Source organism: Rhizobium sp. rho-13.1, from assembly GCF_007000305.1.
GTDB classification, from domain to species: domain Bacteria; phylum Pseudomonadota; class Alphaproteobacteria; order Rhizobiales; family Rhizobiaceae; genus Rhizobium; species Rhizobium rhododendri.
Genome location: NZ_SCFL01000007.1, coordinates 115,343 through 171,741 on the forward strand (window position 1 = coordinate 115,343; position 56,399 = coordinate 171,741).

The window sequence follows — 56,399 nt, forward strand, 5'->3', positions numbered from 1 at the left end:
ATGGCATCGTACATATGCACATTGGGCGTCACCAACTGCATCAGGTCCTTGTCGGACGAGATGATGGTGACATCGGCGCCGGTGGCCTCTGCCAGCCGCGCATAGGTGGCGATGATGTCGTCGGCCTCGAAACCTTCAGTTTCGATGCACGGAAGATTAAAGGCGCGGGTCGCCTCGCGGATCAGACCGAACTGCGGCACCAGGTCCTCGGGCGGTGCCGAGCGGTTGGCTTTGTAGAGATGGTATAGATCGTTGCGGAACGTCTTTGAGGAATAGTCGAAGATGACGGCAAAATGGGTGGGCGTCACCCCGACATCGGTGTTGCGCGCGTCACGCAGCAACTTCCACAGCATGTTGCAAAATCCCGACACGGCATTCACCGGCAAACCATCGGATTTGCGGTTGAGCGGCGGAATGGCGTGGAAGGCGCGGAAAATGAAGCCCGAGCCATCGACGAGGAAGAGATGATCACCATTTTTCATGCCGGAATGGATAGCCTGCGGCATGCCCGAGGTCCAGACCGCGTTGCCTGCTTTTCGCTGAGGGATGCAGTGCCCGGCGTCACCGAAACGTTACCGATTTGTAACGGCGCCGACGAAACGGTTCCCTTGAAAAGCCGTATTTGAATTAGCATTTCTCCCTCGCCGGCGCTTAACAAACGTCGCGGGTCTGGTCGCTGGCATGTCCCCTGCCGCATCAGACTTGGACAAAGGCCTTCCCCCCTCTCCGGGCCTTTGTCCCTATTTTTAGCCGCCATGGTTTCCCTCCAGGCCATGGCGGCTTTTTCCATCGAAGCAGACAGTGCAACAACCCGCTCGGCTAAGACCCTCGCCGGCGATTTACGCGTTGTTTCGGCTTGAAATTGCGCATAAGCACACGTCATGGGATATAGTCGGACAGACTCCGCAGCCTACCTTGCGAGCCAGCTTGCGAAGGGTTTCAGTCGCTCCTTGCAACAGCGGGCGGCAGGAATCGGCTTTTCTCCCGGACAGTTTCCAATCCTGGTCGAATTGTGGGCCGAGGATGGCCTGACGCAGAAGCAACTGCTGGAGCGCGTCGACATCGAACAGGCCACCATGGCAAACACGCTTTCGCGCATGGAGCGCGATCAACTGATCGAGCGCAAGCCTCATCCTTCCGACAAGCGGGCTCAGCTCGTCTACCTGACGGAAAAGGGATCTGCCATGCAGCAAGACGCGGTCGATGCAGCCATGGCTGCAGACCAGGATCTCTTCAAAGGTTTCAGGGTCTTCGAGCGTGAGTTGCTGCTGGAATATATTCGGCGCGTCCTCGACAATGCCAAGCGCCTCTAGCGGCGATCGCAGCTCTTTGACATTTCGCTGACCGCTACGATCGAACACACAGCCGATTTCGGCTCGAAACACCCCCCGCTTTGGTCTATCGTCTCTCCAAATCGGAAGAAGGACCATCCATGACTGCCATATCCCCCATTCTCGACCGCGCCGACCAGAACCTGCCCACCAGCCTCGACAAGCTGTTCGAACTGCTCAGGATCAAGTCGATTTCGACCGATCCTGCATTCAAGCCGGAATGCCGCAAGGCGGCAGAGTGGCTTACGGCCTATCTGGTCTCTATCGGCTTCGAAGCCTCGGTTCGCGATACTCCCGGCCATCCGATGGTCGTCGCGCACCACGCAGGCGCCAGTGCCGGTGCGCCGCACCTGCTGTTCTACGGTCACTACGACGTGCAGCCAGTCGACCCGATCGAGCTCTGGGAGAACGACCCTTTCTCGCCAGCCATCAAGGAGATCGGCAATGGTCGCAAGGTCATCACCGGCCGTGGCACGTCGGACGACAAAGGCCAGCTAATGACCTTCGTTGAAGCCTGCCGGGCGTACAAGGACATCAACGGCGCGCTTCCATGCCGCATCACCATCCTATTCGAAGGCGAAGAGGAATCAGGCTCGCCATCGCTGAAACCTTTCCTCGAGGCCAATGCCGCGGAACTGACGGCAGACTACGCGCTCGTCTGTGATACCGGCATGTGGGATGCCGAAACGCCGGCAATTGCCGCCGGCCTGCGCGGATTGGTCGGCGATGAGATCGTCGTCACGGCCGCAGACCGCGATCTGCATTCCGGTATGTTCGGCGGACTTGCCGCAAATCCGATCCATATCCTCGCCGACATCGTCGCCGGCCTGCATGACGCAACCGGCAGGGTCACGCTTCCGGGCTTCTACAACGGCGTCAACGAGACGCCTGCCGATATCAAGGCAAGCTGGGAAAAGCTCGACGCCTCGGCGGAAAAGCTGCTGGGCGAAATCGGACTGTCGATCCCATCAGGCGAAAAGGGGCGTTCCGCTCTGGAACTGACCTGGGCGCGTCCGACAGCAGAGGTCAACGGCATCACCGGTGGCTATACGGGCGACGGCTTCAAGACCGTCATCGCCTCGAAGGCATCCGCCAAGATATCCTTCCGGCTGGTCGGCGACCAGAACCCGGCAGCCATCCGCGACAGTTTCCGCGCTTATGTAAAGTCGAAGATCCCGGCCGATTGCTCCGTTGAATTTCACGGTCACGGCGGGTCTCCGGGCATTCAACTATCTTATGAATCGGCGCTGCTCAACAAGGCGAAGGCAGCCCTCTCTGACGAGTGGCCAAAGCCTGCTGTCGTCATCGGCATGGGCGGCTCCATTCCCATCGTCGGCGATTTCCAGAAGATGCTCGGCATGGAGTCGTTGCTGGTCGGGTTCGGCCTGAACGACGACCGTATTCATTCGCCGAACGAGAAATATGAGCTCGCCTCCTATCACAAGGGCATACGCTCCTGGATCCGGATCCTCGACGCCCTGGCGGCATAACAATAAAGCCGGCAAGCAGGATGCGACCACTTCGCGGCTTGCTTGCCGGCGTCACGACCATCATAAATGACTGCAGGGCCAAGATTCGATTCGACAAATCAAATCAGGTGGTATATCGATTGATTAAACGATTAACCATTTATTGTGATGTCATTGGCTATCAACCGTTCCGGACCTAATCTCAGCCGCATCGCGGCATCGCTCGGTGTTTCCGTCGCCAGCGTCTCCAATGCTCTTTCCGGCAAAGGCCGGGTGTCTGCCGAACTCGGCGACCGTATACGGGCGACCGCAGCGGCCCTCGGTTATGTGCCGAGCCAGGCAGGGCGGGCGTTGCGGACCGGCAGAAGCGCGGTGCTCGGCCTTGTCCTGCCCGATATCGCCAATCCGCTCTTCCCGCAAATCGCCCAGGCTATGGAATACGCTGCCTCGGTTGCCGGCTACGGCATGCTGATCGCCGATTCACGTGGCGATATCGGCCACCAGACCGACGCTATCAATCGTCTGCTGGAGCGCGGCGTGGATGGCATGATCATTGTCCCCCGGCGCGGCACCCGGATTGCGGACATCGGCTGTCCGGTAGCCGTCATCGATACGCCATCGACGCCGGGCAACACCGTCTCTGCTGATCACTGGCAGGGCGGAGTACAGGTGGCGCAACATCTGTATGAACTCGGGCATCGCAAGATCATATTGCTGGGTAACAACCCCGCCTCCAACGTCCAGAACGACCGCATCGGCGGCCTGAAATCGGCATTCGACGCGAGCGTCACCACGGGCGTCATGTGGATCGAAAAGATCGAAGCCGAGCATGGCGCAGGCTGCATGCTGGGGCTTGCGGAAAAAGTCAGACAAGGGTTCACCGCCTTTGCCGCCATCTCGGATCTCGCTGCGCTGCGGGCCCTGACGGAATTGCAGCAGGCAGGCATATCCGTGCCGGATAGCGTCAGCGTCACCGGCTTCGACGACCTGATCTGGTCCTCGGTTGTCACGCCCGGCATAACGACGATGCGTATGGACATGCCGGCTATCGCAAAAATTGCCGTCGGCGCGCTCGTCGACGTCATCGAAATGGGCGCCCGCGACCAATCTTTGGCAGAAGAGACCCCGCACGCCAGCCGCATCGTCACCGCGGCGGTTTCACGGGTACCGATGCGGCTTATAGCACGTCAGTCCTCCGGTCCTCCCGGACCGGCGATGCAGGAACCCGGTGGAGATCCCGTCCCATGAATTGGCTGCTGAGCACGTCCATCGCGGTTTGTTGCCTTTTTCCACTGACAGCAGGCGCTGCGGACAAGACGCTGACGATCTCCGTCTATGCGTTTGCCCAGGACGACTACAGGAAGCTGGTCTACGATCCATTCGAAGCGAAATGCGGCTGCAAGCTGGTCGTGGAGACCGGCAACAGCGTCGAGCGGCTGGCAAAAATGGAGGCGAACAAGGCCCATCCGGTGATCGACATGGCAGTCGTCTCGATGGCCGATGCGCTACAGGCGTCTCGCGCAGGTCTCACAGACAAGATCGATACGTCAAGGCTTTCCAATTTCGACAAGCTCTACGACATCGCCAAGGACCCGAACGGCGACAGTATGAGCGTCGGCTACACCTTCTACGCCACGTCCATCGCCTATCGCCCCGATAAAATGAAGATCACGTCCTGGGCCGATCTCCTGAAGCCCGAATATGTGGGCCATATTGCCTTCCCGAATGTGACGACCAACCAGGGACCGCCAGCGCTCTACATGCTGGGCGAGGCAATGGGCAAGAACACGCCGGATCTCAAAGCGCCGATTGCTGCGATCGGTGAAAATAAAGACGACATCGTTACCTTCTACGAAAAGTCCTCGCAACTGGTGCAACTTATGCAGCAGGAGGAAATCTGGGCAGCGCCGATCGGTCGCTTTTCCTGGGCCGGCTTTACCAAGCTCGATGTCCCCGTTGCCTGGGCCGACCCCAAGGAGGGCCAAACAGGTGGCATGAATGTCATGATCCTGACCAAAGGTTCGAAGAACCGGGATCTAGCGTTGCAGTTCATGGATTTCTGGCTTTCGACGGATGTGCAGACCGCGCTTGGCCAGAAGCTGGTCGACAGCCCTGCCAACAAGGAGGTCAAGCTGCCGGCTGACATCACCAGCAACCTGACCTTTGGCGAAGACACCGCCAGGAGCCTCAAGCTCATCCCCTCCGCTCTGGCGCTCGACGAGCGAGAGGCCTGGGTGAAGGAATGGAACGAGACGGTTGGCCAGTAAGCTGCCGGTGCGGAATATCCGAATCCAGCACCGCGGATATCGTTCAGACGACACTGCCTGCGGGAAAGATCTGCATGTTCCAGAATAGAACCGAGGCCCTCGCGCTGGCGCTTCCGGCAGCACTGTTTGCGGCAGTGGTTTTCCTGGTGCCGGTCATCCTGCTTTTGTCTGAGGGGTTTCACGCGCCCGATGGGGCGTGGTCGATCGGCGCCTACACGGCATTTTTCTCCGAGGCGCTCAATCGTACCGTCTTCCTGCGCACGCTACGCCTCGGGCTCGAGGTCACGGCCGTTTCTGCGGTCATCGGCTATGCCGGCGCATTTGCCATCGTCAACCTACCGCCGAAGAGCAAGGGTCGCATGGTCGGCCTTGTCGTGCTGCCATTGATGATTTCACCGGTTGCCCGCACCTATGCCTGGATCGTCATCCTCGGGCGCACCGGCATCGTCAACGAGGCGCTGATCGGGCTGCATGTGATAGACACCCCGTTCCGCATTCTCTTCAGCGAGACCGCAGTTTTTCTCGGCCTGCTGCAATTGTTCCTGCCCCTGATGATCCTGTCGCTGATCAGTGCGCTTGAAAACATGCCGAAAGATGCGATCGCCGCGGCGCGAGTGCTCGGTGCAAACTGGCTGCAGGTGTTCTGGAAAGTTATCCTGCCGCTCACCCGCGAGGGACTGGTGATCGGCGGCACGCTGGTTTTCACCGGTTCGCTGACGGCCTATATCACGCCTGCGATCCTTGGTGGCTCCAAGGTGCTGATGCTGGAAACGCTGCTCTACCAGCGGGTCACGGTTTCCAGCGATTTCGTCTCGGCGAGCGTCATCGCCTTCATCCTCATCGTCATGAGCTTCGGCGCCAATCTGCTGCTGAAGCGCGTGGCAACCGCGAGGAGCCGCATATGAGCGGCCGGCTGTTTTCACCGATTGCCCTGTCTTTGCTGCTGGTCTTCCTGATCGGGCCGTTCGTCATCATTGTTGCCGCCTCGCTTTCAGCCGGCGAGACGCTGGCTTTTCCGCCGCAGGGCCTCTCGCTGCGTTGGGTGGAAAAAGTCTTCACCGTTGACAGCTTTCGCGCCAGCTTTGCCATGTCCATGCTGCTTGCGGTCGGCGGCACCCTGTGTGCGCTGGTCCTGGGCGTGCCGGCCGCCTATGCGCTCTCCCGCTACAGGCTGCCGTTTGCCGAGACCATCCGCACGGTCGTGTCAGCGCCCATCATCGTACCAGGCATCATCGTCGGGCTCTCCATCCTACGGTATCTCGTCGTGCCCTTCGGCTTCAGCATTACCGCCGCGCTGTTCTGCGCCCATACTGCGCTGGTGTTGCCCTATGCCGTGCGCGTCGTCTCGGCCAGCCTCGACAACCTGCGCTCCGACATCGAGGAAGCCGCAGTGTTGCTCGGTTCTTCGCGGCCGGGCGCCTTCTTCCGCGTCGTGCTGCCGAATATACGCGGCGGCGTGCTGGCGGCGTTTATCCTCGGGTTTGTCACCAGCTTCAATCAGGTGCCGGTGTCGCTGTTTCTGTCGGGCCCCGGAATCCAGACCCTGCCGATCAACATGCTCGGCTACATGGAGACGACCTACGATCCCTCCGTGGCCGCCCTTTCGGCACTGCTCGCCTTCCTGTCGATCGGCATCGTCTTTCTGGCCGAACGCTTTCTAGGATTTTCCCGCTATGTCTGACGCCTCCTATCTCACCCTCAAGAAGCTGACGCTTGCCTACGGCAGCACCGTTGCCGTCAGGGATCTCGACCTGACGATCGGTCGGGGGGAACTGGTGGCGCTGCTCGGCCCGTCCGGCTGCGGCAAGACGACGACAATGCGCGCTATCGCCGGACTGCTGACGCCCTCCTCAGGCAAGATCAGCCTAGACGGTGTCGACATCACCCGTGTTTCCGCCAATAAACGGGCAGTCGGCCTGGTCTTCCAGTCCTATGCCCTCTTCCCGCATCTTTCGGTCTACGAGAACATCGCCTTCGGATTGCGCCTGAAGGGCCTGCGCGGCGGCGACCTCGATGCGCGCGTCGGCGCTGGCCTGACGTCTGTGGGCCTTGGCGATTTCTCGCGCCGGAAACCAGGAGAGCTCTCAGGCGGCCAGCAACAACGCGTAGCGCTAGCACGCTCTATGGTGATGGAGCCTAAAGTGCTGCTGCTCGACGAGCCGCTGTCCAATCTCGACGCACGTCTCAGGCTGGAAATGCGCACCGAACTGCAGCGGGTCCAGAAGAAGACCGGCGTGACGATGATTTTCGTCACCCATGACCAAGTGGAGGCACTGGCGCTGGCCGACAGGATCGTGGTCATGCGGAATGGCGCAATCGAGCAGATCGGTACGCCGGAGGAGATCTATAACCGACCAGTCTCCGCCTTCGTTGCCGACTTCGTCGGATTCGAGAACATCTTTCCCACCGAGAGCACCGGGATGAAAGCGGCCGGTGGCGCCGTGCCGCTGTCTCAACCCGTGCCACGAGGTGCTGCGGGGCTCGCCTGGCGTCCGCGTGCGGTCACGCTCGGCGTCGGTCCGTTTCGAGGCATCGTCCGGGGCACGTCCTTTGCCGGAAACACACGCGAGTACCTGCTCGACACGCCGCTCGGTCCCATCAAGGCCGAAGTCGGAGCCGCCCTGGCTGCGCAGCCGATGGGCAGCGAGCTCGCATTCGATCTGCCGGTCGATGCGGCAGCGGTGCTGGAAAGGTTCGGGTGAAACATGGGGGTCTGGATCGATACCGACATGGGCTTCGACGACATCGCCGCCATTCTGGTGGTGGCGCATTCGGGGCTTGAGATCGACGGCGTCTCGCTGGTCATGGGGAACACTCCGCTCAACCAGGTGAGAGCCAACGCAGCCAGTGCGGCGGCATTTTTCGGTTGGCGCTTTCAAATCCACAGCGGGCGGGCAATGCCGGTCCTATGCCAGCTGGAAACAGCCGAGGCGATCCTTGGCTCAAGCGGAATTCCCACGCTGGGAAGGACGCTGCCGGCAGCAGAGCGGCTGCCTCCGGGCAATGCCTTTGCCGCGCTTTGCCAATGGCTTGAGACCAACCAAGGTCCCTGCCGGATCCTGGCGCTCGGGCCTCTCACCAATATCGCGGCGCTGGCGCTGGCGCGGCCCGATCTTGCCACCCGCGTGACGGAACTGGTCTGGATGGGCGGTGGCGTCACAGCGGGCAATCATACGGCATCGGCCGAATTCAATGCCTTTGCCGATCCGGAGGCGCTCGCAATCGTCCTTGCCCACGGCCTGCCGCTGCGCATGGTCGATCTCGATATCTGCCGCAAGGTGATCGCAACCCCGGAGGACGTCGATGCCCTTCGTCTGGTAGCCAGCGAAAAAGCCACGTTGCTGGCCGATCTTCTGGGCGGCTACGTGACGATTGGAACCAGCCGCGGCCGTGCCGGCATGGCGCTCTACGATCCGACCGCTGCTGCCATCTTCGTTGAGCCAGATATCGCCGACTTTCGACCTGCCCGCATCGATGTGGAGTTGCAAGGATCCCATACGCGAGGACGGACGGTCGTGGAATCTCGCGCCTCGCGTGGCATTTTCAACGCACATTATGTGGCCGGGATCGATGCAGCCAGGGCTCGCGTCATGGTCATGCGTGCCCTCGCCGACGAGGCCAGCCGATGACCGAAACGCGCGCGCGCGATCCCGCAGACCTCAACCATCCGGCTCTCAGGGCCCGTGCCTCCTCGGCAGCGCGGGGCGATACGCCGTTTGATGTGCTGATTACCGGCGGTCGACTCGTCAACATGGTCACAGGGCAAATCGACAACTGCGATATCGGATTGACGGGGGCCCTGATTGCCAGCGTGCATCCTGCTGGCAGCAGAACCGACGCGAGCGAAATCATCGATGCGGCCGGCGCATTCCTGTCGCCGGGGCTCATCGACACGCATATGCACATCGAAAGCTCGATGATCACGCCTGCGGCCTATGCGGAATGCGTCATGCCGCGCGGCGTTACGACAATTGTCTGGGATCCGCACGAATTCGGCAATGTCCACGGGCTGGCCGCCGTGCGCTGGGCTGTGGAGGCCACGCGGCCCCTGCCTTTGCGAGTGATCACCCTTGCGCCTTCCAGCGTTCCCTCGGCACCGGGACTGGAATGCGCCGGCGCGGACTTCGACGCAGCTGTGATTGCCGAGATCCTGTCCTGGCCCGAGATCGGTGGCGTCGCCGAGGTGATGAACATGCGCGGCGTCATCGACGGCGATCCGCGCATGACCGGCATCGTCAACGCCGGTCTCGCTTCAGGCAAGATCGTTGCAGGCCACGCGCGGGGACTTGAGGGAGCCGATCTCAACGCCTTTATGGCAGCAGGCGTGACATCCGACCATGAGCTCACCTCCGGCGCCGACTTCCTCGCCAAACTCTCGGCCGGAATGACGATCGAACTGCGCGGCTCACATGATCACCTGCTGACGCAGTTCGTGAATGAAATCAATAAGCTCGGCCATATGCCCCAGACCATCACGCTATGCACCGACGATGTATTTCCCGACGAACTCCACCGGGATGGCGGTCTTGACGATGTCGTGCGGCGGCTGGTGCGCGATGGCCTACGTCCAGAGTGGGCTTTGCGCGCAGCAACCCTGAACGCCGCAATGCGCTTGAACCGGCCTGACCTCGGCCTGATTGCCGCCGGTCGACGGGCTGACATCGTGTTATTCGACGATCTCGAGGATTTCCGGGCAAGGCTTGTCCTCGCCGATGGCAAGCCCGTTGCCCGTAACGGCAAAGCGCTGTTTACAGCGGCGAGGCTCGATCCGGAGCCATTGCGCCATTCCGTCAAGCTGGAACCGCTTTCCGAAGACGATTTTCGCGTATTGGCGGACGGAGACAGAGTACGCATCGCCACCATAGACCAGCCACGATTTACGGCCTGGGGCGAGATGACTGCCGATGTTGCAGGTGGCTTCGTCGTTCCGCCGCCGGGGACGACCCTGCTCGCGATCGCGCACCGACATGGCCGCGTCGATGAACGGCCGCGAATCGGCTTTCTCACCGGTTGGGGTGAATGGCGAGGTGCTTTCTGTACGACTGTATCGCATGACAGCCACAACCTGACTGTGTTCGGTGGCAATGTGCGCGACATGACGCTGGCTGCAAATGCCGTGATCGCTGCGGGCGGCGGTATGGCGGTGGCCTCGAACGGCAGGCTCGATGCCATCTTGCCGCTACCGCTCTCCGGCCTTGTCAGCGAGGCTGGACTGGAGGATATCGCGGCGGGGTTTGGCGCCATACGCAAGGCCATGACGCGGGTTGTCGACTGGAAGCCGCCCTATCTGGTGTTCAAGGCGTGTTTCGGCGCGGCGCTCGCTTGCAACATCGGGCCGCACCAGACCGACCGTGGCATTGCCGACGTGACAACCGGCCAGCTGCTGGAAAGTCCGGTTCTCTGAGAGAGTTGTCGGCCTAACCTTTGCCATGCCTAAAGCGTGGCAAAGACATGGGCGCTACCGCGCACGGTCACCTCGACCGCGCTGCCAATGGCGGGAAGGCCTATCCCGGAGCATTTGACCATCAGTGTGGAGCCGCCGTTCTGTTCGGCGAGACGCAGGGTGACGGTGCAAAGCGCGCCGCCGAACTCGATGTCGTCCACGGTTCCCCGGCATCCCGTTCCGTCCGGCGCGCCTTCGGCAAGGGAGAGATGAAGCTGCTCGGGGCGCAGCATGATTTCAGATGGGCCACTTTGCGCTGGCGCGTCCGTTACGATCCGGCCCAGTACGCAATCCGCAAAACCCTCTCCGAGATCGGCAGGCAAAAGCAGCGCATCGCCAAGAAACGTTGCCGTCTCCCGATCGACAGGACGGAGGTAAAGCGACTGGGGCGGGCCGGCCTGGACCAGTTGTCCACCGCGTAGCACGGCGACCTGATCTGCGAAGGACAAGGCCTCGGCCTGATCGTGGGTAACGAGAATTGCGGTGATACCGGCCGTCTGCAAAACTCTCGCCACGGCCTTGCGCATGTTTTCACGCAGCCCGGTGTCGAGTGCCGAAAAGGGCTCGTCGAGCAGCATCAGCTTCGGCTTGCGGGCAAGCGCGCGGGCCAGTGCAACACGCTGCTGCTGGCCGCCGGACAGCTGATGCGGACGTCGATCGAGCATGGCATGATCGAGCTCGACCATATCCACGAGGTCGCGGATGATCTCGCTGCGGTCAGCAACACCGCGCTCGATGCCGAAGCCGATGTTTTCGGCCACGCTCAGATGGGGAAAGAGGGCGCCGTCCTGGGAGACTATGCCGATGCCCCGGCGATGCGCGGGCACGATAGAAGGTCCATCGGCCAGTGTCTCGCCCTGCAGAACGACGCGGCCATGATCCGGCTGTTCGAAGCCCGCGATGATACGCAGCAAAGTCGTCTTGCCGGAGCCGGAAGGGCCGACGATAGCGGTGCGGCTGCCGATTTCAACCTGCAGGTCGATGCTGTCGAGCGCCAGGACAGGGCCGTAGCGCTTGCTGATATCTTGGATCGTCAGGAAGGTCATTGCCCGGCCGTTCGCTTGGATTGCATGTGAAGAAGAAGGGTGAGCGGCAACGACAGGACGACCATCATCAGGGCATAAGGGGCAGCCGAGACATAGTCGATCTCGCTGGTCAGCGACCAGAATTTCGTCGCCAGCGTCACGGTGCCGTTTGGCGAGAGCATCAGCGTTGCCGTCAGCTCGTTGGTGATGCCGAGCGCGACAAGTGCAACGCTTGCCGCAGCGCCTGGCGCCGCAAGCCGCATGGTGATCTGGCGGACCGCCTGACCTGGCGTGCGGCCAAGGGCCATGGCTGCCCGCTCCAGTTCTACCGGCGCCTGGGCAATGCTGGCCCTGAGGCCGACCATGGCACGCGGCAGAAACAGCAACACGTAGGCAACCAGCAGCGTCGCAAAGGTCTGATAGAGCGGCAGGATCATTCGCACGGTGATCGAGACGAGCGCCAGCGCCACGACAACGCCCGGCAGCGAGCCCACATAATAGTGGCAGGCTTCGAGCAGCCGTTGCAGCCTGCCCGGCGCACGCACGGAGAGCCAGGCCATCGGCGCTGCAGCGACCGTTGCCAGGATGCCGCCGGCGATTGCCAGCACCATTGTCTGCGCGAAGGCCAATCCGAGCATATCCATCCGCCAGATATCGGCGCCGCCGATCACCAGCCAGCGCGCCAGCGTCACGAAGGGCACGCCCAGAGCCAGCGCTGCCGTGATGACCGGCAACAGGATGCAGGGGAGTGCGAGGCGGCCGAGACGGCGGCAATCTGCCGGACGGGCGGCACCGGAGCCGACACGGGCGTAGCGTTCATTGCCGCGGATCAGCGCATCGAGGCCAAGCATCAGCAGGCAGCACAGCACCAGAACGCCGCCGAGCATATTGGCGGCCGGGCTGTTGTAGGCAGACTGAAACTGGTCGACGATGGCGGTCGCGAACGTATCGAAACGGATCATGATGAACAGGCCGTATTCGGCCAGGAGATGGAGGCCGATCAATAGCGAACCCCCGCAAATCGCCAGTCGCAGCTGCGGCAGTACGGCGCGGAAAAAGACACGCCAGGGGCCCAGCCCGAGAGAGGCGGCCGCATCTTCGATGGCCGGATCGAGACGGCGCAAGGCAGCTGCGACCGGGAGGTAGAGAAATGGATAGTAGGCGAGAACCGAAACGAGCACGCCGCTCGACAGGCCACGCATGCCCGGAACCAGGCTGACCCAGGCGTAGCTGTGAACGAAGGCAGGAACTGCGAGGGGTGCCGCCGAGAGCCACGACCATATCCGCGCGCCGAAAATGTCGGTGCGTTCGGTAAGCCAGGCGAGCGTAACCGCAAGGATGATGCAGAGCGGCAGCGTGCAGACTTCGAGCAGCACAGTGTTGATCAGCAGCTCGCCGACGCGATTTCGAAAGACCAGCGCGATCACCTGCTGCCAGCCGGTCTGGATAGTAATCCAGACTATGAAGCCAAGCGGCAGTAGGCTGAGCAACGACACGAGGGCAGCAACAACGAAAACCGGCACGTTCGGCACGCGGCCACGAGATGCCGCCGGCCTTGTCAGGCGCAGGGCATCGGCCGGATAGCCGGGTGCGGCTTGGCTGTTTTTTTGCAGCATGACGGCTGCCCTCATTTCTGAATACAGCACGGCAACCGCCAGTGGGCGATTGCCGATGATAATGCGTGACGCTGTTGCCAAGGCCCTAGCAGGGCAGGCGAGCCTTGCGCAAGAGGTATCAGATGAGGCCGGCGGCCGTCATCAGATCGGTCACCTTCTTGCTGTTCAGCTTGGACGGCTCGATCTTGGGGGCCTGCAACTCGGCAAGCGGCACCAGCTTGGGATTGGACTGCGCACCGTTGCCAACCGCATACTCGAATGAATTGCCATCGCGCAGCACCGTCTGGCCACCCTTGCCGGTGATCCACTTGATGAAGGCCTGGGCTTCTTTCTGATGCTGGCTGGAGGCAAGCACAGCGCCGCCGGAAATGCTGACGAACGCGCCCGGATCCTGGTTCTTGAAGTAATGCAGGGCGACATTCTTGCTGTTTTCGCCGGTCTTCGCCTGATCGCCGAACCAGTAATAGTGATAGATCAGCGCGCCTTCGATCTCGCCGGCATTGACGGCTTTCATCGCAACGCTGTTACCCTTGTAGCTCGTTGCATTCTCTTTCAGCGCCTTTAGCCATTTGGCGGTCTCCGCCTCGCCCTTCAATTCCAGAAAGGCGCTGACGATTGCCTGGAAATCCGCGCCGCCCGGCGAGGCGCCCCAGCGTCCCTTCCACTTCGGATCGGCAAGATCCATCATGGATTTCGGCAGATCGGCCTCCTTCAGCTTCGTCTTGTCATAGGCAAAGACGGTGGTCCGGGCGGCAACGCCCGTCCATTTGCCGTCTGCCGCCTTGAAGGTCTCAGGAAGCTGGGCCAGCGTATCCGCGTCGATCGGGGCGAAAAGGCCGGCGGCATCGACCAGGACCATCGCCGGGGAATTTTCGGTCAGGAACACGTCGGCTGGCGATGCTGCGCCTTCCTCGATGATCTGATTGGCGAACTGCATGTCGCTGCCATTGCGGACCGTGACCTTGATGCCGGTGTCTTTGGTGAACCCTTCGGCCCATGCCTGGGTCAGTGTCTCATGCTGGGCATTGTAGACGACGATGCCATCATCCTGCGCGTGCGCCAGGGAAACAGCCAACGGGCCTGCTGCGGTAGCGCAGGCAAGTGTCAGGCCGGCAAAAAATGAACGGGAAAACTTCATGGCATCCTCGATTTGGGTGGGCGGACAGATTTCTCCTCAGCCCTATATTTAACATGAGTAGTCATTTCAAGTTTAGACGATGCGGGCAGGGTCACAAAATATTGAAAATGGCATCCGAATGCTGCTTTGGGCCCCGATCTTGAGATCTTCCGGACTTGCAGCCTTCTTCCCTGCCCAAAATCCGATTGCACTCAAATCAGTTGAATGCTATCGATAAGCATGAAAACTAATTTGAAGAGTTTATGGGCCGAGTTCGCCCCGCTTCTGCTCGTCTCCGGGCGCGGCTGGCGGCGGGCTCTCAACATCATGCTCGTGGAACACAATCTGTCGGACGCGACTGCCGCACCGCTGATCACCCTTCTTCGATTGGGCGACCGCATTCCCCAGGGCGTACTGGCCGACAGGGTTGGAATAGAAGGCCCGACGCTGGTGCGCGTGCTCGACGGACTGGAAAGCGACGGCCTGATCTGCCGCGTGCCCGACGATACGGACCGTCGCATCAAGCTGGTTGAACTGACACCAGCCGGAAAAATCGTCGCCGAACGCTGTGAGAAATGCGCCGCAAAGCTGCGTGAGACGATGCTCGGCGACATTCCACCAGAGCAGATGCTGGCGGCGCTCGACGTCCTCAGGATCATTTCCACAAAGGCTTCTTCCTTTACCGGGGCATCCGACGATGACCAGTAAAGCAAGCCGTTTTCCGGAGCTGGGCGACGTCGTCTTTTCGCTGAAGACCTTTATCGCGGCGATGCTGGCGCTCGCGATTGCCCTCTGTTTCGACCTTCAGAATCCCTACTGGGCTGTGGGCACTGTCTATATCGTTTCGCATCCCCTGTCGGGTGCAAGCACGTCGAAGGCCGTCTATCGCTTGCTCGGAACGGCGATCGGCGGCACCATGACCGTCATCCTGCTTCCCAATCTGGTCAATTCACCCGAAGTCCTGACGCTCGCCATCTCCTTGTGGATGGGGCTCTGTCTCGCCGTAGCGCTGCTCGACCGGACACCGCGCAGCTATGTCTTCATGCTTGCCGGCTATACGACGGCGCTGACGGCATTTCCGATCGTTGCAACGCCGGAGATTGCCTTCACCTATGCGGCGGCCCGGGTCATCGAGATTGCAGTGGCTATCGTCTGCGCGGCGGTTGTCAGCCGCGTGTTTTTGCCCCGCCACGCCGGCCCGGTCCTTGCCACGCGCATCGACGCCTGGCTGAAGGACGGTGCGGCCCTTGCCCTCGGCACACTCCGTGGCCGCTACAGCGATCCCGCCAACACAGCGCTGGTCGGACGCCTTTCAGCCGATGCCGTCGATCTGCATGCGTTCACGACCCATGTTTCCTACGACACCTCCAGCCATCGAGACATGGTGGACTGCGCTCGCGCGCTGCAACGCCGCATGATCGTGCTGCTCCCAGTGACCTCCGGTCTTGCAGACGTGCTCGCTACCCTGTCGCGTGTGACCACATATACGCCGGCCATGACCCGGCTGATCGATGCTGTGTCCGACTGGCTCGAGAGCGGCCAGCCACTCTCGCCCGACCAGCGGCAGACTTTTCTAACGCTGATGGAGGAGGCGGAAAACGACACTGACGGCCGGCCGCCCTGGGCGCAACTGCTGGTCCAGAATGTCGTCGCGCGCATGCGGGATCTCATCCAGATCTGGAGCGACTGCATCGACCTCAAGTCGGACATCGCCTCGGGATCGCGGCACGCCTTGAGATGGAACCGCTTCGGCGCGTCGCTCGATACACAGCCGATGCACAAGGACTACGGCATGGCGATCTATTCGGCACTCGTGGCGATGCTTTCGACCTGCATTGCGACCGCCGCCTGGATCCTCACAGGCTGGCCGCAGGGAAGTACGGCGGCGATGATGGCCGGCGTCATCTGCTGCCTGTTTGCCGCCATGGACGATCCGACACCGGCAATCCGGGGCTTCATCACGGCGAGCCTTGCCGCCGTCGTGGCAGCCTTCGTCCTCGAGTTCGGCATATTCCCGATGGTCTACAGCTACTGGGCGCTCTCGGCCGCGCTCGGCCTCTTCCTCATTCCTGCCGGTGTCCTGATGGCGAAGCCGAAGACAATGCTTCTCGGCCTCGGCTTCGGCGTCAACCTGCCGAACATGCTGTCGCTGCAGGGACGACTGAGCCTCGACCTGCAGACATTTCTCAACTCGAACACGGCTTTGATTATAGGCCTCGTCATTGCCTGCTGCACGACAGCACTGGTGCGCAGCGTTGGGGCGGAGTGGAGCGCCCGCCGCCTTCTCCAAGCCGGCTGGGCGGACATAGCCGCTGCGACACGGCGGCAAAAGGACGGTGACGTCACTGGGCTCCTGCATCGCATGGTCGATCGCCTCGGCCTTGCAGCGCCACGTCTTGCCTCCTTGCCGGCAAGCGCCGCATTGACGCCGAACGATGTTCTGAAGGATCTGCGCAACGGCCTGAATACGGTCGACCTGCAACGGCTCAAGTCGTCGCTGTCGGCAACCGACAGCGCGGCCGTGGATGCTGTCCTCGTCTCGGTGGCGGACCACTACCGGGCGAAGCGAGATGCAGCGGACGATCCATCCGGCAACCTTCTGGCAACGCTTGATCGCTCGCTCGCCATCCTCGGAGCAGACGCGATATCGACGGAAGCCGCCGGCGCCCGGCGTGCGATGACCGGGCTGCGCTACAACCTCTTTCCCGACGCACCGATCTTTGCGGCCAACGAAAACCGGGCCGCCCCGGATATGACCGCCGCGGAGAAAGCGGCATGAGACCGGAGGTCGACATTTACGGGGTCTATATCCCGACGCTGGGCGCGATGGCCGTCATCGCCTTCTTTATCAACGCAATCCTCAGGCAGGCGCTGGCAGCAACCGGCTTCTATCGCCTCGTCTGGCATCGGCCGCTGTTCGATACCGCCCTTTATTTCTGCCTGCTCGGCGCCCTCGTGCTGACAATCAATCGGATACCCCTATGAAGTTCCTGGCATTTTCAGGTCGTTTCCTGTTCACCGCCGTTGTCGTCGTCCTGGCTGGCGTCCTTGGGTGGCACCTCTGGGATTATTACATGAACGCGCCCTGGACACGGGATGGCAAGGTACGCGCCGACGTCGTGCGGGTGGCTGCCGATGTCTCGGGCTTCGTGACCGAGGTCGACGTCAAGGACAACCAGAGCATCAAGAAGGGCGATGTTATCTTCCGCATCGACCAGGCGCGCTTCTCGCTTGCCCTGCGGCAGGCCGAAGCGCAAATCACCAGTGCTCAGGCGGCGCTCGGCATGGCCAAGAGCGACCTCGAACTCTACCAGCGCCTTGGCGACGGGTCGGTAACGCGCCAGAAGATCCAACAGACGCAGGCCACCGTCGCACAGGATCAGGCGGCACTGGAGGAAGCGGTGGTCAGCCGCGACACCGCACAGCTGAATATCGACCGCTCGACCGTCCGGGCACCGGTCAACGGGATTCTCAGCAACTTCTCGCTCCAGCCTGGCAACTATGTGACCGCCGGGAGTGCCGTCACCGCGCTGATCGACGCAGATTCCTATTACATCGATGGCTATTTCGAGGAAAACAAGCTGGATCGGATCAAGGTCGGCGATGGCGCCGTCGTGCATCTGATGGGAACGAAGGACGCCCTAAAGGGCCGCGTTGTCGGCATCGCGGGCGGCATCGAGGACCGGGAGCGCACGGAAACGAGCAGCCTGCTGGCCAACGTCACGCCGACCTTCACCTGGGTTCGCCTCGCCCAGCGCGTGCCGGTGCGCGTCGCCCTCTCGGACGTGCCTGCAGGCACTGCGCTGGTGGCGGGCCGGACTGCCAGCGTGACGATCACACCCTAAGCTGCGACCGACAAAGAAATACCGCGGCATCTCCGACGCCGCGGCCTTTGCAATTAGCCAGTACCTATCAGGTATCCAGCGTTTCCAGGCGGCGGCTGAACGCCAGGGCAGCGAGCGTGCAGAGCGCGCCGGACAGCAGGTAGTAGCCGGCAAATGCAATGCCGAACTGGCTGGACAGGCTGAGCGCCACGAAGGGCGCAAAGCCGGCGCCGATCAGCCAGGAGAGGTCCGAGGTGATTGCAGCGCCCGTGTAGCGGTAGGTTTGGCGGAAGCGCGAGGCGAGAGCACCGGCCGCCTGGCCGAAGGACAAGCCGAGCAATGAGTAGCCGATGATGACGAAGGTGTATCGGCCGGTCTGGCCACCATCGAGCAGGTGCGGGGCGATAAAGCTGAAGATCGCGATCAGCACTGCGCAGACGGCCAGTTGTCCGCGACGACCGATGCGATCGGCAATCAGCCCGGAACAGACGATGCCGACAATGGCAAAGATCGCCCCGACGAACTCGACCATCAGGAAGGAAGCCGGCGCCTGCTCACTGTAAAGCGTCACCCAGCCGAGCGGGAAGACCGTCATCAGGTGAAACAGCGCGAAACTTGCGAGCGGTGCAAAGGCACCGATGACGACATCGCGTCCATGAGCACTCAGCATGTCGACGACCTTGGTTGCTTCAAGCTCGTGCCGCTCCAGCAGCGAGCCGAACTCCGGCGTCGCCACCAGCCGCAACCGGGCAAACAAAGCAACGACATTGACGGCGAAAGCGCAGAAGAACGGATAGCGCCAGCCCCAGGAGAGGAAATCCTCGGTCGACAGGCTGAAGACGAAATAGGCAAACAGCGCGCTGGCAATCATGAAGCCGATGGGGGCTCCAAGCTGGGGGATCATCGCATACCAGCCACGGCGATTGGCTGGCGCATTCAGCGCAAGCAGCGACGCAAGACCGTCCCAGGCTCCTCCCAGCGCCAAGCCCTGGCCGATGCGAAACGCGGCCAAGAGCCAGATGGCGGCAACGCCGATCTCGTCATAACCGGAAAGGAAGCTGATGGATACAGTCGATCCTCCCAGCAGGAAAAGCGCGATCGTCAGCTTCACACCGCGCCCGTAGGTCCGATCGACCGCCATGAAGATGACCGAGCCGATTGGCCGGGCAATGAAGGCCAGCGAGAAAATGAGGAACGAATAAAGCGTGCCTTGCAGCGCATCGGCGAACGGAAAGAACAGCTTTGGAAAGACCAGTACCGAGGCGATGCCGTAGATGAAGAAATCGAAGAATTCGGACGTGCGACCAATGATCACTCCGATGGCGATATTGCCGGCCGCGACTGGTCTGTCCGAGTGTATCTTGCGGGCATCCCGCTCCAGTCCGGATGATGTCGGTTCTGCGCTCACATGCGTAAAATTAGCCATAGTGAAACCTCCCTGCCCCTAGGCTCGCTCCTCCACGAACTCGCCCCGAAAGCGATGTTCGACCTAACTCTGCCCGTTATCAAGTCAGAAACTGCTAATCTGATCATCGAGACGTTAAAATCGCACGATTTACGCCATTTCGAAGATCCAGAGGCTTTGTTTCGACCAACCGATGGAGATTTGTCACGGGTGGGATATATTCACTTCCGAGAAACGCTTTCGGCATGTAAATCTGTCTGGATTTCTCGACCTTTTGCCGGTAGGTGCAATACCGACGTTGCCGCGACGCAGTAAGCTTGCTGCGCTGCGACGAAACACCTCATATCGTTCATGACCTCCGTCAATTAAGTCACGGCAGTGTCGAAACAAAAAGAGCTTGCGACGTGCACAGAGCATCGAAAATCTTCAGCCGTTTATCCGCCCTTTCCATGCTGGTCCTGCTAGCGGGCTGTAACATGGTGGTCATGGCGCCATCCGGCGACATCGCCGTTCAGCAGCGCGACCTCATCGTGATTTCCACGGTGCTGATGCTCCTCATCATCATCCCGGTGATCTTCCTGATCTTCTTTTTCGGCTGGAAATACCGTCAGTCGAACACGGATGCCAAGTATGATCCCGATTGGCATCACTCGACGCGTCTCGAGGTCATGATCTGGTCGGCTCCGCTGGTGATCATCATCGCTCTTGGCGCCGTCACGTGGATCAGCACCCACAAGCTCGACCCTTACCGGCCGCTAGACCGCATTGACAGCGCAACGCCGCTTGCCAAGGACGTGAAGCCGATGACCGTCGAGGTCGTGGCGCTCGACTGGAAATGGCTGTTCTTCTACCCTGACCTCGGCATTGCGACGGTCAACGAGCTGGCAGCACCGGTCAATACGCCGATCAACTTCAAGATCACGTCCGGCACGGTCATGAACTCGTTCTACATCCCGGCGCTGGCTGGGCAGATCTACGCCATGGCGGGAATGGAAACGAAACTGCACGCCGTGATCAACAAGCCGGGCGAATTCGAGGGCATCTCCGCCAACTACAGCGGCGCTGGGTTTTCGAACATGCGCTTCAAATTCCATGGCCTCGACCAGGCGGCGTTCGACCAATGGGTCCAGAAGGCCAAGAGCGAAGGCAAGGCGCTGGATACGACCAGCTACGCCGAGCTCGCCAAGCCGAGCATCAAGGACCCGGTTCAGTACTTTTCCTCCGTTGGCGACGGTCTCTACAATTCCATCCTCAACATGTGCGCTACTCCAGGCAAAATGTGCATGAACGAGATGATGCATATCGATGCCAGCGGTGGTGCGGGTAAGGAAAGCCATGAAAACCGCGAAAAACTGATTCACGACAATCGCGATGCCGCCAATGACGTCGCGCCGGCCACTATGGACCACGGCGACACATCGATGCCGGGCATGGACATGGGCAACGGTTCCGCCGCCCCTGCCACGCCGAGCAAATGATCTCCGTGACTGCGTATTCAGAACAAGACATTCATAAGGACAGAGGCAATCCATGTTCTCAAACCCGGACCTCTTGAAGTTCATCTTCGGTCGACTGACCCTCGACTCGATCCCCTATCACGAACCGATCCTGATCGTGACGTTCATCGTCGTGGCAATCGGCGGCGCCACCGTTCTAGGCTTGCTCACCTATTTCAAGCTGTGGGGCTATCTGTGGAACGAATGGTTCACCAGCATCGACCACAAGAAGATCGGCATCATGTACATGGTGCTCGCGATCATCATGCTGTTGCGTGGCTTCTCAGATGCCCTTCTGATGCGCACGCAGCAGGCAATGGCATTCAACGGATCCGAAGGCTATCTGCCGCCGCATCACTACGACCAGATCTTTACCGCGCACGGCGTGATCATGATCTTCTTCGTGGCAATGCCGCTGGTAACTGGTCTGATGAACTTTGCGGTTCCGCTCCAGATCGGCGCGCGCGACGTGTCGTTCCCGTTCCTGAACAACTTCAGCTTCTGGATGACCACGGCCGGCTCAATGCTGATCATGATCTCGTTGTTCATCGGCGAGTTCGCACGTACTGGCTGGCTGGCCTACCCGCCGCTGTCGGAGAGCGCCTATAGTCCCGATGTCGGTGTCGATTACTATATCTGGGGCCTGCAAATCGCGGGTATCGGTACCCTTTTGTCGGGCGTCAACCTGATTGCCACCATCGTCAAGATGCGTGCGCCGGGCATGACCATGATGAAGATGCCAATCTTCACCTGGACGGCTCTCTGCACCAACGTCCTGATCGTCGCCGCCTTCCCGGTACTGACCGCCGTTCTCGCCCTGCTGTCGCTCGACCGCTACGCCGGAACAAACTTCTTTACCAATGACCTCGGCGGCAACCCGATGATGTATGTCAACCTCATCTGGATCTGGGGTCACCCGGAAGTTTACATCCTCATCCTGCCGGCATTCGGCGTGTTTTCGGAAGTCGTTGCGACATTCTGCAGCAAGCGCCTGTTTGGTTATGCGTCGATGGTCTACGCCACCGTCGTGATCACCATCCTTTCCTACCTCGTCTGGCTGCACCACTTCTTCACGATGGGCTCCGGCGCCAGCGTAAACTCGTTCTTCGGCATCACCACGATGATCATCTCGATCCCGACAGGGGCGAAGATCTTCAACTGGCTCTTCACCATGTACCGTGGTCGCATTCGCTTCGAGGTTCCGATGCTGTGGGCAATGGGCTTCATGGTGACCTTCGTCATCGGTGGCATGACAGGCGTCATGCTCGCAGTTCCGCCGGCCGACTTCGTGCTGCATAACTCGCTTTTCCTCATCGCCCACTTCCATAACGTCATCATCGGCGGCGTGGTGTTCGGCGCGTTCGCAGGCATCAACTACTGGTTCCCGAAGGCATTCGGCTTCAAGCTCGATCCGTTCTGGGGCAAGATGTCCTTCTGGTTCTGGCTGGTCGGCTTCTACTTCGCCTTCATGCCGCTCTACATCCTTGGCCTGATGGGCGTCACCCGCCGCCTCAGCCAGTTCGAGGATCCGTCGCTGCAGATCTACTTCGTTATTGCAGCCTTCGGTGCCGGCCTAATTGCCATCGGTATTGCTTCGTTCCTGATCCAGATCTTCGTCAGCATCAAGAATCGCGAAGCTCTTGCCGACTTCACAGGCGACCCCTGGGGCGGCCGTACCTTGGAATGGTCGACTTCGTCGCCACCCCCGAGCTATAACTTCGCCCTCACCCCGATCGTCTACGATCACGACTCGTGGTGGGACATGAAGGCTCGCGGTCATGTTCGTCCGACGGAAGGCTTCCTGCCGATCCACATGCCGAAAAGCACGAGCGCCGGCATTATCCTCGGTATCCTCAGCATCGTCTTCGGTTTCGGCATGGTGTGGCATATCTGGTGGATGGCAGCACTTGGCTTCGTCGCCATGGTGGTCGTTACTATCGCTCACACCTTTAACTACAAGCGTGACTTCTACATTCCGGTCGAAGAAGTGATCAGAACCGAAAACGCGCGGACCAAGCTGCTTGCAGAACGGGTATAAGACAATGACAGCAATGCATGCAGACGCTGCCGCAGATGGCAAAACGCCTGCCTTCTACCTGAAGGAAGAGCACCACCCGGAAGAGAGCACGATGCTCGGCTTCTGGATCTACATCATGAGCGACTGCCTGATCTTCGCAGTGCTCTTCGCAACCTACGCCGTGCTCGGCCGCTCCTATGCGGCCGGCCCTTCGCCAGCCGACCTGTTCGAGCTGTCGACCGTGGCGATCAATACCACGATGCTGCTGCTCTCCTCGATCACGTATGGCTTTGCCATGCTGAGCATGGAGAAGAACAACACCCGGTCGACCCTGCTGTGGCTGGGGATCACCGGCCTCTTCGGGGTCGCCTTCGTTGCGCTCGAGCTCAACGAATTCTACCACCTGATCCTTGAGGGCGCTGGCCCGCAGCGCAGTGCATTCCTGTCGGCATTCTTCACGCTTGTCGGCACCCACGGACTGCACGTCACCTGCGGTATCGTCTGGCTCGTCACCCTCATGGTTCAGGTCGGCAAACATGGCCTTATCCACGAGAACAAGCGCCGCCTGATGTGCCTCAGCATGTTCTGGCACTTCCTCGACGTCGTCTGGATCGGCGTTTTCTCCTTCGTCTATCTCATGGGGGTTCTCGGATGAGCTCGAACACGCACACTCCACACACTGCAGGCAGCGATCACGGACACGCGACACACGGGCACGATGGTCATGGCCATGGCGGGCACGAAGCGGCTCACGGTACGTTCAAGAGCTACATGACCGGGTTTGTCCTGTCGGTAATCCTGACCGTCATCCCGTTCTGGCTGGTGATGGCAAAGGTCATCGAAAGCCCGGTAACGACCGCCGGCATCGTCATGGCACTCGGCGCCGTACAGATCGTCGTCCACATGGTCTATTTCCTGCACATGAACACCAAGTCTGAAGGCGGCTGGAACGCACTGGCGCTGACCTTCACCGTCGTGATCGTCGTGATCGCGCTCAGCGGTTCGCTCTGGGTCATGCACAACCTCAACGTCAACATGATGCCGATGTCCCCGGACATGATGCGCAACATGCCGTAAAGCACTGCCGGGCGGTCCAGGATCGCTCGGCCTCTCCGGCTTGAGCACCTGCTCGCCGGTTTCGCGCCTCCGATGGAGCCTCGCGCCATGACACCTGTTTCCGCCCCCCCTTCGACGTCCCACCGGTCAAGATTTGCCTTGGTAATGTGGGTTATCTGCCTGCTGCTATTGACTGCTGTCTTTATCGGGCTTGGAACCTGGCAGGTTAAACGGCTGCACTGGAAGCTGGACTTGATTGCCCGCGTCGATGCTCGGGTGCACGCTCCGCCGCAGCCCGCACCCGGTCCATCGACATGGTCTTCGATAAATACCAATGACGACGAATATCGCCATGTACGCATTGCCGGAACCTTGATGAACGACAAGGAGACCCAGGTCTACGCGGTGACGAACCTCGGTCCCGGTTTCTGGGTGCTGACCCCGATGAAATCCGCGGACGGAACGATAACTTGGATCAATCGTGGCTTCGTTCCGACGGACAAGCGCAATCCGAAGACGAGGCCGGAAGGAGAAATCTCGACACCCACCACCATCACCGGCCTTCTGCGCATCAACGAACCGAAGGGCACTTTGCTGCGGTCGAACGTGCCGCAAGACGAGCGCTGGTATTCCCGTGACGTGGCAGCGATGGCCGCTGCCCGGGGCCTGACGGACGTGGCGCCCTATTTCATCGATGCGGATTCCGAGCCCAATCCGGGCGGATTACCGGTCGGCGGGCTGACCCAGATCGTTTTCCCGAACAGCCATCTGGTCTATGCCTTCACGTGGTTCGGGATGGCGATCATGTCGTTCGGCATGACAGGCTATCTCGTTTTCCTCGAACGCAAACGGACGATATCGTGAAAAAAGGGACTGCCATCTCGCAACGGCAGTCCCTCTTTAACGGTGGAGTTTACCAGCGGGGCGGTGGGGGACGACCCCAGTCTCCATCGCCGCCGCCATATTCGTCCCAATGATGGCGATGATGCGGGGGCCAGCGGTCGCGGTCCCAGAAAGGCGGCGGACCGCGACGCCATTCATTCGGCCGGCATTCGCCATTCCACGATTCGTGCCATCCCCGACCGCAGGCGTAATCGACTTGAACGATCGGCGCGTTATCCGTGTTGAACGTAGACGGGCCAACGGGCATTGCCTGGGCTGCGGAGACGGCGAGACCCGTCCAAACTACGGCGGAAGCTATCAAAGAGTATCGCATATCTGATGACCTTTCGTTCGAACCATCCCCAGTAAATTGCGCTTCCGCGCCTTAACCGGGACTGAATTGAACGAGAGCTTTCCGTTCATCGAACACGACACCTATCGATAGGTCGCCTGTTCGATCAGACGCTCTTCGGAGCTGCCTTCTTCACCTTTTCGACAGGCTCCAGCTTGGCGTCTTCGGCTTCCTTCAAAAGGCGCTGCTCCTTGAGGCGCGCAGTTTTGCGCAAGCGCGCGGCGGACTCCTCGTGGGCAATGGTGCGAAAGGGAGGTGCATCGGCGGCGTTCTTGTCGCGCTTGCCGGTCTTGTCCGTCTTGAAGAATGAGTCTTTTGCAGTTTTCGGCATGCCGCGTGTCCTTCGTTGATGTGAGTTGGAGCGGCGGGCGAATACGCGTCGTCATCACCTGATGGAACAATGACGCCGCATTCGTCTGTCATAGAAAGAAGGCTAACCGTTCGAGGCAAGCCGGAGATGGTCGGGACGAAGGCTCCGCTCGGAAGCCATTATTGAAACGTTGAAAACAATGACGGCAGTTCGCTGAACCAATGTCTTCGACCTATCTCTATGACATTATAGATAGGCCATTGGCCCTGCCGTGGCAAGGCAGGGTGCGGTACGCAAACTTGCCTGATACGACCTTCACGCAGGAGGACGACGGTATCCCGTCGGCTGCTCGTAGAGCCAGCCGATCCGCTCCACGGCGTCGGCGAAGTTCTCTCGGGCAACCGTCATCGTATGGCCGTTGGCGTGGATGATCGTCTCGGCATCCTCCATGATTGCGACGTGCCCTTTCCAGAACACGAGGTCGCCGCGGCGAAGGTGGCCCCGCTCGATCGGTTCGCCGAGGCCTGCCGCCTGCATGTCGGCATCGCGGGGCGCAGCTTTACCCACCATGGCCATCGCCAACTGGACCAGCCCAGAGCAATCGATGCCCAGCCCGGAACGGCCGCCCCAGAGGTAGGGCGTCTCGATAAAGCGGCCCGCAACGGCAACATAGTCGCTTTCTACCGCGTCGCCGATCAGCCGCACATGCTTGGCATAGAGCGCAGTACCGTCATCCAGAACGACATATCGATTTCCCCGGACTTCTGCCTCGCCCGTAACACAGACCCGGCTTCCCATGGACAATACAGCGACGTGCGGCTTTCGAAGCTCCGGCTCCGGATAAAGCGGGCTGCGTTGGGGCCAGACGACATGTGTCGGACTGGCTCCGGCGACCGACAGGGCATCTTCCGGCAGATAGCCGACATACCCGTCAGACGCTGCCCTTACCCAGCACCACCCGTCCTTGCGCTCGAACACAGTCACCGCCTCGCCGCGTAGCAATTCAGTGTCGATGCCCGCCGCCATGTCTGCTCTAGGACGCAGGCCGATGACCGGTGCGCCGATCAGCGCCGGGTTTCCGGTGACAAAGCGCTCGGCATTCACGATCCCCTCGAGCGCAATGTCGGCGATATCCGGACGATAGGCATTGAGGCGGCGGTCAAGTTCCATCCTTTTATCCTTCAGGAGGTGAGCAGGCGGCTCTGGCCGATGACCAGATCGCCGAGTTTTTCCAGATAAAGCGCGCCCGTGACTGTGCGCTTTATGATGACATTGCGGCGATCCTTGGCGTCCCGCACGCGGTCGACAAGGCCCATCGCCCCCATCGTATCGAGGGCGCGGGTGATGACCGGCTTGCTGACGCCCAAAGTCGCCGCCAGTCCACGAACCGTGTGGGGCGGCGGGACCAGATAGATCTGCAGCAGGATCGCCATCTGTCGCAAGGTGAGATCCCGCTTATCGAGATGAACCTGCTCCATGGTAACGCCATGCCAGAGGCCCAATGCCTGGGAAGCGGTCAGTTCAAGGGACAAGACGCACTCCGGGGTCCGTTACGCAGCCGTTTCATTGTCCTGCGAGTTCGTGACCATTTCAAGAGGCGTTTCCGGACCCCGCCCCTTACCGGACTTTCTGCCGGATATAATGGTAAAGGGCCCGGATAGCCTGTGCCTCGCCGCCGCCCGGCGAATGCGGCCGCTCGCTTGGTGCCCAGCCATAGATATCGAGATGCGCCCAGCTTTTGGTATTGGTGACGAAGCGCTTGAGAAACAGTGCGGCCGTGATGGCGCCTGCCATGCCGCCGGCCGGAGCATTGGTGATATCGGCAAACTTGGTCCGGATATCCTTATCGTAGCCCATGTAGAGCGGCATCCGCCACAGGGGATCGTCCGTCTCCAGGCTTGCTTCGGCGAGGTCGTCTGCAAGGCCTTCGTCATCGGTAAAGAGCGGCGGCAGGTCGGGGCCGAGTGCGACGCGCGCAGCCCCCGTCAATGTGGCCATGTCGATCATGAGATCGGGCGCCTCCTCATCGGCGTAGGCCAGTGCGTCCGCCAGGATGAGGCGGCCTTCCGCATCGGTATTGTCGATCTGGACAGTCAGGCCCTTGCGGCTCTTGTAGATGTCGCCGGGTCGGAAGGCGTTGGCGGAAATCGAATTTTCAACAACCGGTATGATGACGCGCAGGTCGACCTTGAGTTTTGCATCCATGATCATCAGCGCCAGACCGAGGATATTGGCGGCACCGCCCATGTCCTTCTTCATCAGAAGCATCGAGGCGGACGGCTTGATGTCAAGGCCGCCCGTATCGAAGCACACGCCCTTGCCGACGAGCGTGATGCGATGATGGCCTTTCTTGCCCCAGCGCAGCTCAAGTAACCGCGGCGCGTCGGCGCTGGCGCGGCCGACAGTATGGACCAGCGGGAAATTCTGCGTCAGCAGGTCGTCGCCTGTAATGACGGTGCATTGGGCATTGTAGTGGGCGGCGAGTGCCCGGAAGACTTCTTCCAGATGGCCCGGGCCCATATCGTTGGTGGGTGTGTTGATCAGATCGCGGGCAAGGAATACGCCTGCCAGTTGCCGCTTGATATCGACAGCATCGGCATCGCGCGGGATCATCAGCGTCGGTGCAACCGTCTTGTCCGCCTTGTAGCGGTCGAAACGATAGCTGCCGAGGCCGAACCCCAACGCAAGACGATGGGCGGTGAGCGGAGCGGTTTCGATATGCCAGTCGCCGGGCGGCAGCGAGCGGGCAAGACGGCCGGTGAGATAGGGCTGTTCCGAGGGGTTGGCCCCGAGGCCGAACAAGGCGCCGCCGAGGTGCCCCTCCTCCGTCGGGATAAGTAGCAAAGTGCCGCTATCCGCCTTGTAGCCGGTCTTTCGAGCCCAATCGAGAGCGATAGGATCGATGGTGCCTGTTTCGATATGCGCGGGCGTGACTGCGAAGACCGGGAGGGTCTTGCCACCCTTGGTATTAAAGGGTGTTGCTCGGTCGATATACTGGTAGGGGGCCATGATGATCCTTCGATCCGCCTGAGTCGGTAAATTAACGATCTGTTAGGGTTAACAGATTATTGCTGGAGCGAAGATTGCGCCACACTATTATCTGCTGTCTTTATGGATCTGGCGCAGGACCAATCGATTTCACGGATCGCGCCATGACCGCTTCGGCACCCTCTTTTTCGACAATCCGCAGCCTTCAGGCCAGTGTCGCCCTGCTGGCAGCACTGCTGCTCGCCGGCTGCGCGACGACGACGGACAAGACTACCACAGGCTCAATCCCGAAAATGTCGAAGTCTGCCGACGACATGAGCCCCGGCGAGCTCTCCGGCAGCACGGCAGCGCTCGGCAAGGCATACGACGCAAACCCGCGGAACCCCGTTGTCGGCGTCAATTACGCCAATGCACTGCGCGCCAGCGGTCGCAATGCCCAGTCCCTCGCTGTCATGCAGCAGGTGGCAATCGCCAATCCCAACGACCGTGGCGTTCTGGCTGCCTACGGAAAGGCACAGGCGGCTGCAGGACAATTGAATGAGGCTCTCGCCACAATCGAGCGCGCCCAGACACCTGACCGGCCAGACTGGCGGCTGGTCTCAGCGCAGGGCGCTATCCTCGATCAGCTCGGCCGCGCCACCGAAGCAAGGGGTAAATATCGCGACGCACTGGACCTGCAACCGAATGAGCCCTCGATCCTATCCAATCTCGGCATGTCCTATGTCCTGACCGGAGATCTGAAGACGGCCGAGACCTATCTGCGCTCAGCTGTCGCCCAGCCGACTGCCGACAGTCGCGTCCGACAAAACCTGGCGCTTGTCGTCGGCCTCCAGGGGCGCTTTCCCGAGGCCGAGCAGATTGCCCGGTCGGAACTGACGCAGCAGCAGGCCAATGCCAACGTCAATTACCTGCGCACCATGCTGGCCCAGCAGAATTCCTGGCAGAAGCTTGCCAGCAAGGACGGCGCGCCGAGACCTGTCAACTGACGGAAGCCCTTATCCGGCCTCCAGGTGTGACACGATAGGCCCTTGCACCGGCTGATCCTGAAACGTCAGTTGTGGAACCGGTCCATGACCTGGAGGATGGCCGGTCCGAGGATGACGGCGATCAGCACCGGCAGGAAAAATACGATCATCGGCACGGTCAGTTTCGGCGGCAGGGCGGCGGCCTTCTTTTCGGCATCGTTCATCCGGTCGTCACGCCCTTCCTGGGCAAGCACGCGCAAGGCCTGGGCAACGGGAGTGCCGTAACGCTCGGCCTGGATCAACGCCTGGGTGACCGATTTGACATTCTCCAACTGCGTGCGGACAGCCAGGTTATCGAGTGCGGTACGGCGGTCCTGAAGGAACGACAGTTCCGCGTTGGTCAGCACCATTTCTTCTGCGAGTTCCGGCGATTGCTCGGCTAGCTCTTCCGAAACGCGGCGCATGCCGGCTTCCACCGAAATTCCCGACTCGACGCAGATCAGCATCAGATCCAGAGCATCCGGCCAGGCCCGCTTGATGGATTTCTGGCGTTTTCCCATGCGGTTCGAAATATAGATGTTTGGCGCGTAAAAGCCGAGATACCCTACACCTAGCACCGCGAGAACGCGGATCATGAAGCCCTTGCTTTCGAGATTGCCGAGACCGAAGACCCAGAAGCCAGCAAGGGCGAGGAACAGGAATGGCAGCAGGAAGCGCGCCACGAGGAATGTGTTCAAGGCATTTTCGGAGCGTAGCCCTGCCGCCCGCAGTCGGTTGACGGTGTTGGCGTCGACCAGCGCCTCTTTCAGATTGAAGCGCTCGGCGATATTGCGGACCGACTGGTTGTTCTGGTTGCGCAGCGTCGCCTTACCGCCGTCGTTCATCCGCGCTCTTTCGCGGGCGCGGATCTGGTCGCGCTCGGTCGAGACCGCCTTCATGCGCTTGTTCAGATCGCCGCGGTCGAAATAGGGAATGGCCAACGTGTAGAACGTTGCGAACACAGCGATCGAAACCACGACCGCAAGGATCAGGCTGGGATCGGTCAACTGGCTGGCAATGTCGGACATGGTGGCAACCTTCGGTCAGATGTCGAAATTGATCATTTGGCGCATGACGAACATACCGAGCGCCATCCAAACTCCGGCAAACATCAGGATCAGATGGCCGCGCGGATCGGTGAAGAGGGCCATGATATATTGTGGCGACGTCAGATAGACGAGTGTGGCGACGATGAACGGCAGGGCACCAATGATGCAGGCCGACGCCTTGGCTTCCATCGACAGGGCCTGCACCTTCGCCTTCATCTTCTTGCGCTCACGAAGGACACGCGCGAGATTTCCGAGCGCTTCCGACAGGTTGCCGCCGGACTGCGACTGGATTGCAATCACAATGGCGAAAAAGTTGACCTCCTGCAGCGGAAGTCCGACAGCCATGCGGGCGCAAGCATCCGCCATGCTGAGACCGACCTGCTGGGCCTCCACCAATTGGCGAAACTCCGTCTTGACCGGCTCGCGCGCATCGGCTGACACAAGGCGGATCGCGTCGTTGAGCGGCAGGCCGGAGCGCAGCGAGCGGGTGATCACATCGAGCGCATTCGGAAACTCGTTGAGGAACTTGTTCTGCCGGCGCTTGACGAGAAAACCTATGATCCACCGGGGGAGACCGACGCCGGCGGTAAACGGCAATCCCAGGACGATCGCCAGCGGCGCGCCCAGGATGAAGGCGGCAAGCATGACGACAAGAGCAAAAAGAGCGCTGAACAGATAGAAGCGACCGATGGTGATCGGCAGGCCTGTTTGAGCCAGTCGGGCCTTCAGGGACTGTGATTTCTTGCTTTTTTCCAGATTCCGCTTTTCGAGGTCTTTCAGCGAATCCTGCACGGACCTCCGACGCTTCGACAACTCCTGGACGCGGTCCCGCGCCGCACTGACCTTGTTCAGCTCGCTTTCTGTCGCCTTGACGCGACTGACCCGACTGGCCGTCTTCTTGTCGGTTTCCATACTCGAAAACAGGAAGCTGTAGCTCAACGCAGCCGCAGATATGGCTGCTAGCAGCACGATAAGGAGGATGGTGGAATCAATGCCGAACATCGGTCAAACCCTACTTCGATTGTTTGTCCATCTCGTCCAGCACCGCTGCCAATCGCTTTTCCTCATTGTAGTAACGGGCGCGATCCCAGAAATGCGGCTTACCGATGCCGGTCGACACGTGGCGACCGACGATGCGGCCATTGGCGTCTTCGCCTTCGATTTCGTAGCGCATCAGATCCTGGGTGATGATGACATCACCTTCCATCCCGATGACCTCGGTGATCTGGGTGATGCGGCGGGATCCGTCTCTCAAGCGTGCAGCCTGGATGATGACGTCGACGGAGCCGGCGATGATTTCGCGCACAGTCTTTGCAGGCAAGGTAAAACCGCCCATCGCGATCATCGACTCGATACGGCTCAAGCATTCACGAGGCGTATTCGAGTGGATCGTTCCCATGGATCCGTCATGGCCAGTGTTCATCGCCTGCAAAAGGTCGAACACTTCGGGCCCGCGCACTTCGCCGACGATGATCCGCTCAGGGCGCATGCGCAGGCAGTTCTTGACGAGGTCGCGCATGGTGATCTCGCCCTCACCTTCGATATTCGGCGGGCGTGTTTCGAGGCGTACCACGTGCGGCTGTTGCAATTGCAGTTCTGCGGTGTCTTCGCAGGTGATGATCCGCTCGTCTTCGTCGATATATCGCGTCAGGCAATTGAGCAGTGTCGTCTTGCCCGAGCCGGTACCGCCAGAGATAACCACATTGCAGCGAACCCGACCGATGATCTGCAGGATGATGGCGCCTTCCGGCGTGATCGCGCCGAAGCGGACGAGCTGGTCGAGCGTCAGCTTGTCCTTCTTGAATTTACGGATTGTCAGAGCCGGGCCATCGATCGCCAGTGGCGGCGCGATGACGTTGACACGCGAGCCATCCGGCAGGCGCGCATCGCAGATGGGGCTGGATTCGTCGACGCGACGGCCGACCTGGCTGACGATGCGCTGGCAGATCGATAGAAGCTGGCTGTTGTCGCGAAAGCGGATTTCCGATTCGATCGTCTTACCGCCAACTTCGATAAAGGTCTGGCCGGAGCCGTTGACCATGATGTCGGAAATGTCGTCGCGGGCGAGCAGCGGCTCGAGCGGACCGTACCCCAGTACGTCGTTGCAGATGTCATCGAGCAACTCTTCCTGCTCGGAGATCGACATCGCGAAATTCTTGATCGTGATGATGTCGTTGACGATGTCGCGAATTTCCTCACGCGCGCTTTCGCCATCGAGCTTGGAGAGCTGGGACAGGTCTATGGTATCGATCAGAGCACCGAAGACCTGCGCCTTGGTGTCGTAATATTCCTCGGTACGCTGCGGGCGCCGGCGCTGCGGCGTCTGGATCGGTGGTGGGGCGACCTGCTGGCGCTGCGTGTTTTCGCGGGAGGGCTCCATCAACACCGTGGAGGCCGACGCTGCGGCGGTCGACGTACGCGGCTGCAGCGGCGCAGGTGCGCCGTCGCCTTTTCCAAACCCATCGTTTCCGCGCTTACCAAACATGGTCGTTCCAATTCTTCTCGGTCGTCGTCTTATTTCCGCTTCAGAAGACCCATCAGGCCTCCCTTGCGCGACTTCTTCATTGCGATGCGGCCGGTAACGATGTGGGAGATCTGGGAGAATGTCTCGGCGATCGGCGACTTCGCGTCGACCTCCGAAATCATCCGGCCACTGTTCGCCGCATTGCCGAACAGGGCTACGTCGAATGGAATGATAGCGATCGGATCGACTTCCAGTGGCTCGCAGAATTCCGAGATACCAATTTCCGGTCTTTTCGGCATGCCCACCTGGTTGAGGATCAAATGTGGGACCTTGTCGTTCGGCCGCATCTTGCGCAAAGCATCCAGCATGTTCTTGGCGTTGCGAAGATTTGCGAGGTCGGGCATGGCACAAATCACCACGTCGTCGACGCTCGAAAGTACAGCCCGGGTCCATTCCGACCACATATGCGGCACGTCCAGCACTGTCACTGGCGCGCTTCGCTGCAACACGTCCAGCACGGGCTGGAAGGCATGGCCTTCGAAATCATAGGCGCGGTCGAGCATCGACGGAGCGGCCAGCAGCGACAGGTGCTTCGAGCACTTCGTCAGCAGGCGATCGAGAAAGACCTCGTCCAGACGGTCGGGCGCAAAGACTGCCTCGGCTATCCCCTGGGCCGGATCCTGATCGAAATCGATATTTGCCGTGCCGAAAGGGAGATCCAAGTCTGCAAGTATAGTCTCGGTGGAGAACAGGTTGGAGATGCCGAAAGCGCAGTTGTGAGCAATCGTCGAAGCGCCGACGCCGCCCTTGGCGCCAATGAACGCGATGCTGCGGCCGATCGGCTCGGCATCAGGATCGATGAAGATCGTCGACATCGCCGCCATCAGGTCGGACATTGCCACTGGCTGGACCATGTATTCCGAGATGCCGTTGCGCATCAGTTCGCGATAGAGCGTGATGTCGTTGTGGTAGCCGACGATAACGACCTTGGTGCTGGGGTCGCAGACCGCAGCAACCGGGGCGAGATCGGTCAGGATGGATGCCGGCGGAGAGCGGGTCTCGATAATGATCAGGTTCGGCGTCGGGGCGCTGGAAAACATGTTTGCCGCCGCCGCAGCGCCGCCGCTGGTGATGCGCAGGCTGACCTTTGCCATGCGCCGGTCGTTGCCAAAACGCTCCATCAACTGCTGCAGCGATTCGCTCTCGCAAAAGGCATGCACGGAGATGCGCGGAAGAGGACGCATGCTCTCGAGATCGCCGATGCGGGGACTGGCCGCATCCGCCTTTTCCATCTGGATATCGTAATCGATCGCGCTCATGGTCGTGTCCTGTCGTGTTTCCCGGTCAGAGCCTCCAGCCTGAAGATCATCCGCCGCTGCCGCTGAACCCGCCTATCGACGATGAACTCGTCGGGGTGGAGCCGCTGCGATAGCTCTCGATCACCTTGCCGCGCTGTTCCGCATCGATCGGTGTCTGCGCCCTTGGCGCGACGAGATCGGTAGGGTTGGCTACCTGTGCCGCCAGGTTGCTTTGAGACGCACAGCCGAAGTTATAGTAATTCTGGTTGTCGAAGGGTTTGTCCGCCAGATCTTCAGGCCACTGCCCGCAAGCGTTCGTAACCGCGGTGGTGGCCATGAAATGCAGCCGGATCGGCGCCGCGTCGCCTGCTCCACCCGCAGGATAGAAGCTATCAGCGATGCGCCGGGACGGGATGCCGCTGGCCACCAGTTCCTGGCGAACCTGATGGCGCACGTCGGCAATCGCCTGGCTGTTCATTGCGCCCTGCGGCGTCATGATTTCGACAGTGCCGGTTGCATGGGCCTTGTAGTCCTGAGCGAAGCCGCGGATCATATCCCGCGTGCCCTGGGTGAGGCGCCGATCGCTGGCAGCAACCGGAATGTCGACATTATGCTCGGCCTGCGTCAGGACGATGGGGTGACGTTGGCGGTAGTCGTCGTGGACAGAGCCGGTCGTCATGTCGTCATGGTTGGCGCAGCCGGCAAGGACAGCGACCATAAGTGCAGCAGACGACATCCTCAGGCGGCTTGCGTTCAGAACATGCAGTCGGGTGCGGGGCATGGCGACATCTCTCTCGGCGTTGGTTGACTGGCGGATCGTCATCACGCGCCCCTACTTGTAGATGAAGCCGACGGAGCCATGAAATTCGGCATCCGCGACTGGGGTGTCACGGCGGCCATAGACCTTGTTGACACGGTTGAGGAAGAAGGCGCCTGCATCGTTGGCGGGCGAGAAATTATCGTCCGGCCGTGACAGCGCGTTGCGGGCGACGGGACGGACGAGATAGGGCGTGGCGATGATCACCAGTTCGCTTTCGTCTCGCTCGACGCTTTTCTGCCGGAACAGGGCGCCGAGGATCGGGATTTTGGATGCACCCGGCGTGCCATTGGTGGTCTGCTGGATGTTGTCGCTGAGCAAGCCGGCAAGCGCGATGGAGCCGCCGGATGGCAACTCTACAGACGTGTCGGCAGCGCGCTGATTGTAGGTCGCTGTACCGGCCGTTCCGACCGGTTCGGAAACCTGTGTGTTGATGTGCAAGCTGATGCGACCGGCAGAGAGCACCACGGGCGTGAACGAGAGGCTGATACCGTAGGTGTAAGGGGTGATCGTGACCTTGCCATCGCTGTCGGTCGAGGAATAGAGGGTCTGGCCACCGGAATTGAAGGTGGCCGCCTGCCCGGAAATTGCCGTCAGCGTCGGCTCCGCCAAGGTGCGAATGGCCTTGGCCTGCTCCAATGCGTTCATGTAGCTGTGGATGTCGTACTTGCCGACCGCAAATTTGAAAAGGGCAGCCAAGCCACCATTGCCGGCCGCGACAGCAGGATCACCGCCAATCAGGCCTGTGGTGGAATTTGTGTTGATGTTTCCAAGTTGGGCGACCGTCAGGCCGGACGAATTTCCGACAAGGTTATCGAAGCCAATCTGCTTCAGGACGCTCCGCTTGATCTCAGCAACGGTGACTTTCAGCGTTACCTGGTCTTCGCCATCGATCTGCAAAAAGTTCTTGATGGAGGACGTCTGCCGGTTTTCAGCGAAAATCGCCACTGCGCTGCTGGATCCGCTGCCGCTGGCGGTCGTGTTTCGGGTCGTTGCTTCGCCACCCTTGAGGAACGCCTGCGCAAGGTCGACGGCGCGCGACGAATCCATCGGCGTGCGGACGGTGCCGGTCAGGACGATGTTGTCGGAGACGATTTCGACATGGATATCAGAGTCTGGAATGAAGCGCTTGAGATTGGCCTGCAGACCTGTGATGTCGCGCTCGATGGAGATGTCGAGGGTCGCGACTTCTTCACCGTTGGCGCCGAACACGAAGATGTTTGTCTGGCCGACCGTCTTGCCGAAAAGGTAGATGCGGCGCGAGGTGCGTGTCACCGCGTCGGCCATCGTCGGGTCGGAGACGAGGATATCATGGGCATCGGCCGGCAGATCAACGACCAATGCCTTGTTGAGACCGAGATTCAGCCGCTTGTGGTTACCGATCCCGGCGATGGTCACGATGCTGTCGGACGTCTCGGCCAGAGCTTCGTCTACCGACAGGAAGTGCGGCACGATCTGCAGGGGCAGGCCGCCGAAGGCGACAGAGAATGCGAGCAGCGCCGAGAGCGAACGGCTGGTCCCTGGTTTAGTCATCCGCATGGTCGCGCCCTCTTTCATTGTACCTTGACCGCCGCGCCGCTTGGGACGATGGCGCCGGATTTGATGACCTGCACGACAGATGCACCACTGTCTCCGGACAACAGGTAGTCGGCAGCGCCCGTATCGGGCTCCTGCGCATCTGCGACCGAGCGCAGTGCCATGGACAATTTGTCAGCCATCTGCTGTGCCGTCGCCAGCACCTTCGCCTGGTCGGGGGTAAGTTCCAGCGTCGCGGTCGCACCGACGGCTGACTTCGAGCCATCAGGCTTCTGCTCGATCTGCTGGTCGATAGCGAGCACGCGCACGTTGCTCAGAATCGTCTCTGTCTGAAACTTGGCAGAATCGCCCTTGCGAACCATCAAAATATCGACGCGGTCGTTGGGAAGAATGAAGCCACCCGCGCCTGTCGCGACCGAGATTTCCGTGGCCACGGCCCGCTTGCCGGCGGGCAGCAGCGAGGAAAGGATGCGGCTGTTGGAATCGGCGACCTTTTCCTCGCGGATCGGTTCGCCTTCGAAGATCGGCAGGCGAACGACTGAGCCGAGCATATCTTTCAACGCATCGGGACGGTCCGTCTCGGTGATGACGCCCTTGACGACACCCGCCTCCGGCCAGTCCATCCAGCGGATCGAGCTATCGTTCAAGCGTGAGCCGATGGGCAAGTTGGCGGCTGCGACCAGAACCTTGACGGAGGGTTCCCTCTGCATCACCGTTGCAACTTCCGGAACGACATTGCGACCGCCCGCAAGGCGCATTGCCAGTACGCCGGCAAGACCTGCCGCGCCAACTGCAACAACGAGAATGATCAGGCGAGCGGGTTTCATTATTCATCCTTGGGAACAAGACTGTTCGCCACTAAGGATGCACCGCAATTGGTATACTTATGGTTAATGAATGACTTACAACTTAGCTTAAGAAGTCATGAATACAGACTTCCTTCCAACCCGAGATCATGACTGATTGAGAGCAGCCAGAAACAGGGGAGACGACGGGAAAGCGATAAACCCGCCAATGCCGATCGCGATGCCGTACGGTATTTTCTTAGCATGTGTCAGGGATTGGGGTATCGACATACCGATGACGGAAAGGATGTCTGCGCGGGCGCGCATGGCGAAGATCAGCACTGTCATGATGCCGCCGACGACGCTGACATATACGGCGAATTCCAGGAGAGACTGGTCGAACCCGAACCACAATGCGGCGGCGCTCAGGAGCTTGGCATCGCCACCGCCCATAATGTTGAGCGCGAAGAAGCCGAAGCAAAGGGCAAAGACAATCAGCGCACCCAGAAAATGCATTCCGATTACTGCTAGCGGCAGACCCGTGAAGGGGGCGACCAGCAGAAATGCCCCGACGAGGATGACGGAAACCCGATTGGGGATGGTCATAGTGAAAAGATCGGAGAATGCAGCAACCGCCATGCAAAGCGGAAAAATCAAGAAAATTGCGGCCCCGATCATACTCATCTCCATAAAGTCGCTGTGATGGTAACAGCCATTGCCTAAGGAAGAATGACCGGTCTATGACGCCGGAAATGGCAAAAAGCCGCTGCCCTGAGGGGATGCGGCTTTTCATTCAAATTTATCGGCGAGAATTATCAGCCTGCGTAGTTCAACTTGCCAGCAATGTTCTTGAACTGGTTGTTCAAGGCACCGCCGAGGGTGGTTGCACCGGCGATCAGGGCTACGGAGATCAGAGCAGCGATCAAGCCGTATTCAATTGCAGTCGCACCGGATTCGTCTTTCAAGAAACGCGCGAAAAGCTTGGTCATGGAAACTCCTACTCCACATGTTGACAGCAAGTCCGCCAACTGTTTGCCGTTGATCGGATGAGGGGAAATTATCGAACGGCTGTTTCAATCGACTTAAAAAAAATAGTAAACAAAATGATAATAGGCTTTCGCGATCATGGTAGTTAACGAAGAGAGTGATTAACGTATAGTATTGTTTCGAGTCATCTATTGCACGGCAGCAGCAGCGACAGACATGTCACAGAGTAAATCAAACGGCTCCTTACGATACATAGATCTCACCTTCAAATTCCCATTTCTACACATATGGTGCCATCAACCTTCATCAATCGACGCATTATTCGGCATATTAACGCTTAGTTTACTAATACTTTTCATTCTATCGCGTACGAGCACCGAGAATTCGCCCGAGAGGCCCCCCTTCATGTTCCAGCAAGGCAGATCCGTTTTATTCGGCTGCATCGTCGCAGCGACAGGACTCTTGCCAGGGATCTCCGTGGCCGGGGACAACATGCTGCGGGTGTTCATGGATCATGCACGCATACTGAGGCTAGATCGCCCGGTCAGCAAAGTGATCATCGGAAACTCGCAGGTGGCCGATGCGACAGTCGCGGATCCGAAGACGATCGTTTTGACAGGTCGCAGTTTCGGCACGACGAACATCGTTCTTCTCGACTCCGACGGCAACGCGATTGTCGACGAGCGTATTCTTGTATCGATCGACGAAGGCAATACGGTTCGCGTCTATCGCCAGACGGAGCGCTCCGTTCTTTCCTGCACACCGAACTGCGAGGTTCACGCTCAGCAAAGCAGCGCTGCCGCACCGGTTGCCGCCACGCCATAGACGATGTCTTGGCATCGGAAGTTTAAGAGAAAACGCAACGGAATATCAATGAAGTCCGCATAGGGTCCGCGCGTTGATAGAAGCGTGGAAATCATGATGACGGTGGATGGGCAGGACAAAGGTGACACCGCGCTAGTCCGGCATCCTATCCTGAAGCGCCTCAGACGCATCGTGCGCTCGAAAGATGGGGCGACGGCAATTGAGTTTGCCCTGCTGGCGGTCCCCTATTTCATCATAATCTTTGCGATCATCGAGACATTCGTCGCCTTCACTGCCGAACAACTGGTGGTCAATGCCACGGATACGCTGTCGAGAAAGCTTCGCACCGGACAGATTACCTACGCGATGGGACGCACCGCGACCGACATGGATCAAACGAAGTTTCGGACCGCATTCTGCGCCGAGATTGCCATTATGATCAGCTGCTCCCCGAGCGAGATCGCCACACCGGCGAAATTGTATCTTGATGTTGAGACCTACACGTCCTTCGCCGACATTCCAGTGAAAATTCCTCGCGTCTCCACTGCCGCGTACGCCGACATAGATCCGTCGGGCTTCAAATTTGCGCCAGGCGGCCCAAGTTCCATCAACATGGTGCGAGCTTATTATCGTTGGAAGATTACAACCGATATCGTGCGGCCCTATATCACCACAATCCGACCGGCCAACGGTTCGATGCCGACCGACTTCCTGATTATCGCCACAACGGCCTTTCAAAATGAGAAATACCCTTGAGCGCCCCGGATCTACACAGTTACGGGATGCGCCGGAGGCTGCAACGGGCGCTCGATAGCCGTATTGCGCGCCTCGGTTTGCGCCTGGTGCGCGACAAGGGCGGTGTTGGCGCCATCGAATTCGCCATACTCGTTCCGGTCCTGCTGCTTCTGTACCTCGGCGCGCTGCAGACGACGGTCGCGCTCAGCGTTGCCCAGCGAACGAGCCGCGCGGCAGGAACTGTCGCAGATATCGTTACGCAGCAGTCGACAGTATCGAAATCTATTCTCTCGACCATGCCATCCGTCGTCAATGCAATCTTTGTGCCTTACGCCACTACCGGCATGACGCTGAAGATCACCGGCATCCAGATCGATGCCAGCAGCAAGGCTACGGTGCTTTGGTCGTGGGAGCAGGACGGGACGACTGCCTATGCGGTCAATAGTGCTGTGACAGGGGTGCCGACCGCACTCAACAAACCAAATTCGTTCTTGGTCAGAACCGAGCTTGGGGTGCCTTACAAGCTCATCAGCTTTGGACCGGACTTCCTACCGGCGGGCATGAATTCGATCACTATGCAGCGGCAATATTTCTACCGTCAGCGCACCGGAACTTCGATCAAGTGCGACGATTGCTGAGGCGCTGACGCAGGACGACGAGAACCCGGCGAAATTGCCAAGTGCGTACTGCCACTATATGGGTACTCGCCTGCAAGCCGCCGGAAGATCCGTTGCGGATACTGATCGTCTTTGTCGGGTAGCTCATGGCGCGCGCTTTTCTCTTCGTTCTTGATTCCTTCGGCGTCGGCGGTGGCCCGGACGCAGCATCCTACGGCGACCAGGGCGCCGATACGCTTGGCCATATTGCCGAGTTTTGCGCCGCAGGAGCGGCAGACCGTGCAGGCCTTCGCGCGGGTCCGCTGACGCTCCCTAACATGTCGGCGCTGGGGCTGATGCAGATCGCCAAGAGTGCGGCTGGTGCCTACCCCGCCGGAATGACGATGCCGGAGCGCATTTATGGTCTCTATGGATGCGCCAATGAAGTGTCGCGCGGCAAGGACACACCCTCCGGTCATTGGGAAATCGCCGGTACGCCCGTAACCTTCGACTGGGGCTATTTTCCAGCGGAGGGCGACGCGTTTCCCCCGGAGTTCGTGGCGAGCTTCTGCCGTGCTGCCGAAATCCCCGGCATCCTCGGCAATTGCCACGCATCCGGAACCGACATCATTGCCCGCCATGGCGAAGAGCATATGCGGACCGGCAGGCCCATCTGCTATACGTCCTCGGATTCAGTATTCCAGATAGCCGCGCACGAAGTGAGTTTCGGGCTCGATCGCCTGCTGCATGTGTGTCGCATCGCCCGGGCGCTGCTCGATGAATTCAATATCGGGCGTGTCATTGCCAGACCGTTCGTCGGCAGTACGGCTGCAAATTTCGAGCGCACCGGTAACCGTCGTGATTTTTCCGTCCTGCCGCCGGAGCCGACGCTGCTGGATCGGCTGGTCGCCGGTGGCCGAAAAGTCCATGCGATCGGCAAGATCGGCGATATCTTTGCCCATCAGGGTATCTCGACGGAGGTCAAGGCAAACGGCAACGACGCTTTGATGGACGCATCGTTGAAGGCAATGGAGTATGCCGAGGACGGCGATCTTGTGTTCACCAATTTCGTCGATTTCGACATGGTCTATGGTCACCGTCGCGATGTAGCCGGGTATGCTGCCGCACTCGAGGCATTCGATGCGCGCCTTCCGGAGGTGCATCGCAAGCTCAAGGCGGGCGATCTGGTGATCCTGACCGCCGACCATGGCTGCGACCCCACCTGGCGCGGCACCGACCATACCCGCGAGCGCGTCCCGATCATCGCCTACGGACCCGGCCTCCGCTCGCGTGCCATCGGCATTCGTCAAAGCTTTGCCGATATCGGCGAGACCGTCGCTGCCCATCTCGGCATTGCCGCTGGACCCTACGGGAGGAGCTTTCTGTGACATCGCACCTGAAAAAGATCGAGCTTCATTGCCACCTCGAGGGTGCCGCTCCGCCGAGCCTCACGGCAGAACAAGCGCTGAAATACGGCGTCGATACCCGCGGCTTCCTGCGCGATGGTACTTATCTCTGGAATGATTTCGCGGAATTTATCGTCGCCTACGACCAGGTCGCGTCAGTCTACCGCACAGAGGAAGACTATGCCCTCCTGACCGAGACCTATCTCGAGGAGCTGGCGGCCATCGGAACTATTTACAGCGAGTTGATCGTGTCTCCGGACCACGGCGACCGCATCGGCCTTGGTGCCGATGCCTATATTGCCGGAGTATCGGCCGGCATTCACGCGGCAAAGGCGAGAACCGGGATCGAGGCCCGGCTGATTGTCACCGGGGAACGGCATTTCGGCCCTGAGCGCGTCATCAAGGCTGCGGAATATGCCGCACGGAGCGACAATCCGCTGATTACCGGTTTCAACATGGCAGGTGAAGAGCGCATGGGGCGTGTTGCCGATTACGCCCGGGCCTTCGATATCGCGCGCGACGCGGGCCTTGGCCTGACGATCCATGCCGGCGAAGTCTGTGGCGCCTTCAGCGTGTCAGATGCCCTCGATCTCGTTCGCCCGAGCCGCATCGGCCACGGCGTTCGCGCGGTCGAGGATAGCGAGCTTGTCAGGCGTCTGGCGGATCTCGGCACAGTCCTGGAGGTCTGCCCCGGCTCCAACATCGCACTGAATGTCTTTCCCGACTTCGAATCGCATCCGCTACGCCGTTTGAAGGAGGCGGGGGTCCGCGTCACAATCAGCTCCGACGATCCGCCGTTTTTCAAGACGTCGCTGGAGCGCGAATATGCGTTGGCGCGTTCGGCATTCGGCTTCAGCGAGGCCGAGATCAACGCGATGACCCGCACCGGTCTGGAGGCAGCCTTTGTTGACGATGAGACACGTTCAAGGCTGCTAGCCATGATTTAAACACGTCTGCAATCAGAGACTGGGGATGCTTGGAACCGAATCGCCGCGTTCTCTTGCGGTGAGGGCAACTTCCGTGGAAGAACAGGTTTTATTCTGAAATCCAAGCGGAAGGCTGAAATCATGGACGGCGTTACGGTTATCAATCACCCGCTTGTGCAGCACAAACTCACCATCATGCGGCGCAAGGACACCTCGACCGGCAGCTTTCGACGCCTGCTGCGCGAGATTTCGACACTGCTCTGCTATGAAGTCACACGCGACCTCGAACTGACGATGGAAACGATCGAGACGCCATTGCAGGAGATGGAATCGCCGATCCTCGAAGGCAAGAAGCTCGTCTTCGCGTCGATCCTGCGTGCCGGCAATGGCTTGCTCGAAGGTATGCTCGACCTCGTGCCTTCAGCACGTGTCTCGCATATCGGCGTCTATCGTGACCATGAGACGCTGCAGCCGGTGGAGTATTACTTCAAGGCGCCGGAAGATATTGCCGAACGACTGATCATTGTTGTAGATCCGATGCTGGCGACCGGTAATTCATCGATTGCAGCTATCGACAAGCTGAAGGAACGCGGCGCTCACAACATCCGCTTCCTCTGCCTGCTGGCCGCACCGGAAGGTCTCAAGAATTTCACCGACGCGCATCCCGATGTGCCTGTCTACACTGCGTCGATCGACAGTCACCTCAACGAGAAGGGCTATATCGTCCCTGGCCTTGGTGATGCCGGCGACAGGATGTATGGGACCAAATAGACTTCATACTTCCTTAACCTATGCCTGTATTTGTGCGTTTCGTTTCTCAAATCCGCTCGATTACGCCAAGCGACGTTAGTAACTTGGCAGTAATCTTAAGATAAGGGTCACAACACATCACGCCTCGCATGACGCCAGGTTTATACAGGAAGGATTCTTGTCGATGCTTGTACGGAGCCTCGTATTTGCTGGCGTTTTCGCGACGCTCGCCACCCAGGTGCCCTCGTTCTTCCAAACGAGCGGCGCCGCCCAAAATCCGGTACCATCCCTTCTCAGCATCTCCGCACCTTCACAACAGCCGCTGGCAGTCGATTCCCATGGCAATGTGCAGCTCAGGGCAGATGCGCAAGGTCACTACAGCGGAAATTTCAAGATCAACGGCAAGTCCGTGCAGGGCCTGATCGACACGGGCGCTACCTACGTGGCCCTGAACGAGACGACTGCCCGCCATCTCGGTTATGCGATGGCATCGCTCGATTTCCGCAATGCGGTCAACACCGCCAATGGCCAGACGAAAGCCGCCTATGTGCGCCTCGACCATATCGATATCGGCGGTATCCGTGTGCGTGACGTCGATGCACTGGTCCTGAAGGATGAAGCTTTGAGTTCGACCCTGATCGGAGTCAGCTTCTTGAAGAAGCTGGCTTCCTACAGCGTCGAGGACGGCGCGCTCCGCATGGAACAGTAAGCCTCTTCAGCCTGAAATACGCGCCACGATGAGCGGTGCCTGATCGGGCCGCTCCTCGGTGATTGTGTATGTCGCCGAAACAATGGAAGCCGCCCTTTCGGCGGCGGACATCTCTGCTGCGTGGACGGTGGCGATGCGGTCACCCTTCCGGACGAATGACGCTAGCGGCAGAAAATCGCTGAAACCTACCCGATGATCGATTTTATCCTCCGGCCGAAGACGACCGCCGCCGAGCGCGATGACCTCCATACCGATGGCGCGTGCGTCGCAGCCTGCAAGCCAGCCATCGGAAGTGGCAAGAACGGCTTTCTGGACAGGCGAGCCAATGAGATAGGCGTCTGGCCGGTCCATGAGATCGGTCGGTCCGCCGAGACCCTCGACCATGCGTGAAAATGCTTCTGCGGCTGCACCAGACGCCAGCGCTTGACGCGCCAGCTCCTCGCCGAGCTCGAGGCTGGCCGCCATTTTCGCACCGACCAGCATCTCGGCGGCGAAAGCCAGTACCAGTGTTTCAAGCCTGGTCCCTGGTTTATCGCCTTTCAGGCATTCGATCGCATTGCGCAGTTCCAACACGTTTCCAGCAGCGTCGGCCAAGGGTTCGTTCATGTCGGTGATCAATGCCGATGTCTGCAAGCCGGCGCCGTTGGCGACTTCTACAAGCGAATGAGCCAGCACTTCCGCCTCTTCCCGGGATGTCATGAAGGCGCCATTGCCAATCTTGACGTCGAGGACCAGCGTCTGAAGTCCGGCCGCAAGCTTCTTCGACAAGATGGAGGCCGTGATGAGCGGTACCGAATCGACTGTGGCAGTCACATCCCTGATTGCATAGAGGCGTCGGTCAGCGGGAGCGAGCGAAGCGGTCTGGCCGATGATCGCGCAGCCTGCCTCCTCGACCACCTTGCGAAAACGTGCCGCATCCGGCGTAATGTCGTATCCGGGGATCGATTCCAGCTTGTCCAGCGTGCCGCCGGTATGGCCGAGGCCACGACCGGAAATCATCGGAACGGCAAGGCCGCAGGCAGCGGCAACCGGCGCCAGCACCAGCGAGACGTTGTCACCGATGCCGCCGGTCGAATGTTTGTCGGCTACCGGCTTATCGAGGCCCTTCCAGCTCAGGCTATCGCCTGAGTGGGCCATCGCCAGCGTCAGCGCCACCGTCTCGTCTCGCGACATGCCTTTGAACCATACGGCCATCGCGAAAGCACCGATCTGGCCTTCCGACAGTTCGCCGCGGGCAAGTGCACCGATAAAGCTGTCGATATCGGCGGCGCGCAGGGCTTCGCCGTCACGTTTCCGCCGGATGAACTCCTGCGGCATCATCTGTTAATAGCCGGCGGCGAGCGTGATCGGCGGACCGCCGCTAAGGACTGACAGGATATCGTCCAGCAAACCGGATGCACCGAAGCGGAACGTCGACGGCATGGCCCAGTCTGGCGCCATGATCGTCTCGGCAAGCCGGAGGTAAAGGGCAGCCTCGGCAACCGAACCGATACCCCCGGCGGGCTTGAACCCGACCTTCCGGCCACTGTCGCGGATGGTCCGCAGCATGACATCCGCCGTTTCCAGCGTCGCATTGACGGCGACCTTGCCGGTCGATGTCTTGATGAAGTCGGCGCCGGCAGCAATCGCCAGTTCGCCGGCGCGCCGGATCAGGCCCGTGTCCTTCAGTTCGCCAGTTTCGAGGATAACCTTGAGGAGAATGGGGCTCGCACATTCGGCACGGATTGCCGCGACCATTTCGGTCACCGCCGGCTCGTCACCAGCAATCAGCTTGCGATAGGGAATGACGAGGTCGATCTCGTCTGCGCCATCGGCGATTGCCTCCCGCGTTTCGGCTGCTACGTCGGCAACCTCCATGTCGCCTGCCGGAAAATTGACGACGGTGGCAATTTTCACCGCATGGTTTGTGCCAAGAATACTGCGGGCGCGGGTAACGAAGCGGGGCCAGATGCAGATTGCCGCGCTGTGGCCAAAAGGCGTCTGGGCGCGCGCGCAAAGCGTGACGATCTGCGTGTCGGTGCAATCGTCTTTCAGGTTGGTCAGATCGAGCAGGGAAAGTGCGAAAGCGGCCGTTTCCCGATGCGTGTGGTCCGTCATATCTCATCTCCTCCGCCGGCGATCATCTGCTTCAGGATCGCCGCGAGACGGGCGCCGCCGATCGGCGCCATATCCTTCGTCTCTTCATGACTGAGTTCACCCCCGGTCATGCCGGCCCCATAATTGGTTATGACGGATGCCGCCGCAACCCGCAGACCAAAGAAACGCGCCAGAATGACTTCCGGCACTGTCGACATTCCGACTGCGTCGGCGCCCAAAACCCGTGCCATGCGGATCTCTGCAGGTGTTTCGAAGCTTGGTCCGGAGAACCACATGTAGACGCCCTGCCCCAACGGGATGCCGCATTTTTTGGCCGCGCTGTGCATGCGCAACGCCAGTTCTGCGTCATAAGCGCTGGTCATGCCGACGAATCGCTTGTCGCTGTCGACACCGATAAGCGGGTTCATGCCGGAATAATTGATGTGGTCGGTGATCTGCATAACCGCGCCCGGCGGAAGCTCCTGCCGCAACGAGCCGGCGGAATTTGTCAGGATCAACTCCTCGATGCCGAGACCGGCAAGGACCTCGATGGGCACGCGCATGGCGTTTGCGTCGCCCTTTTCATAGTAGTGGACACGACCGGAGAGCATGATCACAGGCTTGCCGCCCAGCGAGCCCACGACGACTTCGCCGGCGTGGCCGGAGACACCGCTGACCGGGAAGCCCGGCAGATCGCCATAAGCAATCCGCACGACATCATCCAGCTCCTCCACGAGGGCTCCGAGGCCGGAACCAAGGATGATACCGGTACGCGGTGTCTGGCCACCCAGCCGGTCGCGCAAGAGACTGATAAGGGCGCCGGTCATCCGAGGATATCGGTCTCGAAGCTGAAGGGTAGGAGCTCCTCCATCGTCATGGTCTTCTGGACGCCGGCCTCGTCGCAGAGGTAGATTTTCGTCCCCTTGCCGGCAAACTCGGCGATCTTCTGGCGGCAACCGCCACAGGGCGGGCAGAGCGCAAGTTTCTCGGCAATCACCGCCATCTCGACGATCTTTCTGCCTCCGCCCATGATCATCATGCTGATCGCAGTCGGCTCGGCGCACCAGCCTTGAGGAAAGGAGATGTTCTCGATGTTGGCGCCGGCATAGACCTTTCCGTCATCGGCACGGATGGCGGCGCCGACCGGGAACTTCGAATAGGGCACATGAGCGTGGGTCATGGCCGCGCGGGCGGCTTCAAACAGATCGTGCGACATTCTATCGCTCCTTGGTATAGGGCACGCCACCGGCCTTCGGCGGGCGGGCGACGCCAATGAAGCCTGCAAGCAGGATGCAGGTGAGGATGTAGGGCAAGGCCTGGAAAATCTGTACCGGCACCTGGCCGATCAGCGGCACGGACTTGCCCTGCATGAAGTTGGCGAAAGCATCGAGGAAGCCGAACAGCAGGCAGGCAAACATGACAGGCACAGGCTTCCACTTGGCGAAGATCAATGCGGCCAGAGCGATGTAACCCTTGCCGGCCGACATGTCCTTGATGAAGGCTGCGGACTGGGCAATCGACAGATAGGTGCCGGAAAAGCCGCAGAGAATGCCGGCGCAGATGACAGCACGGTAGCGCAGCCAACTCACCGAAATGCCGGCCGTATCGACGGCACCGGGATTTTCACCGACGGCGCGCAGCCGCAATCCGAACCGGGTGCGATAGAGGATCCACCACGAGACCGGCACGGCCACGAAGGCGAGGTAGGTCAGGCTGTTATTGCCGGACAGGACGTCAGCATAGAGCGGGCCTATCACCGGGACGCTGCGGATCTGATCGGCACCGGGCAGGATGATCGGCGAGAAACGGCCATCGCCGGAAACCTGCGGCGTACGCCCGCCCTGGCCGAACCACGCCTGGCCGAGAACGATGGTAATACCTGCGACAAAGAAGTTGAGGGCGACGCCCGACACGATCTGATTGCCCCGGTTGGTGATCGAGGCAAAGCCGTGCACGAGACTAAGCGCGACCGAGGCGGTGATGCCGCCGGCCAGGCCGGCCCAGGCCGAGCCGGTAAGATAGGCAATGCAAGCGGCCGCAAAGGCAGAGGCCAGCATCTTTCCCTCAAGCCCGATATCGAACACGCCGGCCCGTTCGGAGAAAAGACCTGCCAGTGCCGTGAAGATCAGGGGAACCGAGAGACGGACAGTGGACCCGATGATGCTGATGAGGACGTCGTAATAATCCATGATGCTATCCTCCCGTCCTGGCGATTTTTTGATAGATGCGCACCAGCGCCGGGCGGAACATGTATTCCAGCGCACCGGCAAACAGGATGACGAGACCCTGGATGACCAGGATCATTTCGCGTGTGATGTTCGGCATGTCGAAAGAAAGCGCATCTCCACCCTGGTAGAGGATGCCGAACAGCAGGGCTGCGAGGATAATGCCGACGGGATGATTGCGCCCCATCAGCGACACGGCAATACCGACGAAGCCGGCGCCACCGACGAACTCGACCTGCAGGCGGGCGGAAGCTCCCATCACTGGGTTTAGCGCCATCATGCCGGCGAGACCGCCCGAGATTAGCATGGCGATGATGACCGTACGGGCATAGGGAATGCCGGCGTAGATGGCAGCCGACGGGCTGATGCCGAGGGTCCGCATCTCGTAGCCAAGCTTTGTGCGCCAGATCAGCAGCCAGACGAGAAAGCACATCACCAGTGCGATCAGGAAGGAGACGTTGAAGGGTGCCGCGCCGATGGTCGAGCCGAACATCTCGATCAGCCATCCGAGCTTCGGTAACTGTCCCCCTTCGAGGAAGGTGCGCGTTTCCGGCGCCATCTTTCCGGGCACGATAAGAATATGCGCGAGCAGATAGACCATAAGCGCCGAACAGATGTAGTTGAACATGATGGTCGTGATGACGATGTGGCTGCCACGCTTGGCCTGCAGCCAGGCAGGAATGAGGGCCCAGGCTGCGCCGAAAATTGCAGCACCCACCACCGCGAACGGCATGGTTACGTACCACGGCACATAGCGGTCGAGCGCCAGTGCCACCAGCGCACAGCCAAGGCCGCCGAAATAGGCCTGACCCTCGGAGCCGATATTGAACAAGCCGGTGTGGACAGCGACGGCGACGGACAGCCCTGTGAAAATGAAGCTGGTCGCATAGAAAAGCGTGAAACCGATGCCCTCGCCGTTTCCAAGCGCGCCCTGGAGCAGCAGCACAAGGGCTTGTACAGGGTCTTCGCCGATGATCCAAACCACAATCCCGGAAATCAGGAAGGCGAGCAACAGGTTCATGACTGGAATCAACCCGTAGGTGATCCAACTGGGGAGGCGGACGGATGCAGTACTCATTCAGGCCTCACGCGGCAATACCGGCCATCATCAGGCCGAGGGTCTGTTCACCGGCATCAGCCGTCTTCTCGCCGACCACATGGCCGGCGAACATCACCAGGATACGATCCGACAGTGCGCGGACTTCATCCAGTTCTACCGAGACCAGCAAGACGCCCTTGCCCGCATCGCGCATCTCGATGATGCGGCGATGGATGAACTCGATGGCGCCGATATCGACGCCACGTGTCGGTTGGCCGATCAGGAGCATCTTCGGATCACGCTCGATCTCGCGAGCAACCACGATCTTCTGCTGGTTGCCGCCGGAGAAATTGGCGGTGCGCAGCCGGGGATTTGGCGGTCGGATGTCGTATTTCTCAATCTTCAGCGCCGCGTCCTTGCGGATCGCCTCGAGGTTCATGAATGGACCGGTGCTGTAGGCCGGGTCCCGATGATACCCCAGGATGGAATTCTGGTACTCCTCGAACGGCAGCACCAGGCCCATGTGATGGCGGTCTTCCGGAATATGCGCCAGTCCCAATGCCCTAAGATGGGCCGGGTCGACCTTGTCGATGGTCTTGCCATGCAGCAGGATTTCGCCCGAAGTCGGCTTGCGTATCCCCGCCAGCGCCTCCAGCAACTCCGACTGGCCGTTGCCGGCCACACCAGCGATACCGACGATCTCACCGGCACGGACATCGAATGAAACATTGTCGACCATGGTAACGCCACGACCGTCCTTGACCGTGAGATTGCGCACCGACATGACGATCTCGCCCGGATTGGCGGCGCCTTTCTCTACCCGCAGGAGGACGCGGCGGCCGACCATCAGTTCAGCCAGCTCCTCGACGGTGGTGTCGGCAGTCGTGCGCGTCGCAACCATCTCGCCGCGACGCATGACCGACACCGTATCAGTGATCGCCATGATCTCTCGCAGCTTATGGGTGATCAGAAGCACCGTCTTACCCTGGTCGCGCAGGACGCGGAGAATTCTAAACAGGTGGTCAGCCTCTGCCGGCGTCAGAACACCGGTCGGCTCGTCGAGAATGAGGATCTCGGCACCGCGATACATGGCCTTGAGGATCTCGACGCGCTGCTGCAGCCCGACGGGGAGCTCCTCGATCAGCGCATCCGGATCGACATCAAGGCCATAGTCCGTCTCCAGCCGCTTCAATTCGGCGCGCGACGCTGCCACGCCCTTGGCAAGCAAGGCGCCGCCCTCGGCGCCGAGCATGACGTTCTCGAGGACCGTAAAATTTTCGACCAGCATGAAATGCTGATGCACCATTCCGATGCCGACATCGATGGCGGCTTGGCTGTCGCGGATGGTGACCGATTTGCCGTTGACACGGATCTCGCCGCTATCGGCTTGATAGAATCCGTATAGGATCGACATGAGCGTCGATTTCCCTGCCCCGTTTTCGCCGATGATCCCGTGGATGGTGCCCTTGGCGACGGTCAGGTCTATGTTTTTATTGGCGTGTACGGCACCGAACTTCTTGTCGATACCCACAAGCTCGATGGCAGGCGGTTGGCTCACTATACTGCTCCAGAAACGGCACGTCCGGATATGAAAAGGGCGTATGGCGGCTCGCCATACGCCCTTCCGTCAACTCATTTCGGGCAGGTGTTGTCGGCCGTGTAGTCGTGAACGGTGACCTTGCCGGATACGACATCGGCCTTGGCCTTGTCGACGGCAGCCAGCATTTCAGCGGTTACCAGCGGCTTGTTGTTGTCATCCATGGCAACGGCGACGCCGTCTTCCTTCAGGCCAAGATGCTGGGCACCGGGCGTGAACTTGCCGTTCTTGGAGTCCATGAAGGCGTCGTAGACTGCAAGATCGACGCGCTTAACGACCGATGTCAGAACCGAACCGGGATGCAGGTAGTTCTGGTTCGAGTCGACGCCGATCGAAAGCTTCTTGTTGTCGGCAGCCGTCTGCAGGACGCCGAGACCGGTGGCACCGGCAGCCGCGTAGACCACGTCCGCACCCTGATCGATCTGGTTCTTGGTCAGTTCGCCGCCGCGCACCGGATCGTTCCAGGCTGCGCCTGTCGTGCCGGTCATGTTCTGCAACACTTCGATCTTCGGATTGGTCGCACGCGCGCCCTGCTCGTAGCCACATTCGAACTTGCGAATCAGCGGAATATCCATGCCGCCGATGAAGCCGATCTTGCCTGTCTTCGAAGACATGGCAGCCATGACGCCGGCAAGGTACGAGCCTTCATTTTCCTTGTACATAACTGAACGGACGTTCGGCAGGTCGACCTGGTCGTCGATCAGGACGAACTGGGTCTTTGGAAATTCTGCGCCGACCTTCTGCAGTGCCGATGACCAGGCAAAGGAAACTGCGATAACCGGATTGAAGCCCTTGCTGGCAAAGTTGCGCAATGCCTGTTCACCCTGCGTATCGCCGCTTGGCTCGAAGTCACGGTAAGCGATGCCGGTTTCCTTCTTGAACTTCTCGGCGCCATTGTAGGCCGCTTCATTGAAGGATTTATCGAACTTGCCGCCTGTGCCATAAACGATTGCCGGCTTGATATCCGCAGCGAGAGCCGACGCCGACATCGCGGCCAAGGCAAAAAGGGTCAAAACAGATTTTTTCATTAGCGCAGCCCTGTTGTTGCTATGATGGGGTCCTCCCGCAAGCCCGTTTTCCGGGACATGTCTGCGGAACCGCCGACCTCCCCCGAGGCCTGGCTTGGGCGCATCCTTGCATGCTGACATCTAAAATTCATCAGAAATTTTTCAGTTGGTAAAGATTTGTGAGAACTGCCGAAAAGGCAGCTTGGCTGGCTGATTTTTGACCGCAGAGGACGCTAATATGCGGCTTTTCTAGTCATTGGGATGCTATTCCACGCCAAACGCGCTGGACCATAGCCTTCGATATACCATCCATGAAACGAGGATTTTGGCCTTATCGGGCTTACTCTGGACGGCTTAAGCCAAATACCGGCCCGTGGCCGGGACCCGCCTGTAGCCCACCATCCACAGCAGCAACGATGCCGCGAGGAGCACGGCAAAGGCCGGCTGCGACAAAGACCACTCTACGGCTGGCAGATAGAATTTTCCACCGCCGTCCCCGGCCGGCATTGCCGATTGCAGCTGCTCGAAGGTGGAAGGGCTGAAGCTCTTCCAGAGATCGGCGAAGGATGTGATGACTAGGGACGAGGAGGCGACCGAGCGGATGGAATCGATCGTTCCTGCGATCGTTGCCATGACCAGGCAGACGAGGCTTCCCAAGCGCAACAGAAAAAGCATTCGATTCCTCCAATGGCCCGGATCCAGCGGTCAATGGCCTACTGCCTCCGACTTGGCCACCCCCTGCCATGGATATGTCAGAGCCGCTATCTGCGCAATATGCATTGGAGGACGGTTTGTGCAGAGAAGTCGAAAATACTCTTGCTTAAGGGGTTGATCCCCGCGCGTTCCTCGGTATATATCGCGCCGTTCCCACGATTGCTCCTTTACCGGATGCGAAGTGCAGATGGACAGGTGGCCGAGTGGTTTAAGGCGCACGCCTGGAACGCGTGTGTGCGTGAAAGCGTACCGTGGGTTCGAATCCCACCTTGTCCGCCATCCCTTCGATTGATGGCATTGTCGATACCCGGTGAGGTGCGAGCTGCCGGGGGCGACATCGGAGACTGACATGGCCGCGCGCGACCGCTTTTCAAAAAAGCTCATCTGTCCTCAATGCGGACATTCCGGTTTTGCCGAAGCATCCGAGGACGACGACCGCAACCGGAAAACCCCTGGTTTTGCGATCGATGTGATGCCGCGTGGCTTCTACGAGCAACGTGCCTCGAAATTTCAGGAAAGCTCGATCATCCGCTGCCATTGCGGCCGCAAATTCCCTTTCCGCGCCATCACGGAGCCAGCTCACAATTGATGGAAGCCCAGCGTCGTTCACACACTCCGTAGGGGTACGCGGCCTATCCCAGCAGAACAAATGTCGGACTGTTGTCTTTCAATTGTACCCCTGTCGCCTGCATGCGGAAAGCTTCCTCGATCAACCAGACCAGCTTGTGGGCCGCTTCCCCGAAAGACAGACCGCCGGGCCGGATGTTAGAGACGCAGTTGCGGTCGGCATCGCTCTTTCCGACGCGCGGATCGAAGGTCAGATAGGCGCCGATGCTGTCGGGAGACGACAAGCCAGGCCGCTCGCCGATCAGCATCAGCACGCAGCGGACACCGAGCGCCACCCCGACCTCGTCGCCAAGAGCAACGCGGGCATTGCGCGCGATGGCAACCGGCGAGACCGTCAGCTGTTTGACGCGCAATATCGGCGACAATGCCCTCAGCAAAGGTTCGACATTGCGGTGGATGGCAGTGGCTGACAAACCATCGCCGATGACGATGCCGATATCCGCGCCTTCTTGCCGATCGGCGAAAAGGATGGCCCGACTCTCGTCTGCAAGCCGCCGTCCGAGGTGCGGCCGCCGCAGATAACTTTCGCGGCTGGGCGCAGCACTTTCCACGAGCAACGGCTCGAGCCCCATCGACTTGACAATGGCCGCTACGGCATCGGCGTCGAATGCCAGATGCACCGCGTCCTTTGCCTGTGCATGGGCCAGACCGAAATTCAGAACTTCCGATGTCGGCAACGACGCGCCGGCGCGGCCGAGCGCTATGCGGGCGGTGGTGTGGCTCTTCAGCCCGGCCCAACCATCGATGTTGGCAAGCGAGGCGCGACGTCCGGCCGGGATGTCACCATTGCTCATGCTGCCGCTCCCATCATCGTATCTTCGGCAAGCGACATCAACGCGTTGTTCGAAGCGCTTTGCGACAGAAGCCGGCCATCGGCATCGCTGATACCGCTGCTTTGCAGCCATGACTCGAATTCAGGAGCCCGTTTGAGGCCCAGAAGTTCGCGTACATAAAGCTGATCGTGAAACGACGTCGACTGATAGTTCAACATGATATCGTCGGCACCGGGAACACCGATGACGAAATTTACGCCGGCCGTCGCCAGCAGGGTCAGCAGCGTGTCCATGTCGTCCTGGTCGGCATCTGCGTGGTTGGTGTAGCAGATGTCGGCACCGATCGGCAGGCCCATCAACTTGCCGCAGAAATGATCTTCCAGCCCCGCGCGAATGATCTGCTTTCCGTTGTAGAGATATTCCGGGCCGATAAAACCGACCACCGTGTTGACCAGAAGTGGCTCGAACTGCCGGCAGACGGCATAGGCGCGGGCCTCCATCGTCTGCTGGTCGACGCCGAAATGGGCATCCGCAGACAAAGCCGACCCCTGGCCGGTCTCAAAGTACATGCAATTGTTGCCGACAGTGCCTCGGTTCAGGGATCGCCCGGCGTCCAGTCCCTCCTGCAGCACTTTAAGATCTATGCCGAACGAGCTGTTGGCCTTCTGGCTACCGGCCACCGACTGGAAGATCAGGTCGACCGGCGCGCCGGCATTGATCATCTCTATCGAAGAGGTCACATGCGTCAGGACGCAGGTCTGCGTCGGGATCGAGAAGCGCTCGATCAACTCGTCGAGCATCCGCAGGATGCCGGAGAGGACTGCGGGATTGTCGCTGGCGGGATTGATACCGATCACGGCATCGCCACAGCCGTAGAGGAGCCCGTCGATGGTCGAGGCGAGGATGCCTTTGAGGTCATCTGTCGGGTGATTGGGCTGCAGGCGCACTGCCATCCTGCCGGGAAGTCCCAGCGTATTGCGGAAGGCCGTCGGCGTGTTGCATTTCTTGGCGGCGAGAATCAGATCCTGATTGCGCATCAGCTTCGAGACTGCCGCTGCCATCTCCGGTGTCACGGCAGGCGCGATGGCCTTCAAGGCTGCCGGTGTCGCCTGTTCGGACAGGAGCCAGTTTCTGAAATCGCCCACCGTTAGGCTGGCGATCGGTCGAAAGGCATCGGCATCATGGCTGTCGATAATCAGCCGCGTGATCTCGTCATTCTCATAAGGAATGACGGCCTCGTTCAGGAAGATGGGGAGCGGCAGGTCGGCGAGGCACATCTTGGCAGCGAAGCGCTGGACATCCGACTGAGCCGCGATCCCCGCAAGAGCATCACCAGATCGAGCAGGCGAGGCCACGGCCAGGACATCCTTCAGACCGTCGAACCGAAAGCGCTGGCCGCCGGCCGTCATCGTATAAGCCATAAGTTCGCGCCCCGGACTTCTATCAAGATTAAGGCCGACAGTAGCGTCCACCCTAGGCCAAGGGAAAGACTGCCATATGCGGGGCTGATATGCATAAAATGTAGAGCCGCTGTAATCTGGACCCCAATATGCCTATTTAGAGGGCATCAGATCTAAAACAATTCAGAAATGCGTCACCCGCATCTTGCGGGTCAGCCATTCATTTGCGGCCGATCAGTCGCAGCCTTCTTGCCAGCCGGGCAAAGTCGCTTTGCAGAACGGGCGGAACCACGTCGGTGGGCTTCGGCGCCTTGCCGATGATCTGCCGGCGTCCCTTGGCGGAAAAGGGCTGGGCGAGTTGGGCACGAAATCCCTTGGCGACCTTGCCACTGATGCCGATATCAACGGACGACGGGCGGGGCGGATTATAGTAGGTGCCGAAGATCTGGTCCCAGAGAACAAGGTTTTCGCCGTAAT

57 protein-coding genes and 1 tRNA gene (2 of these 58 running past the window's edge) are annotated in these 56,399 nt (G+C 60.1%); 28 read left to right on the forward strand and 30 right to left on the reverse strand.

Translation table 11 applies throughout. The features are described 5' to 3' along the window. Nucleotides 1–482: the 5' end (the start) of a DNA polymerase I gene (polA, locus tag EQW76_RS18030; protein ID WP_142830250.1), read on the reverse strand. It extends 2,512 nt beyond the left edge of the window; the window shows 482 of its 2,994 coding nt (coding positions 1–482); its start codon is at nt 480–482; its stop codon lies off the left edge, out of view. Nucleotides 483–881: 399 nt separating this feature from the next. Between polA and EQW76_RS18035 the strand changes: the two genes are divergently transcribed. From EQW76_RS18035 to EQW76_RS18075, 9 genes are all read left to right on the forward strand, one after another. Continuing rightward, nucleotides 882–1,313 (forward strand): MarR family winged helix-turn-helix transcriptional regulator, encoded by a 432-nt coding sequence (locus EQW76_RS18035; protein ID WP_142830060.1) that lies wholly within the window; start codon nt 882–884, stop codon nt 1,311–1,313. Between the two features lie 119 nt (nt 1,314–1,432). After that, entirely contained in the window at nt 1,433–2,821 is a 1,389-nt protein-coding gene (locus EQW76_RS18040; protein WP_142830058.1) for a M20/M25/M40 family metallo-hydrolase, read from the forward strand. Nucleotides 2,822–2,980: 159 nt separating this feature from the next. Beyond that, complete coding sequence (locus tag EQW76_RS18045) at nt 2,981–4,048, forward strand: LacI family DNA-binding transcriptional regulator (RefSeq protein ID WP_202617172.1); 1,068 nt, start codon at nt 2,981–2,983, stop codon at nt 4,046–4,048. Further along, the gene (locus EQW76_RS18050; RefSeq protein ID WP_142830054.1) at nt 4,045–5,067 is read left to right on the forward strand and encodes an ABC transporter substrate-binding protein; all 1,023 of its coding nucleotides are present in this window, start codon (nt 4,045–4,047) and stop codon (nt 5,065–5,067) included. Before EQW76_RS18045 ends, EQW76_RS18050 begins: the two co-directional genes overlap by 4 nt. Nucleotides 5,068–5,141: 74 nt before the next feature. Beyond that, nucleotides 5,142–5,972 (forward strand): ABC transporter permease, encoded by an 831-nt coding sequence (locus tag EQW76_RS18055; protein ID WP_142830052.1) that lies wholly within the window; start codon nt 5,142–5,144, stop codon nt 5,970–5,972. Beyond that, nucleotides 5,969–6,748, forward strand: a complete 780-nt coding sequence (locus tag EQW76_RS18060; protein WP_142830050.1) for an ABC transporter permease — start codon at nt 5,969–5,971, stop codon at nt 6,746–6,748. The genes EQW76_RS18055 and EQW76_RS18060 overlap by 4 nt, the downstream gene beginning before the upstream one ends. Next, complete coding sequence (locus EQW76_RS18065) at nt 6,741–7,769, forward strand: ABC transporter ATP-binding protein (RefSeq protein WP_142830049.1); 1,029 nt, start codon at nt 6,741–6,743, stop codon at nt 7,767–7,769. The genes EQW76_RS18060 and EQW76_RS18065 overlap by 8 nt, the downstream gene beginning before the upstream one ends. 3 nt (nt 7,770–7,772) lie before the next feature. Then, complete coding sequence (locus EQW76_RS18070; RefSeq protein WP_142830047.1) at nt 7,773–8,696, forward strand: nucleoside hydrolase; 924 nt, start codon at nt 7,773–7,775, stop codon at nt 8,694–8,696. After that, entirely contained in the window at nt 8,693–10,471 is a 1,779-nt protein-coding gene (locus EQW76_RS18075; protein WP_142830045.1) for an adenine deaminase C-terminal domain-containing protein, read from the forward strand. The genes EQW76_RS18070 and EQW76_RS18075 overlap by 4 nt, the downstream gene beginning before the upstream one ends. A gap of 29 nt (nt 10,472–10,500) precedes the next feature. Here EQW76_RS18075 and EQW76_RS18080 read toward each other — a convergent pair whose 3' ends face one another. The 3 genes from EQW76_RS18080 to EQW76_RS18090 form a co-directional block, all read right to left on the reverse strand. After that, a complete protein-coding gene (locus tag EQW76_RS18080; protein ID WP_142830043.1) occupies nt 10,501–11,556 on the reverse strand; it encodes an ABC transporter ATP-binding protein in 1,056 nt (351 codons plus the stop codon). Next, nucleotides 11,553–13,151, reverse strand: a complete 1,599-nt coding sequence (locus EQW76_RS18085; protein ID WP_142830041.1) for an iron ABC transporter permease — start codon at nt 13,149–13,151, stop codon at nt 11,553–11,555. The genes EQW76_RS18080 and EQW76_RS18085 overlap by 4 nt, the downstream gene beginning before the upstream one ends. Nucleotides 13,152–13,269: 118 nt before the next feature. Beyond that, the gene (locus EQW76_RS18090) at nt 13,270–14,289 is read right to left on the reverse strand and encodes an iron ABC transporter substrate-binding protein (RefSeq protein WP_142830039.1); all 1,020 of its coding nucleotides are present in this window, start codon (nt 14,287–14,289) and stop codon (nt 13,270–13,272) included. A gap of 231 nt (nt 14,290–14,520) precedes the next feature. Between EQW76_RS18090 and EQW76_RS18095 the strand changes: the two genes are divergently transcribed. From EQW76_RS18095 to EQW76_RS18110, 4 genes are read left to right on the forward strand one after another with little or no spacing between them, the layout of a single operon-like run. After that, nucleotides 14,521–14,976, forward strand: coding sequence for a MarR family winged helix-turn-helix transcriptional regulator (locus EQW76_RS18095; RefSeq protein ID WP_202617167.1), 456 nt, complete (start codon nt 14,521–14,523; stop codon nt 14,974–14,976). Further along, a complete protein-coding gene (locus tag EQW76_RS18100) occupies nt 14,966–17,047 on the forward strand; it encodes an FUSC family protein (RefSeq protein WP_142830035.1) in 2,082 nt (693 codons plus the stop codon). The genes EQW76_RS18095 and EQW76_RS18100 overlap by 11 nt, the downstream gene beginning before the upstream one ends. Beyond that, a complete protein-coding gene (locus tag EQW76_RS18105; RefSeq protein ID WP_142830033.1) occupies nt 17,044–17,253 on the forward strand; it encodes a DUF1656 domain-containing protein in 210 nt (69 codons plus the stop codon). Before EQW76_RS18100 ends, EQW76_RS18105 begins: the two co-directional genes overlap by 4 nt. Then, nucleotides 17,250–18,113: an HlyD family secretion protein gene (locus EQW76_RS18110; protein WP_142830032.1), complete on the forward strand. Its 864-nt coding sequence runs from the start codon at nt 17,250–17,252 to the stop codon at nt 18,111–18,113. Before EQW76_RS18105 ends, EQW76_RS18110 begins: the two co-directional genes overlap by 4 nt. A gap of 67 nt (nt 18,114–18,180) precedes the next feature. On the opposite strand, the gene EQW76_RS18115 is transcribed toward EQW76_RS18110, so the two are convergent. Then, nucleotides 18,181–19,518: an MFS transporter gene (locus EQW76_RS18115; RefSeq protein WP_142830030.1), complete on the reverse strand. Its 1,338-nt coding sequence runs from the start codon at nt 19,516–19,518 to the stop codon at nt 18,181–18,183. Nucleotides 19,519–19,901: 383 nt separating this feature from the next. Here EQW76_RS18115 and cyoA point away from each other — a divergent pair, with 383 nt between their 5' ends. The 5 genes from cyoA (at nt 19,902) to EQW76_RS18140 (ending at nt 24,930) form a co-directional block, all read left to right on the forward strand. Next, a complete protein-coding gene (gene cyoA / locus EQW76_RS18120) occupies nt 19,902–20,975 on the forward strand; it encodes a ubiquinol oxidase subunit II (protein ID WP_142830029.1) in 1,074 nt (357 codons plus the stop codon). Between the two features lie 52 nt (nt 20,976–21,027). Then, nucleotides 21,028–23,031, forward strand: a complete 2,004-nt coding sequence (cyoB, locus tag EQW76_RS18125) for a cytochrome o ubiquinol oxidase subunit I (protein WP_142830027.1) — start codon at nt 21,028–21,030, stop codon at nt 23,029–23,031. Between the two features lie 4 nt (nt 23,032–23,035). Next, complete coding sequence (cyoC, locus tag EQW76_RS18130) at nt 23,036–23,665, forward strand: cytochrome o ubiquinol oxidase subunit III (protein WP_142830025.1); 630 nt, start codon at nt 23,036–23,038, stop codon at nt 23,663–23,665. Next, on the forward strand, nt 23,662–24,087 hold the full coding sequence (cyoD, locus tag EQW76_RS18135) for a cytochrome o ubiquinol oxidase subunit IV (protein WP_142830023.1): 426 nt from the start codon (nt 23,662–23,664) through the stop codon (nt 24,085–24,087). Before cyoC ends, cyoD begins: the two co-directional genes overlap by 4 nt. A 144-nt stretch (nt 24,088–24,231) precedes the next feature. After that, the gene (locus EQW76_RS18140; RefSeq protein ID WP_224140366.1) at nt 24,232–24,930 is read left to right on the forward strand and encodes an SURF1 family protein; all 699 of its coding nucleotides are present in this window, start codon (nt 24,232–24,234) and stop codon (nt 24,928–24,930) included. 476 nt (nt 24,931–25,406) lie between these two features. Here the strand turns inward: EQW76_RS18140 and EQW76_RS18150 are convergent, their stop codons facing one another. From EQW76_RS18150 to EQW76_RS18165, 4 genes are all read right to left on the reverse strand, one after another. Then, on the reverse strand, nt 25,407–25,631 hold the full coding sequence (locus tag EQW76_RS18150) for a hypothetical protein (RefSeq protein WP_142830017.1): 225 nt from the start codon (nt 25,629–25,631) through the stop codon (nt 25,407–25,409). 294 nt (nt 25,632–25,925) lie between these two features. Further along, complete coding sequence (locus EQW76_RS18155) at nt 25,926–26,780, reverse strand: NlpC/P60 family protein (RefSeq protein WP_142830015.1); 855 nt, start codon at nt 26,778–26,780, stop codon at nt 25,926–25,928. A gap of 11 nt (nt 26,781–26,791) precedes the next feature. Continuing rightward, nucleotides 26,792–27,142 (reverse strand): MarR family winged helix-turn-helix transcriptional regulator, encoded by a 351-nt coding sequence (locus EQW76_RS18160; RefSeq protein ID WP_142830013.1) that lies wholly within the window; start codon nt 27,140–27,142, stop codon nt 26,792–26,794. A gap of 85 nt (nt 27,143–27,227) precedes the next feature. Beyond that, nucleotides 27,228–28,619 carry a M17 family metallopeptidase gene (locus EQW76_RS18165; RefSeq protein ID WP_142830011.1) on the reverse strand — a complete coding sequence of 464 codons (1,392 nt, stop codon included), beginning with the start codon at nt 28,617–28,619 and terminating at the stop codon, nt 27,228–27,230. A gap of 143 nt (nt 28,620–28,762) precedes the next feature. Between EQW76_RS18165 and EQW76_RS18170 the strand changes: the two genes are divergently transcribed. After that, a complete protein-coding gene (locus EQW76_RS18170) occupies nt 28,763–29,584 on the forward strand; it encodes a tetratricopeptide repeat protein (RefSeq protein ID WP_142830009.1) in 822 nt (273 codons plus the stop codon). A 65-nt stretch (nt 29,585–29,649) separates the two neighbouring features. Here the strand turns inward: EQW76_RS18170 and EQW76_RS18175 are convergent, their stop codons facing one another. From EQW76_RS18175 to EQW76_RS18215, 9 genes are all read right to left on the reverse strand, one after another. Then, nucleotides 29,650–30,630, reverse strand: coding sequence for a type II secretion system F family protein (locus EQW76_RS18175; protein WP_142830007.1), 981 nt, complete (start codon nt 30,628–30,630; stop codon nt 29,650–29,652). Between the two features lie 15 nt (nt 30,631–30,645). Continuing rightward, nucleotides 30,646–31,653, reverse strand: coding sequence for a type II secretion system F family protein (locus tag EQW76_RS18180; protein WP_142830005.1), 1,008 nt, complete (start codon nt 31,651–31,653; stop codon nt 30,646–30,648). A gap of 10 nt (nt 31,654–31,663) precedes the next feature. Beyond that, the gene (locus EQW76_RS18185) at nt 31,664–33,136 is read right to left on the reverse strand and encodes a CpaF family protein (protein ID WP_142830003.1); all 1,473 of its coding nucleotides are present in this window, start codon (nt 33,134–33,136) and stop codon (nt 31,664–31,666) included. A 29-nt stretch (nt 33,137–33,165) separates the two neighbouring features. After that, nucleotides 33,166–34,434 (reverse strand): CpaE family protein, encoded by a 1,269-nt coding sequence (locus EQW76_RS18190; RefSeq protein WP_142830001.1) that lies wholly within the window; start codon nt 34,432–34,434, stop codon nt 33,166–33,168. A 46-nt stretch (nt 34,435–34,480) separates the two neighbouring features. After that, nucleotides 34,481–35,149, reverse strand: coding sequence for a CpaD family pilus assembly protein (locus EQW76_RS18195; RefSeq protein ID WP_224128630.1), 669 nt, complete (start codon nt 35,147–35,149; stop codon nt 34,481–34,483). Between the two features lie 96 nt (nt 35,150–35,245). Continuing rightward, a complete protein-coding gene (locus EQW76_RS18200; protein ID WP_224128614.1) occupies nt 35,246–36,769 on the reverse strand; it encodes a type II and III secretion system protein family protein in 1,524 nt (507 codons plus the stop codon). A 14-nt stretch (nt 36,770–36,783) separates the two neighbouring features. Beyond that, entirely contained in the window at nt 36,784–37,593 is an 810-nt protein-coding gene (gene cpaB, locus EQW76_RS18205) for a Flp pilus assembly protein CpaB (protein ID WP_142829997.1), read from the reverse strand. A 126-nt stretch (nt 37,594–37,719) separates the two neighbouring features. Continuing rightward, nucleotides 37,720–38,229: a prepilin peptidase gene (locus EQW76_RS18210; RefSeq protein ID WP_142829995.1), complete on the reverse strand. Its 510-nt coding sequence runs from the start codon at nt 38,227–38,229 to the stop codon at nt 37,720–37,722. 137 nt (nt 38,230–38,366) lie between these two features. Then, nucleotides 38,367–38,540: a Flp family type IVb pilin gene (locus EQW76_RS18215; RefSeq protein ID WP_142829993.1), complete on the reverse strand. Its 174-nt coding sequence runs from the start codon at nt 38,538–38,540 to the stop codon at nt 38,367–38,369. 403 nt (nt 38,541–38,943) lie between these two features. Here EQW76_RS18215 and EQW76_RS18220 point away from each other — a divergent pair, with 403 nt between their 5' ends. The 7 genes from EQW76_RS18220 (at nt 38,944) to EQW76_RS18250 (ending at nt 44,464) form a co-directional block, all read left to right on the forward strand. After that, complete coding sequence (locus EQW76_RS18220) at nt 38,944–39,363, forward strand: pilus assembly protein N-terminal domain-containing protein (protein ID WP_142829991.1); 420 nt, start codon at nt 38,944–38,946, stop codon at nt 39,361–39,363. Between the two features lie 93 nt (nt 39,364–39,456). Continuing rightward, complete coding sequence (locus tag EQW76_RS18225) at nt 39,457–40,098, forward strand: TadE/TadG family type IV pilus assembly protein (RefSeq protein WP_142830246.1); 642 nt, start codon at nt 39,457–39,459, stop codon at nt 40,096–40,098. A 26-nt stretch (nt 40,099–40,124) separates the two neighbouring features. Beyond that, nucleotides 40,125–40,715, forward strand: a complete 591-nt coding sequence (locus EQW76_RS18230) for a TadE/TadG family type IV pilus assembly protein (protein WP_142830245.1) — start codon at nt 40,125–40,127, stop codon at nt 40,713–40,715. Between the two features lie 125 nt (nt 40,716–40,840). Beyond that, nucleotides 40,841–42,061 (forward strand): phosphopentomutase, encoded by a 1,221-nt coding sequence (locus EQW76_RS18235; RefSeq protein ID WP_142829989.1) that lies wholly within the window; start codon nt 40,841–40,843, stop codon nt 42,059–42,061. After that, nucleotides 42,058–43,026, forward strand: coding sequence for an adenosine deaminase (locus tag EQW76_RS18240; protein WP_142829987.1), 969 nt, complete (start codon nt 42,058–42,060; stop codon nt 43,024–43,026). The genes EQW76_RS18235 and EQW76_RS18240 overlap by 4 nt, the downstream gene beginning before the upstream one ends. Nucleotides 43,027–43,146: 120 nt before the next feature. Next, nucleotides 43,147–43,776 carry a uracil phosphoribosyltransferase gene (gene upp, locus EQW76_RS18245; RefSeq protein ID WP_111215855.1) on the forward strand — a complete coding sequence of 210 codons (630 nt, stop codon included), beginning with the start codon at nt 43,147–43,149 and terminating at the stop codon, nt 43,774–43,776. Between the two features lie 163 nt (nt 43,777–43,939). After that, nucleotides 43,940–44,464, forward strand: coding sequence for a TIGR02281 family clan AA aspartic protease (locus EQW76_RS18250; RefSeq protein ID WP_142830243.1), 525 nt, complete (start codon nt 43,940–43,942; stop codon nt 44,462–44,464). A gap of 6 nt (nt 44,465–44,470) precedes the next feature. Here the strand turns inward: EQW76_RS18250 and deoA are convergent, their stop codons facing one another. The 9 genes from deoA to EQW76_RS18295 form a co-directional block, all read right to left on the reverse strand. After that, nucleotides 44,471–45,784, reverse strand: a complete 1,314-nt coding sequence (gene deoA / locus EQW76_RS18255; RefSeq protein WP_142829985.1) for a thymidine phosphorylase — start codon at nt 45,782–45,784, stop codon at nt 44,471–44,473. 3 nt (nt 45,785–45,787) lie between these two features. Further along, the gene (gene deoC / locus EQW76_RS18260) at nt 45,788–46,561 is read right to left on the reverse strand and encodes a deoxyribose-phosphate aldolase (RefSeq protein ID WP_142829983.1); all 774 of its coding nucleotides are present in this window, start codon (nt 46,559–46,561) and stop codon (nt 45,788–45,790) included. Then, nucleotides 46,558–47,367, reverse strand: a complete 810-nt coding sequence (locus tag EQW76_RS18265) for a purine-nucleoside phosphorylase (protein WP_142829981.1) — start codon at nt 47,365–47,367, stop codon at nt 46,558–46,560. Before EQW76_RS18265 ends, deoC begins: the two co-directional genes overlap by 4 nt. Further along, nucleotides 47,364–47,756, reverse strand: a complete 393-nt coding sequence (locus EQW76_RS18270) for a cytidine deaminase (RefSeq protein WP_142829979.1) — start codon at nt 47,754–47,756, stop codon at nt 47,364–47,366. The genes EQW76_RS18265 and EQW76_RS18270 overlap by 4 nt, the downstream gene beginning before the upstream one ends. A 1-nt stretch (nt 47,757) precedes the next feature. After that, the gene (locus EQW76_RS18275) at nt 47,758–48,729 is read right to left on the reverse strand and encodes an ABC transporter permease (RefSeq protein ID WP_111215846.1); all 972 of its coding nucleotides are present in this window, start codon (nt 48,727–48,729) and stop codon (nt 47,758–47,760) included. 4 nt (nt 48,730–48,733) lie between these two features. After that, the gene (locus EQW76_RS18280) at nt 48,734–49,843 is read right to left on the reverse strand and encodes an ABC transporter permease (RefSeq protein ID WP_142829977.1); all 1,110 of its coding nucleotides are present in this window, start codon (nt 49,841–49,843) and stop codon (nt 48,734–48,736) included. A 7-nt stretch (nt 49,844–49,850) separates the two neighbouring features. Continuing rightward, on the reverse strand, nt 49,851–51,362 hold the full coding sequence (locus tag EQW76_RS18285; protein WP_142829975.1) for an ABC transporter ATP-binding protein: 1,512 nt from the start codon (nt 51,360–51,362) through the stop codon (nt 49,851–49,853). Nucleotides 51,363–51,436: 74 nt separating this feature from the next. Then, a complete protein-coding gene (locus EQW76_RS18290) occupies nt 51,437–52,429 on the reverse strand; it encodes a BMP family ABC transporter substrate-binding protein (protein WP_142829973.1) in 993 nt (330 codons plus the stop codon). A gap of 333 nt (nt 52,430–52,762) precedes the next feature. Then, nucleotides 52,763–53,083 (reverse strand): hypothetical protein, encoded by a 321-nt coding sequence (locus EQW76_RS18295; protein ID WP_142829971.1) that lies wholly within the window; start codon nt 53,081–53,083, stop codon nt 52,763–52,765. Nucleotides 53,084–53,311: 228 nt separating this feature from the next. Between EQW76_RS18295 and EQW76_RS18300 the strand changes: the two genes are divergently transcribed. Continuing rightward, nucleotides 53,312–53,401 (forward strand) — tRNA-Ser (locus tag EQW76_RS18300). Nucleotides 53,402–53,471: 70 nt separating this feature from the next. Then, nucleotides 53,472–53,711, forward strand: a complete 240-nt coding sequence (locus EQW76_RS18305) for a hypothetical protein (protein ID WP_142829969.1) — start codon at nt 53,472–53,474, stop codon at nt 53,709–53,711. 43 nt (nt 53,712–53,754) lie between these two features. On the opposite strand, the gene eutC is transcribed toward EQW76_RS18305, so the two are convergent. The 3 genes from eutC to EQW76_RS18320 all read right to left on the reverse strand — a co-directional run. Continuing rightward, nucleotides 53,755–54,543 carry an ethanolamine ammonia-lyase subunit EutC gene (gene eutC / locus EQW76_RS18310; protein ID WP_142829967.1) on the reverse strand — a complete coding sequence of 263 codons (789 nt, stop codon included), beginning with the start codon at nt 54,541–54,543 and terminating at the stop codon, nt 53,755–53,757. Further along, nucleotides 54,540–55,943, reverse strand: coding sequence for an ethanolamine ammonia-lyase subunit EutB (locus EQW76_RS18315; RefSeq protein ID WP_142829965.1), 1,404 nt, complete (start codon nt 55,941–55,943; stop codon nt 54,540–54,542). Before EQW76_RS18315 ends, eutC begins: the two co-directional genes overlap by 4 nt. A 199-nt stretch (nt 55,944–56,142) precedes the next feature. Then, a protein-coding gene (locus EQW76_RS18320; RefSeq protein ID WP_111215833.1) for a sterol desaturase family protein crosses the window boundary here: on the reverse strand, nt 56,143–56,399 show its end. The gene runs 736 nt beyond the window's last position; only the last 257 of its 993 coding nucleotides appear in the window; its start codon lies beyond the right edge, outside the window; its stop codon occupies nt 56,143–56,145.

Excerpts from the sequence above, each read along its gene's own strand:
- EQW76_RS18280 (WP_142829977.1), bottom strand. The coding sequence starts at position 49,843 with ATGAGTACTGCATCCGTCCGCCTCCCCAGTTGGATCACCTACGGGTTG.
- EQW76_RS18250 (WP_142830243.1), top strand. The coding sequence starts at position 43,940 with ATGCTTGTACGGAGCCTCGTATTTGCTGGCGTTTTCGCGACGCTCGCC.
- cpaB (WP_142829997.1), bottom strand. The coding sequence starts at position 37,593 with ATGAAACCCGCTCGCCTGATCATTCTCGTTGTTGCAGTTGGCGCGGCA.
- EQW76_RS18180 (WP_142830005.1), bottom strand. The coding sequence starts at position 31,653 with ATGTTCGGCATTGATTCCACCATCCTCCTTATCGTGCTGCTAGCAGCC.
- EQW76_RS18165 (WP_142830011.1), bottom strand. The coding sequence starts at position 28,619 with ATGGCCCCCTACCAGTATATCGACCGAGCAACACCCTTTAATACCAAG.
- EQW76_RS18290 (WP_142829973.1), bottom strand. The coding sequence starts at position 52,429 with ATGAAAAAATCTGTTTTGACCCTTTTTGCCTTGGCCGCGATGTCGGCG.
- EQW76_RS18100 (WP_142830035.1), top strand. The coding sequence starts at position 14,966 with ATGACCAGTAAAGCAAGCCGTTTTCCGGAGCTGGGCGACGTCGTCTTT.
- EQW76_RS18175 (WP_142830007.1), bottom strand. The coding sequence starts at position 30,630 with ATGTCCGACATTGCCAGCCAGTTGACCGATCCCAGCCTGATCCTTGCG.
- EQW76_RS18190 (WP_142830001.1), bottom strand. The coding sequence starts at position 34,434 with ATGAGCGCGATCGATTACGATATCCAGATGGAAAAGGCGGATGCGGCC.
- EQW76_RS18115 (WP_142830030.1), bottom strand. The coding sequence starts at position 19,518 with ATGGCTAATTTTACGCATGTGAGCGCAGAACCGACATCATCCGGACTG.
- EQW76_RS18210 (WP_142829995.1), bottom strand. The coding sequence starts at position 38,229 with ATGATCGGGGCCGCAATTTTCTTGATTTTTCCGCTTTGCATGGCGGTT.
- EQW76_RS18085 (WP_142830041.1), bottom strand. The coding sequence starts at position 13,151 with ATGCTGCAAAAAAACAGCCAAGCCGCACCCGGCTATCCGGCCGATGCC.
- cyoD (WP_142830023.1), top strand. The coding sequence starts at position 23,662 with ATGAGCTCGAACACGCACACTCCACACACTGCAGGCAGCGATCACGGA.
- EQW76_RS18265 (WP_142829981.1), bottom strand. The coding sequence starts at position 47,367 with ATGACCGGCGCCCTTATCAGTCTCTTGCGCGACCGGCTGGGTGGCCAG.
- EQW76_RS18215 (WP_142829993.1), bottom strand. The coding sequence starts at position 38,540 with ATGACCAAGCTTTTCGCGCGTTTCTTGAAAGACGAATCCGGTGCGACT.
- EQW76_RS18225 (WP_142830246.1), top strand. The coding sequence starts at position 39,457 with ATGATGACGGTGGATGGGCAGGACAAAGGTGACACCGCGCTAGTCCGG.
- EQW76_RS18055 (WP_142830052.1), top strand. The coding sequence starts at position 5,142 with ATGTTCCAGAATAGAACCGAGGCCCTCGCGCTGGCGCTTCCGGCAGCA.
- cyoB (WP_142830027.1), top strand. The coding sequence starts at position 21,028 with ATGTTCTCAAACCCGGACCTCTTGAAGTTCATCTTCGGTCGACTGACC.
- EQW76_RS18270 (WP_142829979.1), bottom strand. The coding sequence starts at position 47,756 with ATGTCGCACGATCTGTTTGAAGCCGCCCGCGCGGCCATGACCCACGCT.
- EQW76_RS18110 (WP_142830032.1), top strand. The coding sequence starts at position 17,250 with ATGAAGTTCCTGGCATTTTCAGGTCGTTTCCTGTTCACCGCCGTTGTC.
- EQW76_RS18315 (WP_142829965.1), bottom strand. The coding sequence starts at position 55,943 with ATGGCTTATACGATGACGGCCGGCGGCCAGCGCTTTCGGTTCGACGGT.
- EQW76_RS18185 (WP_142830003.1), bottom strand. The coding sequence starts at position 33,136 with ATGTTTGGTAAGCGCGGAAACGATGGGTTTGGAAAAGGCGACGGCGCA.
- EQW76_RS18220 (WP_142829991.1), top strand. The coding sequence starts at position 38,944 with ATGTTCCAGCAAGGCAGATCCGTTTTATTCGGCTGCATCGTCGCAGCG.
- EQW76_RS18170 (WP_142830009.1), top strand. The coding sequence starts at position 28,763 with ATGACCGCTTCGGCACCCTCTTTTTCGACAATCCGCAGCCTTCAGGCC.
- EQW76_RS18040 (WP_142830058.1), top strand. The coding sequence starts at position 1,433 with ATGACTGCCATATCCCCCATTCTCGACCGCGCCGACCAGAACCTGCCC.
- upp (WP_111215855.1), top strand. The coding sequence starts at position 43,147 with ATGGACGGCGTTACGGTTATCAATCACCCGCTTGTGCAGCACAAACTC.
- deoC (WP_142829983.1), bottom strand. The coding sequence starts at position 46,561 with ATGACGGACCACACGCATCGGGAAACGGCCGCTTTCGCACTTTCCCTG.
- EQW76_RS18080 (WP_142830043.1), bottom strand. The coding sequence starts at position 11,556 with ATGACCTTCCTGACGATCCAAGATATCAGCAAGCGCTACGGCCCTGTC.
- deoA (WP_142829985.1), bottom strand. The coding sequence starts at position 45,784 with ATGATGCCGCAGGAGTTCATCCGGCGGAAACGTGACGGCGAAGCCCTG.
- EQW76_RS18065 (WP_142830049.1), top strand. The coding sequence starts at position 6,741 with ATGTCTGACGCCTCCTATCTCACCCTCAAGAAGCTGACGCTTGCCTAC.
- EQW76_RS18230 (WP_142830245.1), top strand. The coding sequence starts at position 40,125 with ATGCGCCGGAGGCTGCAACGGGCGCTCGATAGCCGTATTGCGCGCCTC.
- EQW76_RS18150 (WP_142830017.1), bottom strand. The coding sequence starts at position 25,631 with ATGCCGAAAACTGCAAAAGACTCATTCTTCAAGACGGACAAGACCGGC.
- EQW76_RS18155 (WP_142830015.1), bottom strand. The coding sequence starts at position 26,780 with ATGGAACTTGACCGCCGCCTCAATGCCTATCGTCCGGATATCGCCGAC.
- EQW76_RS18050 (WP_142830054.1), top strand. The coding sequence starts at position 4,045 with ATGAATTGGCTGCTGAGCACGTCCATCGCGGTTTGTTGCCTTTTTCCA.
- EQW76_RS18060 (WP_142830050.1), top strand. The coding sequence starts at position 5,969 with ATGAGCGGCCGGCTGTTTTCACCGATTGCCCTGTCTTTGCTGCTGGTC.
- EQW76_RS18275 (WP_111215846.1), bottom strand. The coding sequence starts at position 48,729 with ATGGATTATTACGACGTCCTCATCAGCATCATCGGGTCCACTGTCCGT.
- EQW76_RS18295 (WP_142829971.1), bottom strand. The coding sequence starts at position 53,083 with ATGCTTTTTCTGTTGCGCTTGGGAAGCCTCGTCTGCCTGGTCATGGCA.
- EQW76_RS18140 (WP_224140366.1), top strand. The coding sequence starts at position 24,232 with ATGTGGGTTATCTGCCTGCTGCTATTGACTGCTGTCTTTATCGGGCTT.
- EQW76_RS18090 (WP_142830039.1), bottom strand. The coding sequence starts at position 14,289 with ATGAAGTTTTCCCGTTCATTTTTTGCCGGCCTGACACTTGCCTGCGCT.
- EQW76_RS18070 (WP_142830047.1), top strand. The coding sequence starts at position 7,773 with ATGGGGGTCTGGATCGATACCGACATGGGCTTCGACGACATCGCCGCC.
- EQW76_RS18035 (WP_142830060.1), top strand. The coding sequence starts at position 882 with ATGGGATATAGTCGGACAGACTCCGCAGCCTACCTTGCGAGCCAGCTT.
- EQW76_RS18075 (WP_142830045.1), top strand. The coding sequence starts at position 8,693 with ATGACCGAAACGCGCGCGCGCGATCCCGCAGACCTCAACCATCCGGCT.
- EQW76_RS18235 (WP_142829989.1), top strand. The coding sequence starts at position 40,841 with ATGGCGCGCGCTTTTCTCTTCGTTCTTGATTCCTTCGGCGTCGGCGGT.
- EQW76_RS18200 (WP_224128614.1), bottom strand. The coding sequence starts at position 36,769 with ATGCGGATGACTAAACCAGGGACCAGCCGTTCGCTCTCGGCGCTGCTC.
- EQW76_RS18105 (WP_142830033.1), top strand. The coding sequence starts at position 17,044 with ATGAGACCGGAGGTCGACATTTACGGGGTCTATATCCCGACGCTGGGC.
- eutC (WP_142829967.1), bottom strand. The coding sequence starts at position 54,543 with ATGAGCAATGGTGACATCCCGGCCGGACGTCGCGCCTCGCTTGCCAAC.
- EQW76_RS18195 (WP_224128630.1), bottom strand. The coding sequence starts at position 35,149 with ATGTCGTCTGCTGCACTTATGGTCGCTGTCCTTGCCGGCTGCGCCAAC.
- EQW76_RS18305 (WP_142829969.1), top strand. The coding sequence starts at position 53,472 with ATGGCCGCGCGCGACCGCTTTTCAAAAAAGCTCATCTGTCCTCAATGC.
- cyoC (WP_142830025.1), top strand. The coding sequence starts at position 23,036 with ATGACAGCAATGCATGCAGACGCTGCCGCAGATGGCAAAACGCCTGCC.